General features: G+C 71.3%; 52 protein-coding genes and 1 pseudogene (2 of these 53 only partly in view). 26 read left to right on the top strand and 27 right to left on the bottom strand.

Going from position 1 to position 56550, the window contains the following annotated elements; translation table 11 throughout:
- Positions 1-17, top strand: the final stretch of a protein-coding gene (locus ACIQMX_RS27795; protein WP_363077604.1) for a DNA-formamidopyrimidine glycosylase family protein. It extends 844 nt beyond the left edge of the window; only the last 17 of its 861 coding nucleotides appear in the window; its start codon lies beyond the left edge, outside the window; the stop codon is at positions 15-17.
- A 6-nt stretch (positions 18-23) separates the two neighbouring features.
- Here the strand turns inward: ACIQMX_RS27795 and ACIQMX_RS27800 are convergent, their stop codons facing one another.
- Positions 24-698 carry a hypothetical protein gene (locus ACIQMX_RS27800; RefSeq protein ID WP_402482053.1) on the bottom strand — a complete coding sequence of 225 codons (675 nt, stop codon included), beginning with the start codon at positions 696-698 and terminating at the stop codon, positions 24-26.
- Positions 699-744: 46 nt separating this feature from the next.
- Between ACIQMX_RS27800 and ACIQMX_RS27805 the strand changes: the two genes are divergently transcribed.
- The 4 genes from ACIQMX_RS27805 to ACIQMX_RS27820 all read left to right on the top strand — a co-directional run bounded on the left by ACIQMX_RS27805 (position 745) and on the right by ACIQMX_RS27820 (position 4589).
- Positions 745-1497, top strand: coding sequence for a LytTR family DNA-binding domain-containing protein (locus tag ACIQMX_RS27805; protein WP_363077608.1), 753 nt, complete (start codon positions 745-747; stop codon positions 1495-1497).
- Positions 1498-1561: 64 nt separating this feature from the next.
- Positions 1562-1924, top strand: coding sequence for a hypothetical protein (locus tag ACIQMX_RS27810; RefSeq protein ID WP_148015635.1), 363 nt, complete (start codon positions 1562-1564; stop codon positions 1922-1924).
- Positions 1921-3402 carry a cation acetate symporter gene (locus ACIQMX_RS27815; RefSeq protein WP_363077610.1) on the top strand — a complete coding sequence of 494 codons (1482 nt, stop codon included), beginning with the start codon at positions 1921-1923 and terminating at the stop codon, positions 3400-3402. Before ACIQMX_RS27810 ends, ACIQMX_RS27815 begins: the two co-directional genes overlap by 4 nt.
- Positions 3399-4589, top strand: coding sequence for a histidine kinase (locus tag ACIQMX_RS27820; RefSeq protein WP_363077612.1), 1191 nt, complete (start codon positions 3399-3401; stop codon positions 4587-4589). The genes ACIQMX_RS27815 and ACIQMX_RS27820 overlap by 4 nt, the downstream gene beginning before the upstream one ends.
- A 19-nt stretch (positions 4590-4608) precedes the next feature.
- Here ACIQMX_RS27820 and ACIQMX_RS27825 read toward each other — a convergent pair whose 3' ends face one another.
- Entirely contained in the window at positions 4609-5121 is a 513-nt protein-coding gene (locus ACIQMX_RS27825) for a hypothetical protein (RefSeq protein ID WP_363077614.1), read from the bottom strand.
- A gap of 133 nt (positions 5122-5254) precedes the next feature.
- On the opposite strand from ACIQMX_RS27825, the gene ACIQMX_RS27830 reads away from it, so the two are divergent.
- Entirely contained in the window at positions 5255-5452 is a 198-nt protein-coding gene (locus ACIQMX_RS27830) for a zf-HC2 domain-containing protein (RefSeq protein WP_363077616.1), read from the top strand.
- Here ACIQMX_RS27830 and ACIQMX_RS27835 read toward each other — a convergent pair.
- Both ACIQMX_RS27835 and ACIQMX_RS27840 read right to left on the bottom strand, forming a co-directional pair.
- Positions 5386-5955: a sigma-70 family RNA polymerase sigma factor gene (locus ACIQMX_RS27835; protein ID WP_363077618.1), complete on the bottom strand. Its 570-nt coding sequence runs from the start codon at positions 5953-5955 to the stop codon at positions 5386-5388. The genes ACIQMX_RS27830 and ACIQMX_RS27835 overlap by 67 nt on opposite strands.
- A gap of 189 nt (positions 5956-6144) precedes the next feature.
- Positions 6145-6606: a universal stress protein gene (locus ACIQMX_RS27840; protein WP_363077620.1), complete on the bottom strand. Its 462-nt coding sequence runs from the start codon at positions 6604-6606 to the stop codon at positions 6145-6147.
- Positions 6607-6770: 164 nt separating this feature from the next.
- Between ACIQMX_RS27840 and ACIQMX_RS27845 the strand changes: the two genes are divergently transcribed.
- On the top strand, positions 6771-7616 hold the full coding sequence (locus tag ACIQMX_RS27845) for a polysaccharide deacetylase family protein (RefSeq protein ID WP_363077622.1): 846 nt from the start codon (positions 6771-6773) through the stop codon (positions 7614-7616).
- Between the two features lie 81 nt (positions 7617-7697).
- On the opposite strand, the gene ACIQMX_RS27850 is transcribed toward ACIQMX_RS27845, so the two are convergent.
- Positions 7698-8357 (bottom strand): class F sortase, encoded by a 660-nt coding sequence (locus tag ACIQMX_RS27850; protein ID WP_363077624.1) that lies wholly within the window; start codon positions 8355-8357, stop codon positions 7698-7700.
- Positions 8358-8670: 313 nt separating this feature from the next.
- Between ACIQMX_RS27850 and ACIQMX_RS27855 the strand changes: the two genes are divergently transcribed.
- Positions 8671-9363, top strand: a complete 693-nt coding sequence (locus ACIQMX_RS27855) for a hypothetical protein (RefSeq protein WP_402482061.1) — start codon at positions 8671-8673, stop codon at positions 9361-9363.
- A gap of 92 nt (positions 9364-9455) precedes the next feature.
- On the opposite strand, the gene ACIQMX_RS27860 is transcribed toward ACIQMX_RS27855, so the two are convergent.
- Positions 9456-10010, bottom strand: a complete 555-nt coding sequence (locus ACIQMX_RS27860; RefSeq protein WP_363077628.1) for a hypothetical protein — start codon at positions 10008-10010, stop codon at positions 9456-9458.
- 173 nt (positions 10011-10183) lie between these two features.
- Complete coding sequence (locus tag ACIQMX_RS27865) at positions 10184-10951, bottom strand: hypothetical protein (RefSeq protein WP_402482064.1); 768 nt, start codon at positions 10949-10951, stop codon at positions 10184-10186.
- Positions 10952-11710: 759 nt separating this feature from the next.
- On the opposite strand from ACIQMX_RS27865, the gene ACIQMX_RS27870 reads away from it, so the two are divergent.
- The 3 genes from ACIQMX_RS27870 to ACIQMX_RS27880 all read left to right on the top strand — a co-directional run bounded on the left by ACIQMX_RS27870 (position 11711) and on the right by ACIQMX_RS27880 (position 15862).
- Positions 11711-12670 (top strand): SCO0930 family lipoprotein, encoded by a 960-nt coding sequence (locus tag ACIQMX_RS27870; protein WP_402482067.1) that lies wholly within the window; start codon positions 11711-11713, stop codon positions 12668-12670.
- Between the two features lie 202 nt (positions 12671-12872).
- Positions 12873-13691 (top strand): SAM-dependent methyltransferase, encoded by an 819-nt coding sequence (locus ACIQMX_RS27875; RefSeq protein WP_402482069.1) that lies wholly within the window; start codon positions 12873-12875, stop codon positions 13689-13691.
- Entirely contained in the window at positions 13688-15862 is a 2175-nt protein-coding gene (locus ACIQMX_RS27880) for a putative bifunctional diguanylate cyclase/phosphodiesterase (RefSeq protein WP_402482071.1), read from the top strand. Before ACIQMX_RS27875 ends, ACIQMX_RS27880 begins: the two co-directional genes overlap by 4 nt.
- Positions 15863-15882: 20 nt before the next feature.
- Here the strand turns inward: ACIQMX_RS27880 and ACIQMX_RS27885 are convergent, their stop codons facing one another.
- The gene (locus tag ACIQMX_RS27885) at positions 15883-16812 is read right to left on the bottom strand and encodes a LysR substrate-binding domain-containing protein (RefSeq protein ID WP_363077638.1); all 930 of its coding nucleotides are present in this window, start codon (positions 16810-16812) and stop codon (positions 15883-15885) included.
- Between the two features lie 95 nt (positions 16813-16907).
- On the opposite strand from ACIQMX_RS27885, the gene ACIQMX_RS27890 reads away from it, so the two are divergent.
- The 3 genes from ACIQMX_RS27890 to ACIQMX_RS27900 are packed head-to-tail and all read left to right on the top strand — an operon-like array spanning position 16908 to position 20309.
- Positions 16908-17615: a succinate dehydrogenase gene (locus tag ACIQMX_RS27890; protein ID WP_363077640.1), complete on the top strand. Its 708-nt coding sequence runs from the start codon at positions 16908-16910 to the stop codon at positions 17613-17615.
- A 1-nt stretch (position 17616) separates the two neighbouring features.
- Positions 17617-19566: a fumarate reductase/succinate dehydrogenase flavoprotein subunit gene (locus tag ACIQMX_RS27895; protein WP_363077642.1), complete on the top strand. Its 1950-nt coding sequence runs from the start codon at positions 17617-17619 to the stop codon at positions 19564-19566.
- On the top strand, positions 19563-20309 hold the full coding sequence (locus ACIQMX_RS27900) for a succinate dehydrogenase/fumarate reductase iron-sulfur subunit (RefSeq protein WP_363077644.1): 747 nt from the start codon (positions 19563-19565) through the stop codon (positions 20307-20309). The genes ACIQMX_RS27895 and ACIQMX_RS27900 overlap by 4 nt, the downstream gene beginning before the upstream one ends.
- A 72-nt stretch (positions 20310-20381) precedes the next feature.
- Here ACIQMX_RS27900 and ACIQMX_RS27905 read toward each other — a convergent pair whose 3' ends face one another.
- Together ACIQMX_RS27905 and ACIQMX_RS27910 are read right to left on the bottom strand one after the other, a co-directional pair.
- A complete protein-coding gene (locus tag ACIQMX_RS27905; protein ID WP_402482075.1) occupies positions 20382-22148 on the bottom strand; it encodes a glycosyl hydrolase family 18 protein in 1767 nt (588 codons plus the stop codon).
- Between the two features lie 163 nt (positions 22149-22311).
- Positions 22312-24735, bottom strand: coding sequence for an excinuclease ABC subunit UvrA (locus tag ACIQMX_RS27910; RefSeq protein ID WP_363077648.1), 2424 nt, complete (start codon positions 24733-24735; stop codon positions 22312-22314).
- Positions 24736-24971: 236 nt separating this feature from the next.
- On the opposite strand from ACIQMX_RS27910, the gene ACIQMX_RS27915 reads away from it, so the two are divergent.
- Complete coding sequence (locus ACIQMX_RS27915; protein ID WP_402482078.1) at positions 24972-25463, top strand: hypothetical protein; 492 nt, start codon at positions 24972-24974, stop codon at positions 25461-25463.
- 15 nt (positions 25464-25478) lie between these two features.
- Here the strand turns inward: ACIQMX_RS27915 and ACIQMX_RS27920 are convergent, their stop codons facing one another.
- Positions 25479-25694, bottom strand: coding sequence for a dodecin (locus ACIQMX_RS27920; protein WP_219570073.1), 216 nt, complete (start codon positions 25692-25694; stop codon positions 25479-25481).
- A 201-nt stretch (positions 25695-25895) separates the two neighbouring features.
- Between ACIQMX_RS27920 and ACIQMX_RS27925 the strand changes: the two genes are divergently transcribed.
- The 3 genes from ACIQMX_RS27925 (at position 25896) to ACIQMX_RS27935 (ending at position 29205) form a co-directional block, all read left to right on the top strand.
- Positions 25896-27152: an extracellular solute-binding protein gene (locus ACIQMX_RS27925; RefSeq protein WP_402482081.1), complete on the top strand. Its 1257-nt coding sequence runs from the start codon at positions 25896-25898 to the stop codon at positions 27150-27152.
- Positions 27153-27556: 404 nt separating this feature from the next.
- Positions 27557-28363 carry a GNAT family N-acyltransferase gene (locus ACIQMX_RS27930; protein ID WP_363077656.1) on the top strand — a complete coding sequence of 269 codons (807 nt, stop codon included), beginning with the start codon at positions 27557-27559 and terminating at the stop codon, positions 28361-28363.
- Positions 28360-29205: a lysophospholipid acyltransferase family protein gene (locus ACIQMX_RS27935; protein WP_402482084.1), complete on the top strand. Its 846-nt coding sequence runs from the start codon at positions 28360-28362 to the stop codon at positions 29203-29205. Before ACIQMX_RS27930 ends, ACIQMX_RS27935 begins: the two co-directional genes overlap by 4 nt.
- On the opposite strand, the gene egtD is transcribed toward ACIQMX_RS27935, so the two are convergent.
- From egtD to egtA, 4 genes are read right to left on the bottom strand one after another with little or no spacing between them, the layout of a single operon-like run.
- Positions 29148-30110, bottom strand: a complete 963-nt coding sequence (gene egtD, locus ACIQMX_RS27940; RefSeq protein WP_402482086.1) for an L-histidine N(alpha)-methyltransferase — start codon at positions 30108-30110, stop codon at positions 29148-29150. The two genes, ACIQMX_RS27935 and egtD, sit on opposite strands and share 58 nt — an antisense overlap.
- Positions 30107-30862: an ergothioneine biosynthesis protein EgtC gene (egtC, locus tag ACIQMX_RS27945; RefSeq protein ID WP_402482089.1), complete on the bottom strand. Its 756-nt coding sequence runs from the start codon at positions 30860-30862 to the stop codon at positions 30107-30109. Before egtC ends, egtD begins: the two co-directional genes overlap by 4 nt.
- On the bottom strand, positions 30862-32211 hold the full coding sequence (gene egtB, locus ACIQMX_RS27950) for an ergothioneine biosynthesis protein EgtB (protein ID WP_402482091.1): 1350 nt from the start codon (positions 32209-32211) through the stop codon (positions 30862-30864). The genes egtC and egtB overlap by 1 nt, the downstream gene beginning before the upstream one ends.
- Complete coding sequence (gene egtA, locus ACIQMX_RS27955; RefSeq protein WP_402482093.1) at positions 32208-33524, bottom strand: ergothioneine biosynthesis glutamate--cysteine ligase EgtA; 1317 nt, start codon at positions 33522-33524, stop codon at positions 32208-32210. Before egtA ends, egtB begins: the two co-directional genes overlap by 4 nt.
- A gap of 147 nt (positions 33525-33671) precedes the next feature.
- On the opposite strand from egtA, the gene ACIQMX_RS27960 reads away from it, so the two are divergent.
- A complete protein-coding gene (locus ACIQMX_RS27960) occupies positions 33672-34514 on the top strand; it encodes a TIGR02452 family protein (protein ID WP_402482096.1) in 843 nt (280 codons plus the stop codon).
- Positions 34515-34627: 113 nt separating this feature from the next.
- Here the strand turns inward: ACIQMX_RS27960 and ACIQMX_RS27965 are convergent, their stop codons facing one another.
- A complete protein-coding gene (locus ACIQMX_RS27965) occupies positions 34628-35095 on the bottom strand; it encodes a type II toxin-antitoxin system PemK/MazF family toxin (protein WP_363077670.1) in 468 nt (155 codons plus the stop codon).
- Between the two features lie 178 nt (positions 35096-35273).
- Between ACIQMX_RS27965 and ACIQMX_RS27970 the strand changes: the two genes are divergently transcribed.
- A complete protein-coding gene (locus ACIQMX_RS27970) occupies positions 35274-36296 on the top strand; it encodes a LacI family DNA-binding transcriptional regulator (RefSeq protein WP_363077672.1) in 1023 nt (340 codons plus the stop codon).
- A gap of 267 nt (positions 36297-36563) precedes the next feature.
- Entirely contained in the window at positions 36564-36806 is a 243-nt protein-coding gene (locus ACIQMX_RS27975) for a hypothetical protein (RefSeq protein WP_363077701.1), read from the top strand.
- Between the two features lie 76 nt (positions 36807-36882).
- Here the strand turns inward: ACIQMX_RS27975 and trxA are convergent, their stop codons facing one another.
- Positions 36883-37254, bottom strand: coding sequence for a thioredoxin (gene trxA / locus ACIQMX_RS27980; protein WP_363077674.1), 372 nt, complete (start codon positions 37252-37254; stop codon positions 36883-36885).
- Positions 37255-37369: 115 nt separating this feature from the next.
- On the opposite strand from trxA, the gene ACIQMX_RS27985 reads away from it, so the two are divergent.
- A complete protein-coding gene (locus ACIQMX_RS27985; RefSeq protein ID WP_402482100.1) occupies positions 37370-38809 on the top strand; it encodes a dihydrolipoyl dehydrogenase family protein in 1440 nt (479 codons plus the stop codon).
- A 351-nt stretch (positions 38810-39160) separates the two neighbouring features.
- Here the strand turns inward: ACIQMX_RS27985 and ACIQMX_RS27990 are convergent, their stop codons facing one another.
- The 8 genes from ACIQMX_RS27990 to ACIQMX_RS28025 form a co-directional block, all read right to left on the bottom strand.
- A complete protein-coding gene (locus ACIQMX_RS27990; RefSeq protein ID WP_402482394.1) occupies positions 39161-39394 on the bottom strand; it encodes a cold-shock protein in 234 nt (77 codons plus the stop codon).
- Between the two features lie 1228 nt (positions 39395-40622).
- Complete coding sequence (locus ACIQMX_RS27995; protein WP_402482397.1) at positions 40623-42800, bottom strand: SAV_2336 N-terminal domain-related protein; 2178 nt, start codon at positions 42798-42800, stop codon at positions 40623-40625.
- Positions 42801-42836: 36 nt separating this feature from the next.
- Positions 42837-44054: an amidohydrolase gene (locus ACIQMX_RS28000; protein ID WP_402482103.1), complete on the bottom strand. Its 1218-nt coding sequence runs from the start codon at positions 44052-44054 to the stop codon at positions 42837-42839.
- Between the two features lie 45 nt (positions 44055-44099).
- Positions 44100-45116 carry an ABC transporter ATP-binding protein gene (locus ACIQMX_RS28005; protein ID WP_402482105.1) on the bottom strand — a complete coding sequence of 339 codons (1017 nt, stop codon included), beginning with the start codon at positions 45114-45116 and terminating at the stop codon, positions 44100-44102.
- Entirely contained in the window at positions 45113-46168 is a 1056-nt protein-coding gene (locus tag ACIQMX_RS28010) for an ABC transporter ATP-binding protein (protein ID WP_402482106.1), read from the bottom strand. Before ACIQMX_RS28010 ends, ACIQMX_RS28005 begins: the two co-directional genes overlap by 4 nt.
- Complete coding sequence (locus ACIQMX_RS28015) at positions 46168-47169, bottom strand: ABC transporter permease (RefSeq protein WP_363077685.1); 1002 nt, start codon at positions 47167-47169, stop codon at positions 46168-46170. Before ACIQMX_RS28015 ends, ACIQMX_RS28010 begins: the two co-directional genes overlap by 1 nt.
- A gap of 2 nt (positions 47170-47171) precedes the next feature.
- On the bottom strand, positions 47172-48908 hold the full coding sequence (locus tag ACIQMX_RS28020) for an ABC transporter substrate-binding protein (protein WP_402482109.1): 1737 nt from the start codon (positions 48906-48908) through the stop codon (positions 47172-47174).
- Positions 48909-48944: 36 nt separating this feature from the next.
- Positions 48945-49982: an ABC transporter permease gene (locus ACIQMX_RS28025; protein WP_402482399.1), complete on the bottom strand. Its 1038-nt coding sequence runs from the start codon at positions 49980-49982 to the stop codon at positions 48945-48947.
- A 274-nt stretch (positions 49983-50256) separates the two neighbouring features.
- Between ACIQMX_RS28025 and ACIQMX_RS28030 the strand changes: the two genes are divergently transcribed.
- Together ACIQMX_RS28030 and ACIQMX_RS28035 are read left to right on the top strand one after the other, a co-directional pair.
- Positions 50257-51744: a chlorohydrolase family protein gene (locus ACIQMX_RS28030; protein WP_402482111.1), complete on the top strand. Its 1488-nt coding sequence runs from the start codon at positions 50257-50259 to the stop codon at positions 51742-51744.
- Positions 51741-52418 (top strand): GntR family transcriptional regulator, encoded by a 678-nt coding sequence (locus ACIQMX_RS28035; protein WP_363077693.1) that lies wholly within the window; start codon positions 51741-51743, stop codon positions 52416-52418. The genes ACIQMX_RS28030 and ACIQMX_RS28035 overlap by 4 nt, the downstream gene beginning before the upstream one ends.
- A gap of 454 nt (positions 52419-52872) precedes the next feature.
- Here ACIQMX_RS28035 and ACIQMX_RS28040 read toward each other — a convergent pair whose 3' ends face one another.
- Entirely contained in the window at positions 52873-54105 is a 1233-nt protein-coding gene (locus ACIQMX_RS28040; protein WP_402482114.1) for a glycoside hydrolase family 64 protein, read from the bottom strand.
- A gap of 294 nt (positions 54106-54399) precedes the next feature.
- Between ACIQMX_RS28040 and ACIQMX_RS28045 the strand changes: the two are divergent.
- Positions 54400-55101, top strand: a pseudogene (locus ACIQMX_RS28045) (hypothetical protein); the annotation flags it as partial.
- A 186-nt stretch (positions 55102-55287) separates the two neighbouring features.
- Positions 55288-56130: an SDR family oxidoreductase gene (locus ACIQMX_RS28050; protein ID WP_402482116.1), complete on the top strand. Its 843-nt coding sequence runs from the start codon at positions 55288-55290 to the stop codon at positions 56128-56130.
- A gap of 251 nt (positions 56131-56381) precedes the next feature.
- Here the strand turns inward: ACIQMX_RS28050 and ACIQMX_RS28055 are convergent, their stop codons facing one another.
- On the bottom strand, positions 56382-56550 hold the final stretch of the coding sequence (locus ACIQMX_RS28055; protein ID WP_363073700.1) for a TetR/AcrR family transcriptional regulator. The gene runs 434 nt beyond the window's last position; the window shows 169 of its 603 coding nt (coding positions 435-603); its start codon lies off the right edge, out of view; it ends in the stop codon at positions 56382-56384.

Here is a 56550-nt window from a genome sequence, read left to right on the forward strand (position 1 = left end):
CCAAGCTGCTCAAGTAGCGCGCCTCAACGGGTGAGCCGCAGCAGCGGCCGGCCCGCCGCCGTACGCACCTCGAACCGGGCGATGTCCCCGGGCCGCAGGGACGCGTCCGCGCCGAGCCGGACCGGCGCCCCGCCCGGGCCCGCCGACGACCAGGTGGCCACGGTCTCCTCGTCCCCGTACCGCCCCACCGCGACCAGTGAGCAGACCCCGGGCACGGGCACCCCCGACACCTCCAGCCCGACATCGGCACCCCACGCGCGCGCCCCCGCCGTCACGACCGCCGCCATCCCGGAACCCCGGTCCACGGCCGCCCACCGCCCGGTGCCCGACCCGCTGCCCGGCACCACGAACGGGGCCCCGGCCACCAGCACCACGGCCGCCGCCCCCAGGGCGAGGCGCCGCCGCGTCGTGCGCCGTCCGGCCGCCACCACCGCCAGGGCCCGCAGCACCGCACCGGGACCGGCCCGCGCCACGGGGTCGACGCCCGGCGGCGTCAGCCGGGCGTACCGCCCGAGGACCGCCGTCACCCCGCCGAACCCCACCACCAGGTCCTCGCACAGGAGGCAGCCCTCCCGATGCTCCTCGAAGCGGAAGGCGTCGGCGGCGCCGAGCACGCCCAGGGCATAGGCGCCGGCATCGCGACGGTGAGGCGGGGTGCACATGACGTCCCGTACGGAAACAGCCCGTGAATCACTCACCACCGCACCTCCGCATCGCCCCGGCCACCCCCTAAACTCCGGCCTCATGCTGCGCGTACTCGCCGTCGACGACGAAGAACCCGCCCTGGAGGAACTCCTGTACCTCCTGCGCGCCGATCCCCGGATCCGCAGCGCCGAGGGAGCCACCGGCGCCACCGAGGCGCTGCGGCGCATCGGCGGCGCCGTCGAGGCCGGTCCCGACGACCCCGCCGCCATCGACGTCGTCTTCCTCGACATCCACATGGCGGGGCTCACCGGACTCGACGTCGCCCAGCTGCTGGCCGGATTCGCCGCGCCCCCGCTCATCGTCTTCGTCACCGCCCACGAGGGCTTCGCCGTGCACGCCTTCGACCTGAAGGCCGTCGACTACGTCCTCAAGCCCGTGCGCCGCGAACGCCTCGCCGAGGCGGTCCGCCGCGTCGCCGAACAGGTCGGCGGCCGCTCCGCACCCGCGCACGACACCGCGCACGACCAGATCCCGGTCGAGCTCGGCGGTGTCATCCGCTTCATCCCGATCGACGACATCGCGTACGCCGAGGCACAGGGCGACTACGCCCGGCTCCACACGGCCTCCGGCAGCCATCTGGTCCGCGTACCCCTCACCACCCTGGAGGAGCGCTGGCGCACCCGCGGATTCGTCCGCATCCACCGCCGCCACCTGGTGGCGCTCGGCCGGATCGACGAACTGCGCCTGGACGCGGGCAGCATGAGTGTGCGCATCGGTACGGCGGAGCTCGCCGTCAGCCGTCGTCACGCCCGTGCGCTGCGCGATCTCCTGATGCGGCAGACCGGCCGCTGACCAGCGTCTACCCGCGCCCGGACCCCTTCCCAGCGGGGTCGGGTGCCGCCTACACTCCGGCCCCATGTCCGCAGAGCCAACGCCCCGGCGTGAAGTGGTGACGGGGGAGCCCCGCCGGGTGCGTCCGCTGCCGCGCTACCGCACCCAGTCGGAGATCGACGAGCAGACCGCGCTCGGCGGCGCCTACGTCCGCTCGCTGATGCGCAGCCAGCTCCGTGCCGGACTCACCGCGTTCACGGGCCTCGCCGTCGTCGTCGGCACCCTGCCCCTCGTCTTCGAGGCCCTGCACAGCTCGGCCGTCGTCTGGGGCGTCCTCGGCTTCGCCGCCTATCCGCCGCTGACGCTGCTCGCCTGGTGGTATGTGCGCCGCGCCGAGCGCAACGAGCGCGACTTCGCCCGGCTCGTGGAAGGCCGCCCCGCACAGTGAGCCGCACGTACGCGGTGGCGGCCGTCGCCGCCGTCGTCCTCGCCACCGTTCTCGTCGGCGGGTTCGGGCTGCGCATCTCGCGCACCACCTCCGACTTCTACGTCGCCTCGCGCACCGTACGGCCGCGCCTCAACGCGGCCGCGATCAGCGGCGAGTACCTCTCCGCCGCCTCGTTCCTCGGCATCGCGGGCCTGGTACTCGTCCATGGACCCGACATGCTCTGGTACCCGGTCGGCTACACCGCCGGATATCTGGTGCTGCTCGTCTTCGTCGCGGCCCCGCTGCGCCGCTCGGGGGCGTACACCCTGCCGGACTTCGCCGAGGGGCGGCTGGAGTCCCGGCAGGTGCGCAGACTCGTCAGCGTCCTCGTCGTCGGGGCCGGCTGGCTCTATCTCGTCCCGCAGCTCCAGGGCGCCGGGCTCACCCTCAAGATCCTGACGGGGGCGCCCGGCTGGCTCGGCGACGTCCTCGTCGCCTCCGTCGTCGTCCTCGCCGTCGCCGCCGGCGGGATGCGCTCCATCACGTTCGTCCAGGTCTTCCAGTACTGGCTGAAGCTGACCGCCCTCCTCGTCCCCGCCGTCTTCCTGGTGCTCGCCTGGCAGGGCGACGGACGGCCCCGCGTCACCTTCGACGAGCAGCTCTCCGTCTTCCGCGCCGACCATCCGCTGTACGCCACCTACGGGCTCATCGTCGCCACGTTCCTCGGCACCATGGGCCTGCCGCACGTCGTCGTCCGCTTCTACACCAGCCCCAACGGCCGCGACGCCCGCCGCACGACCGTCGCCGTCCTCGCCCTGATCGGCGTCTTCTACCTGCTGCCTCCGGTCTACGGAGCACTCGGCCGGCTGTACGCGCCCGAGCTCATCCACGGCGGCGACGCCGACGCCGCGGTACTGCTGCTCCCCGGCCGGGTCATCGGCGGGCTCGGCGGCGACCTGCTCGGCGCGCTCATCGCCGGCGGCGCCTTCGCCGCGTTCCTGTCGACGGCCTCCGGACTGACCATGGCCGTCGCCGGCGTCATCACGCAGGACGTCCTGCCCTCGCGCGGCGTACGGCACTTCCGGCTGGCCACCCTCCTCGCCATCTCCGTGCCGCTGGCAGGTTCGCTGATGGTCAGCCGGGTCCCGGTCGCCGACTCGGTCGGAATGGCGTTCGCCGTGTCCGCCTCCTCCTTCTGCCCGCTGCTCGTCCTCGGCATCTGGTGGCGCCGGCTCACCCCGCCCGGAGCCGTGGCGGGCCTCGTGCTGGGCGGCGGATCCGCGCTGCTCTCCGTTGCCATCACCGTCAGCGGGGCGGTCCGGCCCCCCGGCTGGCCGCACGCCCTGCTGGCGTGGCCCGCCGTCTGGTCCGTCCCCGTCGGCTTCCTCGCCATGATCCTGGTCTCGCTCGCCACCCCGGGCCGGATACCCGCCGGCACCAACGCCGCCATGACCCGCTTCCACCTGCCCGAGGCCCTCACCACCGGGAGGCACCGATGACCGGGGCCGGCTACGCCGTCATCGTGCTCCTCGCGCTGCTGCTGTTCGGCGGCGGCCTGCTGACGGGCCGGCGCACCGCACGACCCGTCCGCACCAGCGATGTCGGCACACCCGTCGAACACGCCACGTTCGAGACCCTGCACACCGCCTCGCTCGCCGCACCCCCGCTGCGCGCCGGACTGACCGAGGAGAGCGCCCGCAGATCCTCCCGCCGCCTGCGCTCCCTGCTCGGCACCGACGCCCTGTGCCTCACCGACCGGGACCGGATCCTCGTCTGGGACGGCGAGGGCGACCACCACGGCCGGCACATCATGGACCAGGTCCAGGACGTCCTCGCCACCGGCCGCGACACCGCCTTCCGCAGCGAGTGCGACGACCTGGACTGCCCGCTGCGCTGGGCCGTCGCCGTGCCGCTCACCGTCGACCACCGGGTCCTCGGCACGCTGATCGCCTACGCCCCGCGCGAGTCCGCCGTTCTGGCGAGGGCCGCGGGCGAGGTCGCGCGCTGGGTCTGCGTACAGCTGGAGCTCGCCGAGCTCGACCGCTCGCGCACCCAGCTCATCGAGGCCGAGATCAGGGCCCTGCGCGCGCAGATCTCCCCGCACTTCATCTTCAACTCACTGGCCGCCATCGCCTCGTTCGTCCGCACCGACCCCGAGCAGGCCCGCGAACTCCTCCTGGAGTTCGCCGACTTCACCCGTTACTCGTTCCGCAGCCACGGAGACTTCACCACCCTGGCCGACGAACTGCACTCCATCGACCAGTACCTGGCCCTCGTCCGGGCCAGGTTCGGCGAACGCCTCTCGGTCACCCTCCAGGTCGCCCCGGAGGTGCTGCCCGTCGCCCTGCCGTTCCTCTGTCTCCAGCCTCTGGTGGAGAACGCCGTCAAACACGGCCTCGAAGGAGCCGTCACCTCCAGCCGCATCACCATCAGCGCACTGGACGCGGGCTCCGAGGCCGAGGTCGTCATCGAGGACGACGGCACCGGCATGGACCCGGGACGCCTGCGCCACATCCTGCGCGGCGAAGGCGGCAAGTCCACCGGCATCGGCCTGCTCAACGTCGACGAACGGCTCCGCCAGGTGTACGGGGACGACTACGGGCTCGTCATCGAGACGGGCATCGGCGCCGGCATGCGCATCACCGTACGGCTGCCGAAGTACCGCGCCGGCGTGCACGGTTCCTGACACGCCTGCGGGCGGCCCCTCAGTACAGATGGATGGAGAGGTGCCCCAGCGGCAGGCCCAGCTGCCAGGCAGGCGTCCAGACCTGGGCGGCGGCCCGCTCCTCCTCCGGCTCCCCGGAGCCGTCGGGCGGCTCCCACGGCGGCGGACCGAGCGCGTCCAGGTCGGCCGCCAGGAGCTCGGTGTCCTCCAGCCACCGCCAGGCCGCACGGGCCAGCGCCAGGTCCGGCCCGGTGTCACCCGCCTCCTCCAGCGCGCCGAGCCGCGCGCAGACCCAGCCGCGCCACGGGGCCCCGTACGCCGTCAGCAGCCGCAGCTCGTCCACCCGGGCGGACGGGAGGGACCCGGCCACCGCGCCGTCGGAGAGGAACACGGTCAGAGCGAGCGCGTCGCGCCCCGCCCGGTACTCGAGCGTCGCCGGCTCCATCAGTTCGCCGGTCCGCAGCAGTTCGTCGGCGATGTACTCCGCGTACATCCAGGCCATCGGAATCAGCAGCCCGCCGCCACTGGATCCGTCTTGACGTTCCGGACGCATCCGGTCTCGCCCCATTCCGTTCTCGGTACGGCCCTACACGCAGCATTGAACCGGGGGAGCGCGCCCCGCGTGGCCAGAAGGACAGGATCCGTCGGACCCGGTCCGTCACAGATACGAGGTTGCGATGGTTGCGATGAACGGCCACCCGGAGGAGGGACCCCCTATGCGGCAGTTGCTCGGCGCCTACGTCCTGGACGCGCTCCCGGCCGCGGAGGCGCGCACCGTTGCCCGGCATCTGCGGAGCTGCGACCGTTGCGCCGCCGACTACGCGGCGCTCGCGGAGGCGGCAGCCCTGCTGGCGCTGCTCACCGAGGAGGACCTGCTCGAATAGCCGGGGAGGTTACGGGAGAGCAGTCGCAGGGCGTAGTAGGAGCGGGACTTCACCGTGCCGGCGGGTATTCCGAGCACCTCGGCGGTCTCGCCCACGCTCAGCCCCCGGAAGTAGATCTGGACGAGCACGGCCCGGTGCTCCGGACTGAGCGTGCGGACCGCCTCGCGCACATCCAGCGCGGACGCCGTGGCCTCCGCGGTGTCCTCCCGGCCCGGGGCGCTCTCCAGCACCGCGTCGCTGACCTCGGCCGGCCGGGCCAGCCGTGACCTGCGGGCGTCGATCGCCAGCCGGCGGCCCACGGTGAACAGCCACGGCCGCATCGACTCGTAGGGGCCGTCGAAGGCCTCCGGGTGCTGCCAGGCGCGGACCAGGGTCTCCTGGAGGAGATCCTCGGCCCGCTGACGGTCGCCGAACGTCAGACCGAGCAGGAAGTGGAACAGCGCGGGTCCGTGTTCACGCTGCAGATCCGCGAGTGCCCGGTCATCGGTCGTCGTAGTGGTCATGGTGAACGCCCTTCCCCGCGGAGGTCCCTGCCGCCTCGCTGCTGACTGGCGTATACGAACGCATTCACGCCCCGGGGAACAGGACAAACGCGGCTCCGTGCGACGAGCGGTCGCACGGAGCGGCGAATGGTGCGGTGAACGGTCGGGCGACGGCGCGGGGGGCTGCGGACACCCCGGGGCGGGGCGGCGCTACGGGACCACGGTGACGGGCCAGCGCCCGGCCTTCACCAGGCGTACGGCCACCGAGCCGATGAAACGGTGCCCCGCCGACTCGGACGCGCCCACCACGACGGCGTCCGCCTTGAGCTCGTCCGCCGCCGTCACCAGCCCGTTGTACGGATCACCGCGGAAGGTGTGGAACTCCCACCGCACGTCCCATATGTCCTTCATCCGTTCCGTCGACTCCCGGATCTCGCTCACCAGGCTCTCCGCCACGTCCCCGGTCGCGTCGCCGACCGGCGCGCCGAGGGCGGCACCCGCCGTCATCACGGGCTGGACGTAGACGAGGGCGAGCATGGCCCGCTGCCGGCGGGCGAGACCCGCGGCATACGCGGCGGCGCGCATGGAGGAATCGGAACCGTCGAGGCCCGCGACGATCACTTTCGGGCCGTCTGTGCCACGTTCGAACTGGTGGGGCTGCTGGTCTGTCACGGCAGTGAGGCTATCGGCTCCCTCCGGCGGCCTTGCTCGGGGCACTCGCATGCCCCGGCGCGCTGCCGCTGGATGCGCGGACGCGCTCGTTCCATCGGGTGCAAAACCCCCCGTGACCGGTGTCGTTGAGAGGGCCGCCAGAGCAGATGTGCGAGCAGTTGGTCATGAAGAACGATCAGATGCCGCCGATGCGCCGAACTCTGCTGAGGCTGGCGGCCGGTCTGGGCGCAGCCACCGTCGTGCGCCTGGTCGCTGCGGACTCCGTGGGCACCCCGTTCCGGCGTCCCGCGCCGCCGTCCGACGCCGCGGCCGGTCCGCAGGCAGCCGCCCTGCGGACCCGGCCGCCGGCCTACCGGCTGAGGCCCATGACCGCGGACAGCCCGCCCCGCTACCGGCCGGAGATGCCACCGGTCCGCACCCGGCCGTTCGAGGAGCTGCCTGGCATCGGCCGGGCCATGGTGCTGAGCTTCGACGACGGACCCGACCCGCTCTACACCCCGCACATCCTGGACACGCTGCGCACGTACGACGTACGGGCCATGTTCTTCCTCTGCGGCGAGATGGCCCACGACAACGAGGACCTGGTGCGCAGGATCGCCGGCGAGGGGCACACCATCGGCAACCACTCCTGGACCCACCCGCTCGTCACCAAGCTCTCCCGGTCCGGCGTGACGGACGAACTGGGCCGCACCAGCGAGGTGATCGAGAGGACCACCGGCGCTCCGCCGCTCTGGTACCGCGCGCCCTACGGGGCCTGGAACCGGAACTCGTTCGAGATCGGGGCCGCGCTGGGCATGGAGCCGATGGCCTGGACGGTGGACACCCTGGACTGGACCGTGCCGGGCACCGACCGCATCGTCCGCCGGGTCAGGGAGGGGGCGGCGCCCGGGGTGGTGGTGCTGTCGCACGATGCGGGCGGCAACCGTTCGCAGAGCGTGGCGGCGCTGCGCCGCTATCTGCCGGAACTGCTGGACGACGGGTACCGGATCACGGTGCCGCAGCGCCGCTGAGACGGGGGACGGCCACTGCCCGGGGACGGTGTCCGTCCCCGGGCAGTGGCCGCGAGCAGGCCCCGGCGGTCCTGAGCGTACTCAGCGGGTTTCGATCAGGCGGGCGAAGGCCACGACGTTGCCGTCGTAACCGTTGGCCTTCGTGTAGCCGCCGCCGCAGGTGATGACCCGCAGTTCAGCCTGGCCCGTGTCGCCGTACACGCGGGCGCCGGGGAAGTCGTTCTTGGAGAAGACCTCGACGCCGTAGACCTCGAACACGGCGATCCGGTCGTCACTGCGGGTGACCTCGACGCGGTTGCCCTTCTTCAGCGAGCCCAGTCCGTAGAAGACGGCGGGGCCTGCCTGGTTGTCGACGTGACCGACGATGACGGAGGTCCCGAGCTGTCCCGGCGCGATCCCGTTCTGGTACCAGCCGGCCAGGTTGGGGTCCTGCGGAGGCGGTGTCTCGATCCAGCCGTTCGCGTCGAGGTTGACGTCGACCACCGGTGCGTCGACCCCGATCGAGGGGATGCCCACGCGTGCGACGGGCGCGTACGCCAGCGGCTTCACGGCGGGGCCGGCCACCGGGGCCCCCGGGGCGACCTTCTGGTGGCCCACCGAGGTGGCGGCGACCGGCTGTGGCGGGCCGGGTGAGAGGTCCGCGCCGTTCCGCATCAACGCGAGACCGGTGAGCATCGCCAGCGCGAGTGCGCCCCACGGCGAGTGTCTGATCCGTTCTGGGCGCCAGTTGTCCCGGCCCATGGTTCTCCCTTCGTCGCGACGAAGGGAACGCTAGGCGCGGGGCGGCCGGGCGGCATTCAGGGAAGCGCGAACGGGTGGCGGCGACCCGGTGGGCTGCTCATCGGAGTAGCGGCCGGATAAAAGTTCTGACGGTCTGTGACCTGCGCGTCCATCAGGTTCACGGACGTTCGCCCGGTGTGTCGGATCACCGGGGTGGAGCAGTCCCGAAATGCGGTGGATCAAGGATCTGGTGAGGGTTCGTCATGGGAGGCGTTCTCGTCGATCCAGCCCGGTGTACAGAGCTCCGGGGCGCTTCCCGCTGGAGGTTCGAACGATGCGTGCTACACGCGCTCTCGTTGTCGCCGCGACCGCCGTCGCCGCTCTCGGGCTCGGTGCCCCGATGGCCGCAGCCGGTGGAGACGTCGGGAACGGTCAGAACAACGGCAACAACCAGAACAACTGGAACGACCCGGGTGACTGGGACTGGGACAACGGCAACGGCAACGGCAACGGCGACGGCAACGGTAACGGAGGCAACGGAGGCAACGGAGGCAACGGCGGCAACGGCGGGAACGGCGGGAACGGCGGGAACGGCGGGAACGGCGGCAACGGTGGGAACGGCCGCAACAACGGTCCGAACAACGTGACCGTGGACCCCGAGCGTGTGCACCAGGGCGCGGCCATGCAGGTCAGCGCCGAGGGCTGCGGCCGGGGCGGCAGCGTCTCGTCCAACGCGTTCCGCACCACGAGGCTCTCGGCGGGCCGGGTCGGCCACGCCCGGGTCCGCATCTTCAACGACGCGACGCCCGGCTCCTACAACCTGACGGTGCGCTGCGACGGCACCGACCGGACCGCCGGACACCGCTTCACGGTGCTCAACAGCCGTGGCGCGCAGGGCGGCTTCGGCGGCTCGATGGCCGCGAGCCCGACGGAGATGGGTGTCGGTGCGGGTCTGGTCGCCTCGGCGGCTCTCGGTGGAGGCATGTACGTCATGCGCCGCCGGAGGATGAGCCATGGGGCGATCTGACCGTAAGGACGCTCCCGCAGGCCCGATAACCGAAGTCGCCCCGAGTCCTCCAAGAGGACCCGGGGCGACTTTCGTTCCGCCGGCGGTGCCGGTCAGTGCGAGCGGTTCTCCTTGCGCCGCCGCACCACGAAGACGGTGCCGGTGGCGGCTGCCACCGCCAGCGCGGTGCCGGCCACGATCTCGCCGGTGTCCATGCTGTCGATGCTGCCGCCGAGACCGCCCTGTACACCGGCCGGGGAGGCGGTGGACACCGCGGAGCTCGTCGAGCTCGTGGTGGGTGTGCTCGGGGCGGCGCTGATCGTGAGGTTCACCTTGGCCGTGGAGACCGGCGACGTGTTGCAGGTGAACGTCACCTCGTAGGCGGCGCCCGGCTTGGCGTCCGAGTCGACCGTTGCCCGGCCGGTGCCGCCCTGGGGGATGGTGACGGTGTCGAACACCCCCGAGGACGCCGAGGCCGTGGTGGAGCAGCCGCTGGCCGCCAGGGTGACCTGGCCGCCGGGCGCGATCACCGAAGGCGTGACGGTGTATCCGCTCCCGCCGTTGGACGGTCCGCCCGTGGTAGCGGCATACGCGGTCACGGCCGGGGCGGTCAGGGCGAGTGCTGCGGCGCCGAGCAGAGCGACGGGTGTGACACGTATTGCGCGCATGGTGAATCCTCCGGGTCCCCGAGGAGCAGCTGCGGAACGGATTTCCACAAAGCGTCAGAAATGCACCTCGATGCGGGCAACGCTAGAAGTGGTGCATTTCGCCCGCGATCGGAGGTGCGCCGCTCGGGGCACCGCTGTCCCCCGAGCGGCGCACCGCCCGGGGGAGGGCCTCTCTATCCGCCCGCCGCGCCGGGAAACAGATCGAGGAACGGTGCGGCGGTGGCCGAGATGCCACGGCCGAACGGGGAGTCGAAATCCCAGATGAGGAAGAGGAGGAAGGCGATGAGCACACTGAAGAGACCGGCCAGCAGCAGTTCGCGGAACGTCCGGCGGATCTGCAGGGTGAAGATCAGCCCCACCGTCACCAGCGCCCCGGTGATCAGCCCGAACCAGACGACGCCGGGCATCGTGGCCCCAGCGCTCTGCCCCCGTGCGTTGCGGGCGTCGTCGGCCGCCGCGACCTGGTCGACCAGCGGTTGGTAGGCCTGCCCCTCGTGGTCCGTCTTCGGCCGGTAGTCCGTGACATCGGCGCGTACCCGGTCCAGGAGCTCGCCGCCCCGGTTGCTGAGGGTGCCGTGCTTGCTCATGGTCCGCCACTCGTCCTGCACGACGTAGCCGACATAGGCGTCGACGTCCGCGCGGATCCGGGTACGGACCTCGACGGGGTAGACGGACGAGCGCGCACTGACCTCGTGCAGCGCCTGTGCCTCCTGGCGTACGTACTCCTGGGCGGCGCCGCGGCCCTCCCAGACGCCTGCGATGGCCAGGCCCAGCACGATCGCGTAGACCACTCCGATCATCATCGTCATGTACTCGATGACATCAGGGGTCTCGGACGGGTCGTCGTCCTCGGGGAGGCGGCGGTTGTTGAGTACGGCGATGGTCAGCACGACGGTGCTGGCCGCGGCCATGGCGAGGGTGAGAACCAGCCATTCCGACATGGGTGCCTCCGGAGGTCATCGGGAACGGGGCCGCAGCACGGCGACGGCGAACACTGCGGGGGCTGTGATCATCAAAGTGAGCGTGACCAGGGAGGTTTGGCGTTCCGGGGTCTTCCGGACGGGTCTGCGGTACGAGGGAAGCGCCACGGGCGCGGGCGGCGCCGGGCGTGCGGACGGGGTGGGGGATGGGGACGGAGTGGGAGTGGGAGTGGGAGTGGGTGTGGGGGTGGGAGGAGGAGCGGGAGCGGGAGCGGGTGGCGGGGGCGGCGGAGGAGGAGGCGGTGGTGGTGGAGGCGGTGGTGGAGGCGGTGGTGGTGGAGGCGGTGGGGGCGGGGGTGGTGGCTTCGGCTTCGGAGCGGGCGGGGGAGCGGGCTCGGGCTCGGGCTCCGGTCCCGCGTAACAGCTGCCGTCGCCGCTCACGGACACAGCCGCACCGCCGTCACCGTCACCGATCGAGGCGTATGCGCAGCTGTCGGCCAGCGCGGGCGTCGGGGCGGTCAGCAGCCAGGTGAGTGCCACGGCCGCGGTGAGCCGGCCGATGAGTGATCCGTACACGACGGGGAGCATGTTCCAGGTGATGGCGGGGCACGCCGGACAGCCGTGGGATTCGCCTGATGGAGGGGACCTGGGGCGCTCGGTGTTTGAGACCCCGGAAGAATCTGCGTACGCATTGAACAAAGAACGGCACGGCGCCCGTATCCACTGCCATGAACGGCGCGAACCCGCGTCGCAACTGGCGGAAGTTCCACGGGAGTTGACATGAACACCTGGCGAAACGCCTCGCTCGCGGTGACCGCGATGGCCCTGTTGGCGCTGACGACGGCGTGCGGTCAGGACAAGGGCGACGGGTCTCCCGGCGGGCAGAACGCGGGCAATGCGCGCCCGGCCGGTCAGGCCGCCGACAGCTACGGATCGGGCAGCGGCTACGGCTCCGGTGCGACGACGGAGACCGCCTCGGCGAAGCAGGCCGGTCAGCTCGCGGTGTGGGACAGCAAGAAGCTCGGCAAAGTCGTGACGGACAGCGAGGGATTCACGCTCTACCGATTCGACAAGGACACCGCGAGCCCGCCCCGGTCGAATTGCGAAGGCGACTGTGCGAAAGCCTGGCCCCCGGTGCCGGCGGGCAATGTCACAGCCGCCGCCGGATCGGATGCCGCTACGGTCGGGAAGGTCACCCGAGCCGACGGTGCGCAGCAACTCACACTGGGCGGTTGGCCGATGTACCGGTATGCCAAGGACGTCCGCCCGGGCGACGCCTTGGGGCAGGGAGTGGGCGGAACCTGGTTCGCCTCTGCGCCGGACGGCAAGAAGGCGGCGGTGAACGCGGACGGTCCCTCCGGTGCGGAACCTGCCGGCCTCGCGGGACTCTCGGTGCGCAAGGATCCGAAACTCGGCGATATCGTCGTGGACAAGCGTGGCATGACGGTCTACCGGTTCAAGAAGGACGTGGCGTGGCCGATGAAGTCGGCCTGCACCGGGGCCTGTCTCTCGAAGTGGCCGGTTGTCGCGCCTGTCGGCAAGAATGACGTGAACGGGGTCACCACGAAGGGTTTCGTCACCTTCGACCGGCCCGACGGACTCAAGCAGCAGGCCATCGACTGCTGGCCCGTCTATACGTTCTCCGGGGACGTCAAACCCGGTGACACCAACGGTCAGGGGGCCGGGGGCACGTGGTACGCGGTCACTCCCCGGGCCGAGTTGGCCGGTGCGCCGAAGTAGTTTTCACGCGGTCGTCCCGGGCCGCCCCGTCGCCGCATGTCACAGGCAGCGACGGGGCGGTTGCACATGCCACGGGTGTGTGACCAATAACGGACCGCTAATTTCCGTTTCCGCTCGCTCTCCTGGCGGTGGGTCAGTAGCCTCTGGTCAATACTGACCATGAACATGGCCGGATCCCCGAGGCGACTTGTTGGAGACATCGATGGAGCGTCCCGCCTGGGCACCGCAAGGCATTGACATTTCGGTGCCGAGCGTGTCCCGAATGTACGACTTCTATCTGGGCGGCTCGCACAATTTCGAGGTGGACCGGGAAGCGGCCCGCAAGGCCATGGAGTTCATGCCGGGACTTCCCAAGATCATGCAGGCGAACCGCGCCTTTATGCGGCGCGCCGTACGCTTCGCTCTGGACGAGGGCGTCACGCAGTTCCTGGACATCGGCTCCGGGATACCGACCTTCGGAAACGTGCACGAGGTCGCGCAGGCGCTCGATCCGCAGGCGAAAGTGGCCTATGTCGATCATGATCCCGTCGCTGTCGCACACAGTCAGGCCGTACTCGAAGGCAACGACCACGCGGTGATCGCCGCCGCCGACCTGCGCCGGCCGGAGGAGATCCGCGACCACCCCGAGGTCTCCAAGCTCCTCGACCTGGACCGCCCCGTGGCGCTGCTGCTCGTCGCCGTCCTTCACTTCATCGAGGACGCCGACGACCCGCACGCGGCCGTCGCCGCGCTGCGCGACCTCCTGGCCCCGGGAAGCCTGCTGGTCGTCACCCACGCCACGTACGAGGGGGTTCCCGTGACGAGGGAGGAGGCCGGCGGTGCGGTGGGGGTGTACAAGGACATCCGCAACCCGCTGATCATGCGCTCCCGCGAGCAGGTCGGCCGCTTCTTCGACGGCTACGAGATGGTCGAGCCCGGACTGGTGCCGATGCCGCTCTGGCGTCCCGAGGCTTCCGGCGCGCAGGAGAACGAGGACCCGTACGCATTCGCGGGCTTCGCCGGAGTGGGACGCAAGGCGTGACCATTCCCGCCCAGGCGTCCGGAGCCCCGGACGCGGAGCCCGACGGCCCCGAGGACCGGCTCCGGAGATTCGCCACGATCTGGAGCCGTGCGATCTTCCCGTCGACGGCCACCTCCATGACCCGGCCGGAGTTCGAGCAGCATCTGCTCCCGCTGGCCCGCGCGCTCAGTGACACGCTCCACGCCCGCCCGTTCGACCCGGCAGCGGCGGGCGCGGTGGGCACGGCCCTCGTCGCGGCGCACTGCACGGACCCGGACGCTCTCAGTTCCACGCTCGGCGTCGTCGACTCGTATCTGGTGCTGTACTGCGGCAGCAACGGGCCGGTCGCGCTCTCGACCGAGGACAGCCGGTCCCGCTGCGCGCGGCTCCAGCACGCGGTCGCCGGCGGCTTCTCCCAGGCGCTGCGCGAGCGGACCCTCGCCGAGCAGGAGGCCATCGCCCGCTCGGCGCTCTCCGCACGCTCCCATGCCGAACAGGCCCTGCACGCGACGGAGGCGCGCTTCAGGGCCGTCTTCAAGGACGCGGCCATCGGCATCGGAATCGCCGATCTGGACGGCAACCTGCTGGAGATCAACGACACCCTCACCCGGATGTTCGGCGGCCTCGAGAACCACGTCCTGAGCCACCGCCTCAACGAGTGGGTCCATCCGGAGGACACCCCGCAGGTCTGGAAGTACTACAACGAACTGGTCCGCGGCGAACGCGAGCACTACCGGGTCGAGAAGCCCTACTACCGCAACGACGGCACCGTCCTGTGGACCAATCTGACGGTGTCGCTGCTCCGTGACTCCGAGGGCCGGCCCGAGTACCAGCTGGCCTTGATGGAGGACACCACCGAGCGCCGGCTGCTCAACCTGCGACTGCGGTACGAGGCCACGCACGACGCGCTCACCGGCCTGCCGAACCGGACGCTCTTCCTGGAGCGTCTGGAGAAGGCGCTCGCGGCGGGTGACGGGAGCCGGTTCGGCCTCTGCTACCTGGACCTGGACGGCTTCAAGGCGATCAACGACAGCCTGGGCCACGCCTCGGGCGACCGGCTGCTGGTCGAGGTCGCGGACCGGCTGCAGAGCTGCGCGACCGCACCCGGCGAGATGGTGGCACGGCTGGGCGGCGACGAGTTCGTGGCGCTGACCACCGGACCGGACACCGCGTCGGAGGTCGACGACCTGGCGTGCCGGCTCCTCGGCGTACTCGCCGCGCCGATCCGCCTCGACGGTCGCGAGCTGACCGTCCGCGGGTCCATCGGCGTCGTCGAGGGGCCCGCCGGTGAGCGCAGCGCCGCGGAGGTACTGCGCAGCGCCGACATCACGATGTACCGGGCCAAGTCCGCGGGCGGCAACCGCTTCGAGCTCGCCGACGCGGAGGCTGACGCCCGCGCGATCACCCGGCACGGCCTGACCACGGCGCTGCCGGCCGCACTGGAGCGCGGCGAGTTCTTCATCGAGTACCAGCCGCTGGTGCACCTGGACGACGGTTCGGTGCACGGCGCGGAGGCGCTGGTGCGCTGGTGCCACCCCCAGCACGGGGTGCTGGGGCCCGACCGCTTCATCGCACTCGCCGAGCACACCGGGCTGATCGTGCCGCTCGGCCGCTGGGTGCTGGAGGAGTCGGTGCGCCAGGCCAACTTCTGGCAGGAGCGGCACACCGACGGCGGTCCGCTGCGGATCAACGTCAACCTCTCGCCGGCCCAGCTGCACCACCCGCGGCTGGTCGCGGAGACCGTCGACGTCCTGGAGCGCTCCGGGCTCGAAGCGGGGGCGCTGTGTCTGGAGGTCACCGAGTCGGCTCTCATCGGGGCGGACGAGGACCTGCTGAAGCCGCTGCGGCAACTGGCCGAGATGGGCGTCGACATAGCGCTCGACGACTTCGGCACCGGGTACTCCAACCTGGCGAACCTGCGGCGGCTTCCGGTGAGCGTGCTGAAGCTGGACCGGTCCTTCACCCAGGGGATGCAGCACCATCCGGCCGACCCCGTCGACCTGAAGATCGTCGAGGGGATCGTGTCGCTCGCGCACAGCCTGGACCTGGCCGTGACGGTGGAGGGCGTGGAGACGAGGGCACAGGCCGACCAGCTGCGGCAGCTGGGCTGCGACACCGCCCAGGGCTGGTACTACGCGCGCCCCGGCGCACCGGACCGGATCCACTCCCTGCTGCTGGCCGACGCGGTGTGAGCCGGGCGGACGCCGCGCCCTCAGGACCGTCCGGCACGTGGGGACGGGCCCGGGGGCACGGCGTCCGCCCGGCTCGCGAGGAGCACCCGCTGCAGCTCCCGCGCCGCCCGCGGCGGGGCCACGTCGCTGCGGTGCGCCAGCGCGATCGTGCGGCGCAGGCCCGGCCGCGCGAGCGGTGTCGTCCTCAGGTCCCGGCCGGCCCGGGTGGCGACCATGCTCGGCACGACCGCGGCTCCCAGGCCGGCCCTGACGAAGCCGAGCACGGCGTCCATCTCGCCGCCCTCGACCGTGAACGACGGCTCGAAGCCCTCGGCGCGGCAGGCGGCCACCGTCAGCTCCCGCAGGTCGTAGCCGTGCCGGAACATCACCAGCGGCTCGCCCTGGAGATCCGCGATCCGGACCGTGCCACCCCGGCCGGGCCGCGGGCCGTCCGCCGAGGAGACCACCACCAGATCCTCCTGGAGCAGTTCGACGGTGGTCAGCGCCGGTGAGGCAGCGGGCAGCGGCAGCACCACGAGGGCCAGATCGAGTGCGCCGCGCGCCAGCTCCCGCACCAGGTCGTGCGAACCGCCCTCCTCCAGCAGCAGCTGGATCCCGGGATGCAGGTCGTGGAAACCGCGCAGTACGTCGGGCAGCAGCCCCGTGCAGACGCTGGGCGTCGCGCCCAGTCTGACCCGGCCGCGGCGCAGCTGGGCCAGCTCCTGGACCTCGTGACGTGCGGTGTCGGCGTCGGCCAGGATGCGCCGGGCGAGCGGCAGCAGGGCCTCGCCGGCGTCCGTCAGTGTGATGTTGCCCCGGGCCCGGCTGAACAGCTCGGCACCCAGCTCGGTCTCCAGGGCCCTGATCTGCTGGGAGAGCGAGGGCTGCGAGACGTGCACCTCCTCCGCGGCGCGGGTGAAGTGCCGTGCCTCGGCCACCGCCACGAAGTACATCAGCTGCTGCAACTGCATACACGCATCCTACCGCCCTTGATAGGACATGCCTATGGACAGCAGCTACTCCATGTCTTGGACTGATCGGCCTCTTCGGCCCTAGCGTCGTGTTCATGGCATTGGCAACACGGACGGACCGACGGCCGTCCATGACGCGCACGCTCTGGGACTCGTCCGTCGGCAAGAAGACGATCATGGCCGTGAGCGGTCTGATCATGCTCCTCTACTTGGTCGTCCACATGGTCGGCAATCTGAAGATCTTCTTCGGTTCCGACGAGTTCAACGGTTACGCGCACTGGCTGCGCGTGATGGGCGAGCCGTTCCTGCACCACGAGTGGGCGCTGTGGATCGTCCGCGTCGTCCTGGTCGCCGCGGTGGTCCTGCACGCGGTGTCCGCGTACCAGCTCAGCCGGCGCGACCTGCGGGCGCGCCCCAGCAAGTACGTGCACAGGAAGCCGCGCGCGAGCTATGCCACGAACACGATGCGCTACGGCGGCATCATCATGGCGCTGTTCATCGTCTGGCACATCCTGGACCTGACGACCGGGACCGTGCACTCGGGCGGATTCCAGTCCGGGCACCCGTACCAGAACGTCATCGACACCTTCTCCACCTGGTACGGCAACGTCATCTACATCGTCGCCATGCTCGCCATGGGACTGCACGTCCAGCACGGGTTCTGGAGCGCGGCGCAGACCCTCGGCGCCGGCCGCGCGACCCGCGACCGCGCCCTGAAGACCCTCGCCAACGTGCTCGCGCTGGTGCTGACCGTGGGCTTCGTCTCCGTACCCGTCGCCGTCATGACCGGAGTGGTGAGCTGACATGAACGACTACACGGACTACGGGACCGGCGCACCGGTCACCGACACCAAGGCGCCCGCCGGCCCCGTCGCCGAGCGCTGGGACACCCGCCGCTTCGAGGCGAAACTGGTCAACCCCGCCAACCGCCGCAAGCACACCGTCATCGTCGTCGGCACCGGTCTGGCCGGCGGTTCGGCCGGTGCCACGCTCGCCGAACAGGGCTACCACGTCGTCCAGTTCTGCTTCCAGGACTCGCCCCGACGGGCCCACTCGGTCGCAGCCCAGGGCGGGATCAACGCGGCGAAGAACTACCGCAACGACGGCGACTCGGTCCACCGGCTCTTCTACGACACCGTCAAGGGCGGCGACTTCCGCGCCCGCGAGTCCAATGTCCACCGCCTCGCCCAGATCTCCGTCGAGATCATCGACCAGTGCGTGGCGCAGGGCGTCCCGTTCGCCCGCGAGTACGGCGGCCTCCTCGACAACCGCTCCTTCGGCGGCGTCCAGGTCTCCCGCACCTTCTACGCACGCGGCCAGACCGGACAGCAACTGCTCCTGGGTGCCTACCAGGCGCTTTCCCGGCAGATCGCCGCGGGCAACGTCGAACTGCACCCGCGCACGGAGATGCTGGACCTGGTCGTCGTCGACGGCAAGGCCCGCGGCATCGTCGCCCGCGACCTGGTCACGGGGAAGATCGACACGTACTTCGCCGACGCCGTCGTGCTGGCCAGCGGCGGCTACGGCAACGTCTTCTACCTGTCGACCAACGCGATGAACTCCAACGCCACCGCCGTCTGGCGCGCCCACCGGCGCGGCGCCTACTTCGCCAACCCCTGCTTCACCCAGATCCACCCCACCTGCATCCCGCGCACCGGCGAGCACCAGTCCAAGCTGACGCTGATGAGCGAGTCGCTCCGCAACGACGGCCGCATCTGGGTACCGAAGGCCAAGGGCGACGACCGCCCCGCCAACGAGATCCCCGAGGACGAGCGCGACTACTACCTGGAGCGCATCTACCCCGCCTTCGGCAACCTCGTGCCCCGCGACATCGCCTCCCGCGCCGCGAAGAACGTCTGCGACGAGGGCCGCGGCGTCGGCCCCGGTGGCCAGGGCGTCTACCTGGACTTCGCCGAGGCCATCGAGCGGATGGGCCGCGCGAAGGTCGAGGAGAAGTACGGCAACCTCTTCGACATGTACGCGCAGATCACCGCGGAGAACCCGTACGAGACACCGATGCGGATCTACCCGGCCGTGCACTACACGATGGGCGGACTCTGGGTCGACTACGACCTCCAGACCACGATCCCGGGCCTGTTCGCGATCGGCGAGGCCAACTTCTCCGACCACGGCGCGAACCGGCTCGGCGCCTCCGCGCTGATGCAGGGCCTCGCCGACGGCTACTTCGTCCTGCCGTCGACCATCAACGACTACCTGGCCCGCAACCCCCACCACGACGAGGTCGACGCCTCCCACCCCGCCGTGGAGGAGGTGGTCGCCGAGACCGAGGACCGGCTCAACCTCCTGCTGGCCGTCGACGGCGACCGCACGCCCGACTCCTTCCACCGAGAGATCGGTGAACTCATGTGGGAGTACTGCGGAATGGCCCGGACCGAGGAGGGCCTGCGCAAGGCCCTCGGCCGGATCCCGCAGATCCGCGAGGAGTTCTGGCGCCGCATCAAGGTCCCGGGAACGGGCGACGAGTTCAACCAGTCGCTGGAGAAGGCCAACCGCATCGTCGACTACCTGGAGCTCGCCGAGCTCATGTGCCTCGACGCCCTGCACCGCGCGGAGTCCTGCGGAGGCCATTTCCGTGAGGAGTCGCAGACCGCGGACGGCGAAGCCGCCCGCCGGGACGAGGAGTTCTCGTACGCGGCGGCGTGGGAGTTCGCCGCCACCGGCGAGGCCCCCGTCCTGCACAAGGAAGACCTCGTCTTCGAGTACGTCCACCCCACTCAGCGGAGCTACGCATGAAGCTCACCCTGCGCGTCTGGCGCCAGAAGAACGCCGGTGCCCCCGGCGGCATGTCCACCTACGAGGTGGACGGAATCTCGCAGGACATGTCGTTCCTGGAGATGCTCGACACCCTCAACGAGGAGCTCATCCTCGCGGGCGACGATCCCGTCGCCTTCGACCACGACTGCCGCGAGGGCATCTGCGGCGCGTGCAGCCTCGTCATCAACGGCGACGCCCACGGCCCGGAACGCACCACTACGTGCCAGCTCCACATGCGGTCCTTCGAGGACGGCGACACGATCGACATCGAGCCCTGGCGCGCCTCGGCCTTCCCGGTCGTCAAGGACCTGGTCGTGGACCGTTCGGCGTTCGACCGGATCATCCAGGCCGGCGGCTACATCTCCGCGCCGACCGGTACGGCACCCGACGCGCACGCGACACCGGTGCCCAAGCCGGACGCGGACTTCGCCTTCGAGCACGCCGAGTGCATCGGCTGCGGCGCCTGCGTCGCGGCCTGCCCCAACGGCTCCGCGATGCTCTTCACCTCGGCGAAGGTCAATCATCTCAATGTCCTGCCGCAGGGCGCCCCGGAGCGCGAGACCCGGGTCCTGGACATGGTGGGCCAGATGGACAGCGAGGGCTTCGGCGGCTGCACGCTCACCGGAGAGTGCGCCACGGCCTGCCCGAAGGGCATCCCGCTGCCGTCGATCTCCGCGATGAACAAGGAGTGGCTGCGGGCGACCCGCAAGGTCCACCGCTGAGCACGCGTGCCGGTTCCCGGTCCCGGAGGCCGCCCGCCCCCGGGACCGGGAAGTTTCGCGTCCGCGGCAGGGTCAGGAGGTCACGGAGAGATCGTCCCCGTGGACCGTGCCCTGTCCGTACCAGCCGTGCAGATAGACGGTCACCGTGCCGCTCGCGCCCGTGGTGAAGGCCACCGACTGCTTGGCGTAGCCGCTCGACGAACCCCAGGTGCTCGCCGAAGCGCCGCCCCGGACCCCGAGGTATCCGTAGTTCCCCTGCACCCAGCCACTGAGCGTGTACTTCTTGTTGGGTGCCAGGGTGAGTGTCTGGGTGCACTCGCCGGTCTGCGAGGAGGTGGCCGCAGCGGCGAGTGCGTGCGTACCGCCGTGCACCGGGGTGGAGACGACCGCGCCGCCGGACTCGCAGGTCCAGGGACCGAGCGAGCCGGTCTCGAAGTCGCCGTTGACCAGCGATCCGGTGCCGCCGCCCGGACCGGAGACGGTCAGGGTGTACGGGGCCGAGTGGCTCAGCGTCCCCGAAGCGCCGGTCACGTTCAGGGTGTACGTACCGGGTGCGGCCGACGCCGAGGCGCTGACCGTCAGCGTCGACGTGCCCCCCGCGGTGACGGACGCCGGGCTGAGGGACGCCGTCACTCCGGCCGGCGCCCCGCTCGTCGTCAGTGCGACCGTCTTGGCGCTGCCCGAGGTCACCGCAGTCTTCACGGTGGCCGTGGCCGAACCGCCGGGTGCCACCGTTGCCGAGCCGGGTGTGACGGCCACCGAGTAGTCGTCCGTCACCGGTCCGCTGCCGCCGCTCGTGAACGGGGCGAACGTGTGGCTGAAGTACCAGGTGTCCTGCGCGATGCCGGAGCAGGTGTCGCTGCCGCCGGTTCCGGGGCAGCCGCCGTTGTCGCGCTGGAGCGCCCAGAACGACAGCGTGCTGACGCCCTTGGACACGGCCCAGTTGTAGACCTGGGTGGCATCGGCCGTGGTGAACGTCTCGGCGGGACCGTAGTCGTCGATGCCCGGCATCTCGATGATGCCGGTCATGCCCCAGAGCTGGGCGTCGGTCTTCGACGGGTAGAGATCGGCCAGTTGGCCCTTGAGGCCGGTGATCGCCGTCTGGGTGTCCTGCGCCATGTGGTGGGCGGCACCGTCGTAGTAGTCGAACGTCATGAGGTTCACGACGTCGACCTTCGCGCCGTTGGACACCGCGTTCTCCAGCACCGCGAGGCCGCTCTCGGCCAGACCGCTCGTGGTGGTGGGCAGCGTGTACGAGATCTGCACCGAGCGGCCGTTGGCCGCGGCCCAGTCCTGGACCTTCTTGATCGCCTTGTTGCGGCGGTCGATCCCGGCGCTGTTCTCCAGCGAGTTGTCCTCGATGTCCATGTCGAGGCGGGACACGTCGTAGGTCGTGATGACCTTCTCGTACGCCGCCGCGATGGAGTCGACGTTCGTACAGCTGTCGGCGATCTCGGTTCCGCCGTTGTCGGCGGCGTAGCCGCCGAACGACGGGATCACGTCACCGCCGCGCGAGCGGATGGTGGTGAAGTCGGCGCCGAACTCGGACGAGGCGATGGGGGTTCCCGCGTCGCCGTTCCAGTACGGGGTGCAGGAACCGCGGGCCTCTGTCTGGATGAAGGCCATGGTCAGGTACTTCGCGCCGGACGCCTGGGAGAGCGCGGCCGGACTGTCGCCGTTCCACGCCTCGAAGTACGGGGCGAAGACGTGGGCGGGCAGGGGAGTGGCGGCGGTTGCGGCGGCCTGGGCGCCGGCGCCTGATCCGAGGACCAGGCCGGCGGACGCGACGAGGGTGGCCAAGGCGCCGAGGACGGCGCCGACTGTTCTTGGACGTCTCATGGGGCAGCTCCCAGCGGGGTGGGACGACGGGCGGAATGCCGTGAGGCATGCCCATGATTGGTCTGGACCAGATAACTGTCAACGTTCTTTACTGTTTCATGTCCAGCCGCTGCCCTGGCGCTTAACTCGCGTGGGCCGAAGGGAAGTTGGATGCGCCGGGTGGTCAACCCCGAGGGAGCGCGGCTCGGAGGTACGCGGCTGTTCGGCTGTCCTCGGCCCGGGCCACCTCCGCCGGCGGGCCGGCCGCCACGATCCGGCCGCCGCGGTCGCCGCCGCCCGGGCCGAGGTCGATCACCCAGTCGGAACCCGCCACCACGGCCATGTCGTGCTCCACCACCACGACGGTGCTGCCCGCGTCGACCAGCCCGTGCAACTGCCGCATCAGCACTTCGACATCGGCCGGATGCAGCCCGGTCGTCGGCTCGTCGAGCAGGTACAGGGTGTGGCCGCGCCGGGCACGCTGCAGTTCCGCGGCCAGCTTGATCCGCTGCGCCTCGCCGCCGGACAGTTCCGTGGCCGGCTGCCCCAGGCGCAGATAGCCGAGCCCCACGTCGAGCAGTGTCCGCAGGCTGCGCCCGGCGGCGGGCGTGTCCGCGAAGAAGCCGGCCGCCGACTCCACCGTGAGGTCGAGTACCTGAGCGATGTTCAGTCCCCGCAGGGTGACGTCGAGCGTCTCCGGGTTGTACCGCGCTCCGTGGCAGTCCGGGCAGGGCGCGTACGTACTGGGCAGGAACAGCAGCTCCACCGAGACGAACCCCTCGCCCTGGCAGGTCTCGCACCGCCCGCCCGCCACGTTGAAGGAGAACCGCCCGGCCCGGTAGTTTCGCTCGCGCGCCACGTCGGTCGCGGCGAACAGCTTGCGCACGACGTCGAACAGCCCCGTGTACGTGGCCAGGTTGGAACGGGGGGTACGGCCGATGGGCCGCTGGTCGACCTGGACCAGACGGTCCACCGCGGCCAGCCCCTCCGCCGAGGCGCAGCCGGGTGCCGGCCGCTCCACCTCCTCCTCCCCGCTGTCCGGGGCCTGCCGGTCCGCCAGCGCGCCCGCCAGTACCTGACCCACCAGCGTCGACTTGCCCGAGCCCGAGACCCCGGTGACGGCCGTGAACACCCCGAGCGGGAAGGCGGCGTCCACGCCGCGCACGTTGTGCCGGTTCACCCCGTGCAGCCGCAGCCACCCCGAGGGCGGGCGCACCTCGCGTACGGGGGCGGGGGCGTCGTCGAAGAGGAAGCGCCGCGTCGCCGACTCGGCGACGTCGGCGAGAGCGGCCGGCGGCCCGCTGTGCAGGACCCGGCCCCCGTGCTCACCGGCCAGCGGCCCCACGTCGACGAGCCAGTCCGCCTGCCGCACCACATCCATCTGGTGCTCCACGACGAAGACCGTGTTCCCGGCCTCCTTGAGCCGGCCGAGCACCGCGAGCAGCGACTCCGTGTCCGCCGGATGCAGCCCGGCCGAGGGTTCGTCCAGGACGTAGACGACGCCGAAGAGGCCCGACCGGAGCTGGGTGGCCAGCCGCAGCCGCTGGAGCTCGCCGGAGGAGAGCGTCGGAGCCGTACGGTCGAGGCTGAGATAGCCGAGTCCCAGTTCGGTGACCGTCCCGATCCGGGCCAGCAGATCCCCCGTCAGCACCCGCGCGGTGTCGTCCCCGCCCGCCGCCGACAGCACCTCGGCCAGCTCCGTGAGCGCGAGGCCCGCCAGCTCCGCGATCGAACGGCCCGCGAAGGTCACGGCCATGGCCTCCGGCCGCAGCCGGCTGCCGCCGCAGACCGGGCAGGGCGCACTCGTCAGGAAGCGTTCGGCCTTGGCCCGCAGCGTGCGGCTCCGGGAATCGGCGAACGTGTGCATCACATAGCGACGCGCGCTCATGTACGTACCCTGGTACGGGCGCTGGATCCGGTCCGCGTCGCGCACGGGATGCACGGTGACCACCGGCTGCTCGTCGGTGAACAGGATCCACTCACGGTCGGCCGGATCGAGATCGCGCCAGGGCCGGTCGATGTCATGGCCCAGAGCGTCCAGCACATCGCGCAGGTTCTTGCCCTGCCACGCCCCCGGCCAGGCGGCGATCGCCCCGGCCCTGATGGACAGTCCGGGGTCGGGGACCAGGAGTTCCTCGGTGGTGCGGTGGATCCGGCCGAGCCCGTGGCATTCGGGGCAGGCCCCGGCGGCGGTGTTCGGCGAGAAGGAGTCCGAGTCCAGCCGCTCGGCCCCCGCCGGGTACTCCCCGGCCCGGGAGAACAGCATCCGCAGGGAGTTGGACAGGGTCGTCACCGTGCCGACGGACGACCGCGCACCGGGCGCGGACCGGCGCTGCTCCAGCGAGACGGCGGGCGGCAGCCCGGTGATCTCGCCGACCTTCGGTGCGCCCACCTGATGGATGAGCCGCCGGGCGTAGGGCGCGACGGACTCGAAGTAGCGGCGCTGGGCCTCCGCGTAGATGGTTCCGAAGGCCAGTGAGGACTTCCCGGAGCCGGAGACACCCGTGAAGACGGTGAGGGTGTCGCGCGGGATGTCGACCCGGACGTCGCGCAGATTGTGCTCGCGTGCGCCGCGGACCCTGACGTACGGATCGTGGGGGGTGGGCATGGGGTGGGGCTCCGTACGGTTCGGGCAGGCTGACCGGGGCAAACGGTTTGATTCTAGGGTCTTCTGCTTGGAGTGGACCGGGGACCGGAACCCGGGGACCGGGGAGCGAGGTCGGGCGCCGGACCGCGCACTCCCGGCATGAGCCGGACGAGATGCCCCGGGACCCGGGTGCTTCCGCACACGGCCGCGGCCGCGCCGGGTGGCCGAACGCCGCCGTCCCTTGGTTGGCTGGGCACATGAGAGACGACGACGCCCGGCCGCTGGCCGTGTTCGACCTGGACGGCACCCTCGCGGACACCGCCCACCGCCAGTACTTCCTGGAGGGCCCGCGGCGCGACTGGGCCGGATTCTTCGCGGCGGCTCCCGCGGACCCGCCGCTGGCCGAAGGCGTACGGCTCGCCGTGAGCAGCGCCGAGGAGTGCGAGGTCGTCTACCTCACCGGGAGGCCGGAGCGCTGCCGGAAGGACACCGTGGCCTGGCTGGCCCGGCAGGGGCTGCCCGCGGGGCCGCTCCACATGCGGCGCAACGACGACCGGCGGCCGGCCCGCACGACCAAACTGGAGACCCTGCGACGGCTTGGCCGCAGCCGCGCGGTGCGGATGCTGGTGGACGACGACGAGCTGGTCTGCGACGCCGCCCAGCTGGCCGGATTCACGGTGGTGCGCGCCCGCTGGGCGGCCGCCTCGCCCGCGTTGAAGGACGCTCAGGAGCGCGAGGGGCGCACCTGACCGGGACCGGGTCCGTCACTCCGGGTCGTCGAGCCGGAAGCCGACTTTCAGGCCGACCTGATAGTGCTCGATCCGGCCATCTTTGATCTGTCCGCGGACCTGGGTGATCTCGAACCAGTCGAGATTGTGCAACGTTTCGGAAGCTCTTGCGACGCCGTTGCGGATGGCCGCATCGACGCCGTCATGGGAGGTTCCTACGATCTCGGTGACGCGATACGTGTGGTTCGACATGGTATGTCTCCTCTCGCTTTTACCAAGGTGCCCCACCTCGCTGAGGTTCGCGAGACATCTCGGAGCGTCGGTCTGTCCGGAACCGCCCTTGACCAAAGGATTGGTCCATACCAAAATCCAGCCACGCCCGTGCGAGCGCAGCCCGCAGTCCCCCACACCGGGTCCGCAAGTCTGTCCTGCCGTTTCGCAGAAGGTGACCCCGTGAAGAACCGCATGCTCGTCGGAGCCATTGCCCTGATGTCCACTGTCGCGCTGGGCGGGTGCGGAATGATCCCGGGCTCGGGCGGTTCCGGTGGCAAGACGGTCACGATCTGGCTGATGAAGGACAGTGTCACCAGCGACTTCCTGGACCGCTTCAAGAAGTCGTACGAGGAGGAGCACTCCTCGGTCGAACTGGAGTTCAAGATTCAGAGCTGGAGCGGAATCGGGCCGAAGGTTCTCGAAGCGCTGGGCGGCAAGGACACCCCGGACGTCATCGAGGTCGGCAACACCCAGGTCGCCCAGTACGCGGAGAGCGGCAACCTGCGTGACCTCACCCTGGAATCCATGCGTGACCTGGGCAGCGAGGACTGGCTCCCCGGCCTGGCCGAGCCGGGCAGCATCGGCGGCGTCCAGTACGGAATCCCCTGGTACGCGGCCAACCGGGTGGTGATCTACAACAGGGATCTGTTCGAGGAGGCGGGAATCAAGAGCCCGCCGAAGACGCGCGCACAGTGGATCGAGGACACCGAGAAGCTCAACCGGAACGGCAATCAGGGCATGTATCTGCCGGGCCAGAACTGGTACGTGCTCGCCGGATTCATCTGGGACGAGGGCGGCGAACTCGCCACCGACAAGGGCGGGGACTGGCAGGGCGCGCTCGGCACCCCGGAAGCCCTGAGGGGAATGGATTTCTATTCCGAACTCCAGGCGCTGGGCGACGGACCCAAGGACGCGGACGAGGAAAAGCCGCCGCAGAGCGACGTGTTCGCCAAGGGCGATGTCGCGCAGATCATCTCCACGCCCAGCAGCGCGACCCTGATCGAGAAGGCGAACCCGGAACTCAAGGGAAAGCTGGGCTACTTCCCCATACCCGGCAAGACCGCGAAGGCGCCCGGATCCGTATTCACCGGCGGCTCCGACCTGATCATTCCGCAGAAGGCGGACCAGCGCAGCGCGGGATTCGAGGTCATCAAGGCACTGGCCGGGGCGAAATGGCAGGAGGAACTCGCCAAGGCCATGAGCTACGTGCCCAACAAGACCTCGCTGGCCCACGTCATCGAGGGCGAGGAGAGCACCGCCGCGATGGCCGAAGGCGCGGCACGGGGCCACGCGACCCCCAACTCGCCGCAGTGGGCAGCCGTCGAGGCCGCCAACCCGATCAAGCCGTACATGACGGCGGTCCTCCAGGGCGGGGACCCGGCGACCGAGGCGAAGAAGGCATCCGAGACCATCACCGCGCTGCTCGCCGGCAGCTGACCCGGCAGCCGCGGCCCGGCCTCGCGGGGGACAGCGGGGCTTCGTCCCCGGCACGGTGGCCTGCCGGGGAGAGCGGGGCTGTCGCGCAACCCGGGAGCGTTGCAGGGGAGGGCACGTAACCCGGGAGCGCGGCCCGAGAGGGCACGTAACCCGGGAGCGCGGCCCGGGAAGGCGCACCACCCGGGTTGCAGGCGTCGTCGCACGGCCTCGGCGGGGGGCCGGTGCCATCGCGCGGCACGCGGTCCGGCCGTCGCGCACCACGGGATTCAGCCGTCGCACATCCCCGCTCCCCATGGCGGACACGTCGAATCCAGCCGGTCACGGAAGAAGTAGGAGGGTCCGGGTCCTCGCCGCTGCGCGAAGGCCCGGCAGCCGTCCCTGCCGACCCGTCCCCGGAGTCCGTCATGCATGCGCTGCCCACCGCCTCCCCCCTTGCCCCGCCCGTCCCGGTACAGCGGCCCGAACGAGCCGCCCCGCCGCGCTACCGGGTCTCCCTCGCCGTGGACCAGGCGGAGATACGCGCCGCCCAGCGCCTGCGCCACCAGGTCTTCGCCGCCGAGTTCGGCGCCCGGCTGGACGGACCCGAACCGGGTCTGGACAGTGACGCCTTCGACGCGTACTGCGACCACCTCCTGGTCCGGGAGACGGCGACCGGCGAGACCGTCGCCACGTACCGCCTGCTGCCGCCCGAACGTGCCCGTGTCGCCGGACGCCTCTACGCCGAGAGCGAGTTCGACCTCACCCGGCTGGAACCGGTCCGGGACGACCTCGTCGAGGTCGGCCGTTCCTGCGTCCACCCGGCCCACCGCGACGGCGCCGTCATCGCCCTCATCTGGGCCGGTCTGGCCCGCTACATGGAGCGCAGCGGGCACAACTGGCTGGCCGGCTGCTGCTCGATCCCGCTCTCCGACGGCGGTACGGCGGCCGCCCGGGCCTGGGAGACCGTCCGGACGAAGCACCTCGCGCCCGAGGACCACTGGGTCGCGCCGCACCGCCTGTGGCAGCCTCCGGCCGGGCTCCCGAAGGGTCCCGGAGGACTGTCCTCGCTCCCGCCCCTGCTGCGCGGCTATCTGCGCCTCGGTGCCCGGGTCTGCGGGGCGCCCGCCCATGACCCCGAGTTCAACGCCGCCGACCTGTACGTCCTGCTCTCGCTCCGCGCCACCGACCCCCGCTACCTGCGCCACTTCCTCGCGCTCGCCCCGCAGCAGTGAGCGCCTGGCTGCCCGTCTCACCGTGCACCCCGCCTGGCTGCGCCACCCACGACGGCCCCGCCCGGCGCCCGCTCACGGCAGCGGCCCTGCTGCTCGCGGGCTGCGCGCTCACCCTCACCGGCGCGCTGTGCACCCCGCTCGCGCTGCTCCTGGGCCGGGCCGTCCGGGAGCGGCTGACCCGGGGCTGGGCGTACGGGGTGGTCCGCGCCTTCGGGGTACAGGTGCGCGTCGTCGGCCGGCCGGACACCCGGCGGGGCGGGCCGGGGGTCCTGGTCGTCGCCAACCACGTCTCCTGGCTGGACATCCCCCTGATCGCGGCCGTGTGCCCCGGCCGCATGCTGGCCAAGAGCGACATCAGGAACTGGCCGCTGCTCGGGCCACTGGCCTCGCTCGGCGGGACCCTCTTCGTCGAGCGCGAACGGCTGCGCGCGCTGCCCGCGACCGTGCACGCGCTGGCGACGGCGCTGCGGGGCGGCGCACGCGTCGTGGTCTTCCCGCAAGGCAGTACCTGGTGCGGGCGCGGGTCCGGCGGCCGGTTCCGGCCCGCCGCCTTCCAGGCGGCGATCGACGCGGAGGCCGCCGTCCAGCCGGTCCGCATCCGCTACCTCACCGCGCCCGCGGGGCGCCGGGCCCCGGCGGGGGCCGCCGCGTTCGTGGGGGACGATCCGCTGGCCGCCTCCCTGTGGCGGGTGGTGCGGGCGGCCGGGCTGACCGCCGAGATCCACGTCAGGGCGCCGATCCCGGCGGGCAGCGTCCACGGCCGCCGAGCGCTGGCCGCGATGGCTCAGTCCACGGTGGCCAGCGACAGCGCGAACCTGTCTGCCGAGTCGGTCCACCACTGACTCAGCCGAAGGCCCGCAGCGGCGAGTTCACCGCGCACACCGTCCTTGCGGAACTTCGCCGAAACCTCCGTCCGCAGCTCCTCACCGTCCTCGAACGGCACCAGCAGATCCAGTTCCGGGATCTTCACCGTCAGGGCCCGCCGGGCCCGCAACCGCATCTCGATCCACTCCTGTTGAGGGTTCCACCGGGCCACGTGCTCGAAGTCCTCCGGCGCGAAGTCCGCACCCAGCTCCCGGTCGACGACCGACAGGACGTTCCGGTTGAACTCGGCCGTCACCCCGGCCGCGTCGTCGTACGCCGCGACCAGCACCTTCTCGTCCTTCACCAGATCCGTCCCCAGCAGCAACGTGTCACCGGGGGACAGCAACGACCGCACCGACGAAAGGAACGCGGCCCGCTCGGCGGGCAGCAGATTGCCGATGGTGCCGCCGAGGAAGGCCACCAGCCGGGGGCCCGGAGTGTCCGGGAGTGCCAGCTCCGCGGTGAAGTCGGCGATCAGCGCGTGCACCGACAGCTCCGGCCGCTCCTTCAGGAGCGCGTCCGCCGCACCGCGCAGCGCGCTCTCGCTCACGTCGACCGGAACGTAACTGTGCAGGTCCGCCAGGGCGTCCAGCAGGTGCCGGGTCTTCTCCGACGAGCCCGATCCCAGCTCCACGAGCGTCCGGGCACCGGACGCGGCCGCGATCTCGGCCGCCCGGTCGATCAGGATCTCGCGCTCCGCGCGCGTCGGGTAGTACTCGGGCAGCCGGGTGATCTCCTCGAACAGCTCACTGCCGCGGGCGTCGTAGAACCACTTGGGCGGCAGCGTCTTGGGTTGCCGGGTCAGACCGAGCAGCACATCGGCGCGCAGCGCCGCGTCCGTCGCGTCCACCGGCAGGGTACGGGTCAGCAGGAAGGGACTCACTGGGTGGGCTCCTTGAGCGTGGTCAGCAGGACTTCGGCGCGGGTCGCGGTCAGCAGCGTGCGGTCGGGGACCTCCTGCCAGCGCGGATCGTCGTCGTACGGCTCCGAGGCGACGACCACGTGCCTGCCGGGCTCGGCCAGGTACCAGAGGGTGTCGCCCCATGCGGTCGCCGCGATGGTGCGACCGTCGGTGAGCAGCAGGTTGAGCCGGGATCCGGGGGCCGCCCCGGCGACCTCCACCACGGTGCCGGCGACCGCCTCCGGGAGCGCGTCGCCCGCTGCCAGGCGGTGCTGGACCAGGGCCCAGACCAGCGCGGAGTCACAGCGGGCGGTGAGGCGGAGCAACTCGGCCGGGGGCAGGGCAGCCGCCAGCGGTGCCACGGATCCGGGCCAGCCCTTCACCGCGCCGTTGTGGCTGAAGAGCACCCCGCCGCCGCGGAACGGCGCGGCCGCCGCCTCGCCGTCCGGGTCGGCCTCGGTGGCGTCCCGGACCGCGCCGAGCAGGGCGCCGCTGCGGACCACCCGGGCCAGATCGGCGAACGTCTGGTCACCCCATACGGGCCCCTGGCGGCGGTACCGTCCCGGCACCGGGTCCCCGTCGGCGTACCACCCGACACCGAATCCGTCCGCGTTGACGGTCCCGTACCGCTGCCGACGAGGTTCCCAGGACTGCCGTACCAGCGAATGCACCGGCTGGGTCAGTACGGCTCCCAAGGGTATCGGCGGCCCCACATAGGCAATATGACGACACATCACATGTCCCTGGCCGTACGGAAACCGGCGAAGATCTGACGCCGCACCGGAAGGTCCCAGTTGCGGAACGTCCCCCGGCACGCCACCGCGTCCACCGCGAACGAGCCGCCCCGCAGCACCTTGTGCTCCGGACCGAAGAACACCTCCGAGTACTCGCGGTACGGAAACGGTGCGAAGCCCGGATAGGGCAGGAAGTCGCTCGACGTCCACTCCCACACATCGCCGATCAGCTGCCCGGCGCCCGAGGGAGCGCGCCCGGCCGCGTACGCTCCCGCAGGCGCGGGGCGCAGATGGCGCTGCCCGAGGTTGGCGCGCTCCGGTGTCGGGTCCTCGTCGCCCCACGGATAGCGCCGGGAGCGCGCGGCCGCGGGGTCGTGGCGCGCAGCCTTCTCCCACTCCGTCTCGGTAGGCAGCCTGCGGCCGGACCAGCGGGCGTACGCGTCCGCCTCGTACCAGCTGACGTGCAGCACCGGCTCGTCCGCCGGAACCGGTTCGGTCACCCCGAAGCGGCGGCGCAGCCACTGTCCGGCGTCCCGGCGCCAGAACAGCGGTGCCGTCAGCCCGTGCTCACGCACCATCGCCCAGCCCTCGGGCTGCCACCATCGCCGCTCCGTGTAGCCGCCGTCCTCGATGAACGCCCGGTAGGCGCCGCAGGTCACCGGTGCGGTGTCGAGGAAGAAGCCGGGAACCTCGCGCCGGTGCGCGGGCCGTTCGTTGTCGAGCGCCCACGGCTCGGTCGACGTGCCCATGGTGAACGGGCCGCCGGGGATCAGGACCTCCGGTGCCAGGGCGGCCGCGCCGGCGGGCCGCGGGGGTTCCGGAGCACTCAGCACGGCCGGGCCCGAGCGCAGCTGATGAGTGATCAGCATGGTTTCGTCGTGCTGCTGTTCGTGCTGTGCGATCATCCCGAAGACGAAACCGGACCGCACCAGCGGCCGGTCGCCCAGGGGTGTCGACTCCAGTACGTCCAGAGCCCGGCCGCGTACCTCCGAGGCGTAGGAGCGGGCCTCGGCGGGCGCCAGCAGCGGCAGGGAGGGCCGGGTGGCCCGGGGGTGCTCGAACGCGTCGTAGAGGCCGTCGATCTCCGGGCGCATGGCCTCGCGGCCCGCGACGCCGCGCAGCAGCCACAGCTCTTCCTGATTGCCGATGTGCGCGAGATCCCAGACCAGGGGGGACATCAACGGCGAGTGCTGAGCGGTGAGCTCGTGGTCGTCCACGCTGTCGGTCAGGATCCCGGTCCGCTCGCGGGCGGTGAGCAGCGCGGCGAGCGCGCGCTCCCGGAGCGCCTCGGGGTCCTGGACGTCCGGGCGCTGCGGGCCGTGCGGCGAAGGTGCGGAGGAGTCGGTCACGAGAGGGTCCCCTTCGGGTGGACCGAACCGGGGCGCCGGTCCGTGGTGAGCAGATCCCGCAGGTCGTCGGCCGGACATCGGCCCCGGGCGACATAGCGGTCCCGGAACCCGGCCACCGCCTCCAGTACCGTCTCCGTCGCTCCCCGGCGCGGCAGTGCCTCCAGCGCGAGGTCGAAGCAGGTGACCGCCGCCGCCCGCAGTTCCGGATCGGTCAGCCCGTCGCGGGCGGCCCCGGCCCAGAGCGGATTGCGCGGCGCGGCCGGCGGACCCGCCGTCTCGGCCAGGGGTTTGACGGTGCGGTACACGGTCTCGGCGGCCTCCGGGTCGTCGAACAGGGCCGTGGTGACGGCGAGCGGGACGAGCCAGCCGTCCTCGCCCGGCTGTGCGTCGATCATGCGCAGCTCCAGATGTCCGCGCGGGCGTACCGGCGGGAACAGCGTGGTGATGTGGTAATCGAGATCGGCCCGGACGGGGCGTCGAGGATCGCCGCGGCGGATCCAGTCGCGGAAGGTGAGTCCCTCGGGCACGGCCCAGGGTCCTTCGCCGCCTCTGATGCACATCACGGGCGTGTCGAGCACATGGGCTGCCCAGGCGTCCCGGGGCGGCAGATGCCCGGACGGGGCCAGGGTGCGCAGCGGATCGAGGTCAGCCCACAGGGACTGGCGCGTCGACCGCCACGGCGCCGGCCTCCCCAGCCGGAACGGCGAGTTGGCGAACGCGGCCACCAGGACGGCGCCCAGCAGATGGGACAGCTGCCAGCGCCGCCCGTATCCGAGCGGTCCCGGCTCCTCCTCTCCGGCGTCCAGACAGACCTGGACGGATGCGGTCGTGCACATCATGGCGCGGCCCGCGGGGCCCGACCGGTCGAACACGGTCTCCATCGCGTCGTAGCGGGGCTGGCGCAGCAGCCGGCGCGGGGGATGCCAGGGGTCGACGCCGAACCCGGCCGGAACCAGGCCCAGCCGGTCCAGGGCGTCGCGTACGGCGGCGAGATCGGCGGCCGTGTCGTTGATGCAGGTCATGAGCGAGTCGGCGGGGCGCGAGCTGAGCTCCAGCTGGCCGCCGGGTTCGAAGGTGAGCGCCGCGTTCAGGGGCAGTGCCCCGACGGCCTTCGCGGCCGCGTCGAGACGGTGGTGTGCGACAGGCACGTGGGGCCGGTCGCGATCGTGCAGGAGCCATTCGAGCTCGACGCCCACGATGCGGGGCGGTCCCGTCTTGAAGCAGATGCAGCGCAGTAAATCCTCCGCCTCGCCCTCGCCGAGGGGCGTGGCCTGTCCGGGCGGACCGTGTGCGCCAGGTGCGTCGGTTGACATGCCGGGCCTCCTGTTCCGGTGCGACCGTCCTACCCAAACCCCTGCCGGGAGATCGCACAAGGGTGCCCCTGTGCGCCGGAAATTCACTTGCGGCCATGCCGTGGGGTCGTTGACGATGCCCCGTATGCACCATAAGGGGGAGGGCCGGTGAGCGCCCGGCTGCGCGCCGTCGCGCGAGAGACCGAGACCATCGTCGAGGCGGGTCACTACCGCACACCGCAGGGCCGTGAGGTCAGCATCGAGCGTGCGCTGACCGCCGCACTCTCGGGTACCGGGCTGTACGGCCCCGAGCCGCTGCACGTCGCGGCACTGGACGGGAACCGGACCCCGCACATCGAGGTCACCGGCGAGAGCAGCCTCCGTGCGGCCGCCCGGATGACGGGCGAGGGACCGGGGAAGGTCGCCGTCCTGAACTACGCGTCCGCCCGTAATCCGGGCGGCGGCTATCTCAACGGGGCGCAGGCGCAGGAGGAAGCCCTGTGCCGCGGCTCCGCCCTCTACGCGACGCTGCTGCGGGCCCCCGAGTACTACGCCCACCACCGGGCCGAACGCAGCGCCTTCTACACCGACCGGGTCATCCACTCACCGGGCGTACCCGTCTTCCGGGACGACCGCGGCCGGCTGCTCGACACCCCGTACGCGGCAGGATTCCTCACCTCGCCCGCACCCAACGCCGGCGTGATCCGCAGCAGGACCCCGGAGTCGGCCCACCTCATCCCCGCCGCGCTCGCCTCGCGCGCCGAGAGGGTGCTGGAGGTCGCGGCGGTACGGGGCTACCGCAGGCTGGTGCTGGGTGCCTGGGGATGCGGCGTGTTCCGGAACGACCCGGCCGAGGTGGCGGGCGCCTTCCGTGCACTGCTCACCGGAGGCGGCCGATTCGCGGGCCACTTCGAGCAGATCGTCTTCGGCGTCCTCGACCGCGCCGCCGATGCGCCCACCAGAACCGCATTCGAGCGGGTGTTCGCAGCGGACGTTCAACCCTCACCCTGACGTTGAGCCATAGGGTTCGACGTCAGCGGATGCGTCGTGGTTGGACCGTTCGGGTCGGCGCGCCCGCCACGGCCGCACGGAGGCGCCACGGCCCGGGACGGGCGCCTGCGCCGTCACCGCCAGTCGTAGAGCTCCCGCAGCCGCCCGACGACCAGGTCGAACCTGTCCCGGTCCAGCGCGCACGCCTCACGCCGCATGCCGTCCTCGTGCAGCCGCAGCACCCGGTCCAGGTCGACCCATGAAGGACGGCCCGAGCTGTCCCAGGGACCCGCCCCCAGCGCCACCCACTCCCGGTCACGGTCGTGCTGCTTGCTCGACAGCTGTACGGCGAGCAGCGTCCCCGCCGCCTCACGGGCGACCACGAGAACCGGACGGTCCTTGCCGCGCCCGTCGTTCTCCTCGAACGGCACCCAGGTCCAGACGATCTCGCCGGGATCCGGGTCGCCGTCCCGGTCGGGGGCGTACGAGGTGCGGACGGGGCCCACGTCGTGCGGATCGGCCTGAGAGGTGGCCGTGGGGCCGGACCGGCCGGGGAAGGCGGACGTGAGGTCATTGCTGTCGCTGCGGTGCTGGATGGTCATCGCCTTACCGTAGGACCTGTGCGGCGCCCCGCGTGGAGCGGGTCCGTCCCACGGGCCGCGGACCCCGGCCCGTCGGCCCGTGCCTCCGGCGCGGTCCGGACCTCCGCCCGAGGCTGACACCCGGTCAGGGCCCCGGCGCGTTCCCGTGCCGAACGGGTCTGGAAGACTGCCCGACGCCATGAGTCAGTTAACCGAGCAGCCCGCCGAAGGCCCCGTCCCGACCAGCGCCGACGTGGCGCGGCTGGCAGGCGTCTCGCGGGCCACCGTGTCGTACGTGCTGAACAACAACACGGCCGTGAGGATCAGCGATCCGACCCGCCGCCGGGTGCGGGAGGCCGCCACCGAACTCGGCTACGTCCCGCATGCGGCCGCCCGGAGCCTGCGCGCCGGGCACTCGCGCATGGTGCTCCTGCCGACCGCGCACCTCCCCTCCGCACCGCTGCACCACCGCTTCCTGCACGGGCTGGAATCCGGCCTGCGGCGCCTGGACTACACCGTCGTCCAGTACGGCTCCATCGGCCTCGCCCCGGACGACGCCGCCCGCGCCTGGGCCGAACTGAGGCCCGTGGCCGTCATCGCGCCCGGCTCGGTCCCTCTCGCCCCGCACGGCATCGCCCTCCTCCGGCGCTCCGGCGCGAAAGCGGTGATCACCCTCGGACCGCAACCGGTCCCCGGCGCCCACGCGCTGATCACCGATCAGCGGGAGGTCGGCGCCAGCGCCGTCCGCCATCTGCTGGAACGCGGCCGGCACCAAATCGGCGTGGTGATGCCCGTGGAGCCCGGTCCCGCACTGTTCGCCGGCCCCCGGCTGGCCGGTGCCCGGCGGGCCGCCGCCACCGGCCGCGCCCGGATCGAGGAGCTCCCGCTGCGCTACACGGAGGAATCGGCGGCCGCCCTGGCCGCCCGCTGGAGCACGCTCGGTCTGGACGCCGTCTTCGCGTACGACGACGCCTACGCGATGCTGCTGATGCGGGCCCTCCAGGACGCCGGGATCCAGGTGCCCGGGCACACGGCCGTGGTCGGCGCGGACGACTCGATGCTGGGAAGGCTGCTGAGGCCCAGGCTCAGCAGCGTACGGATGGAACTGGCCACGGTGCAGCCGCTGGCCGATCTCGTCGACCGCCTGGTCCGGCACCCCGGGACGGAACCGGAGCGGCACGACCTGCTGCGGGCCCGGACCGTCCACCGCGAGTCCAGCTGAACCGGCCGCCCGCGCGGCAACATGCGCGGTGGACGCCCCTTGCCTAGCGTCATGACCATGAGCCATCCGCAGAGTTACGAGATCCTGCTGGTCCCCGCGTTCGCCGACGTCAAGGGCACGGCGGCCGGGGGAGCCGGGACGAAGGCCTCAGGCGCCGGCGACGCGGCCGCCGGGGATCAGGGCACGGGGGACGCGCAGGACGCGAAGGAAGAGCAGGAAGCGGCGGCCGGGAACGACACGGCCGCCGAGGACCAGGACACCGAGGACGTGCCGGCGGAGAGCTCCGGAAGCCATGCTGCCGGGAGCCCCCGGCCCGGCGCGCCCATCCGCTCGGCGGTCGTGACCGCCACGGGGGAGACGGGCGAGTCGGGCTACCCCCGGTATGCCGGCGAGGGAATGGTGGCGGACATCGACCCCGCGACGCATACCGTCCAGGCCCTGCTGATCGACGGATCGGAGCTGGACTACGGGCTCTCGGTCCGCGTCTCGGAGCACCGCACGGACGGCTGAGACCGCACGGATCCAGGCTGGACAGCGCTCAGGGCCCGGCCGTCACCGGCCGGGCCCTGACACCTGCGCGCGGAGCCTACTTCTGCTCTTTCTGCTGGTCCTCGATGGACTTGCGGACCTCGTCCATGTCCAGCTTCCTGGCCTGACCGATCACGTCCTCCAGCGCCGCCTCGGGCAGCGCGCCCGGCTGCGAGAAGACGGCCACGTTGTCACGGACGATCATCAGCGTCGGGATGGACCGGATCTCGAAGGCGGCCGCCAGCTCCTGCTGCGCCTCGGTGTCGACCTTGGCGAAGACCAGGTCCGCGTGGCGCTCGGACGCCGAGTCGTAGACCGGCGCGAACTGCCGGCACGGGCCGCACCAGGAAGCCCAGAAGTCGATCAGGACGAACTCGTTCCCGCTGACGACCTCATCGAAGTTTTCCTTGGTGAGCTCTACGGTGCTCATGTTCTGCTACCTCTTCCTGTGCCCGTACCTGCGTGTCCGGGACAACGGTGCCTGTGCTTGCGCTATTCCGCCTGCCCATGTGGCCGCCTCGCACACCCATGACCAGAATGGGCCCATGACACATGCTGTGGAGCCTGTCGCGTACGACGTCGTGGTCATCGGTGCGGGTCCGGTGGGTGAGAACGTGGCCGACCGTGCCCGGGCCGCCGGGCTGAGCACCGCGATCGTGGAGTCGGAACTCATCGGCGGCGAGTGCTCGTACTGGGCCTGCATGCCGAGCAAGGCCCTGCTGCGCCCCGTCGTCGCCCGCGCCGACGCCCGACGCGTCCCGGGCCTCGCAGCCGCCGTCCAGGGTCCGCTCGACACCGCCGCCGTGCTCGCGCACCGCGACACGTACGCCTCGCACTGGAAGGACGACGGTCAGGCCGCCTGGCTGGAAGGCATCGGGGTCGACATCCACCGGGGCCACGGCCGGCTGACCGGCCCGAAGGCGGTCACCGTCACGGCGCCCGACGGTACGGAGCGCCGGCTCACCGCCCGGCACGCGGTGGCCGTGTGCACCGGCAGCCGGGCAGTGGTCCCCGACCTGCCGGGCATCGAGGAGGCCCGCCCCTGGACCAGCCGGGAGGCGACGAGCGCGAAGGAGGTACCCCGCCGGCTCGTCGTCGTGGGCGGGGGAGTGGTCGGCGTGGAGATGGCCACGGTCTGGGGCGCCCTGGGAGCCGAGATCACCATGCTGGTCCGCGGCAAGGGGCTGCTGCCCCGCATGGAGCCGTTCGCCGGCGAGCTCGTCGCCGACGCGCTGACCGACGCGGAAGCCGACATCCGCACGGGCGTCTCGGCCACCTCCGTACAGCGCTCCGCACCGGACGGACCGGTCACCGTCACACTCGACAACGGCGAACAGATCGAGGCGGACGAAATCCTCTTCGCCACCGGCCGCGCCCCGCGCACCGACGACCTGGGCCTGGAGACGGTCGGCCTGGAGCCGGGGTCCTGGCTCACCGTCGACGACAGCTGCCGGGTCGAGGGGACGCCATGGCTCTACGCCGTCGGCGACGTGAACCACCGGGCACTCCTGACCCACCAGGGCAAGTACCAGGCCCGTATCGCCGGCGCGGCCATCGCCGCACGCGCCCAGGGCGTCCCGGACCTGGAGACGGGCCGCTGGGGTGCCCACGCCGCCACCGCCGATCACGCGGCCGTCCCGCAGGTCGTCTTCACCGACCCGGAGGCCGCCTCGGTCGGCCTCACCCTCGCCGAGGCGGAACAGGCCGGCCATCGCGTCCGGGCCGTCGACTACGACCTCGCCTCGGTCGCCGGCTCCGGTCTGTACGCGGACGGTTACCGGGGCCGGGCGCGCATGATCGTCGACCTGGACCGGGAGATCCTGCTGGGGGTCACCTTCGTCGGCCCCGGCATCGGTGAACTGCTGCACTCGGCGACGATCGCGGTCGCGGGAGAGGTCCCCCTCGACCGGCTCTGGCACGCGGTGCCCGCGTACCCGACGATCAGCGAGATCTGGCTCCGGCTGCTGGAGGCGTACCGGGGGTAGGAGCCGCCATGGAGGACGGGGGGACGGGGGCGGCGGCGTGCGCGTGTGAGGCGGCGGAGCGTGATCGAACGGACCCGGGCTTCACCTTGATCATCACCATCGGTGCGGGCCCGGTGCTTGCCGCGTCCCTGCTGACCCGCTTCGCAGCCGTCCGCGTACCCGGCGCCCGCCAGGCTCGCGGAGCATGGGGGCCGTCGGCCGCCGGCTCCACCACGCGGCACCGTCCAGGGCGCCCTCGCTCCGCTGCCGCCGGGGCAGCGAAGTGTCCGTCACCCCGCTCCGGCACTCAGCCCTGGCATCGCCAGACCGGTGTCGGCAATGGCCTACTTCGTGGGGTTTGACCTCCGCGTCCTACGTCGGACGGACCGGACGCACGTTCGCTGCCTGCGGTCCGCGGTCGCCTTCGGCGATCCGGAGCCGGACGCGCTGGCCCACCTCCAGCGCGCGGAAGCCGGTCATCTGGATGGCGGAGTAGTGGACGAAGACGTCGCGGCCGTTGTCGACGGCGATGAATCCGTAGCCCTTCTCCTTGTTGAACCACTTGACGGTGCCTTCGAGCGCGAGCGCGTAAGCGGGGTTGCGCAGGAGGAGGCCGCGGGCGTCGGGGCCGGTGGCCTCGAACGTGTGAACATGACCGGCGGACCTGCGGCGGATGCTCGCGGCCATCTCGCCGAGGCTGATGAACTCCGGTGCCTGGGGGATGCCTTCGGTGAGCACGGCGGTGAGCTCGTTCGTGAGCGTCAAGCGCGGCCGCCCGAGCCCCTGGGGGGAGGTGATCAGGGACCAGTTGCCATGTCCGGACTGCGGATTCAGCAACGCCCATGCTCGGTCCGCGCCTGCGAGGTAGGCATCGAGGATGAGGACCTTGAACCGGGCGGGGCTGTCATTCATCAGCGAAGCCAGGCGCCGGATGGACAGGGCGGTGAGCTCCGGCCGGTCGCGACGGGAAGTAGGGAAGAAGAGATACGCGTCATCGTGTGTTTCCAGCACGTGGCCCGTGAAGTGGACGAGAAGCGTGTCCTCGGCCTGCTGGGAGAGGTCTTCCAGCGAACGGATCAGAGGCTCGGGGTAGTGCTGGTTCCAGACGAGTGACACATTGGCATCGTTGAACGGGCCGGAATCCTGATCCTTCCCCAGCGCATGCGCCAGCGCGAGCACTCGTTCGCGGGAGCCGGGCAGGTCAGGGTATTCCTCGTATCTGTCCGCCCCGATGAGCACGGCGCGTGAACGCGCCGGTTCCAGCACCGCGCGGATCGACGTGGGCTCCGGGGTCCGGGACGGCCTCTGCGAGGGAGGCAGGATCCGTGTGGCGTGGAGCCGGTGTTCCCTGCCACTCGTCCCTCGGTACACCATGCCGATCACTGCGCCGTGCAGGTCGACGACAGCTGCCCCGGACAGCAGGGGCGCGGAGCCAGCCCCTACCGACTCCAGTACGAAGCTGTCGCCCTCTACGGACGCGATCCGGTAGCGGGCCGCTACCGGATGGTGGAATCGATGGGGAGCGTCCCGCCTGAATCCGATGACCACGGCCTGGTCCCCCGTTGTTGGTGGGGGAGCGGACGGCAGAGGCAGCTCCAGCGGGGTGGGCTCGGGTCCTGCGTTCGTCAGGAGGGCCAGTGGCGCCTGCGCCGTATAAGGCACCGGTTGGGCGTGCCATGTGCGCGGGTCCCCCCACGGGCGGGCTTCGAGGCGCAGGAGAGGGGCGACCGCAACGGCGGGGAGCAGAGCGGCCGGCGTTGCCACGTGTCCACCCTCGAGAAGGATTCCCGAGCCCAACTCCTCATGGTCCCGGCTGATCCTCACCAACCGATTCTCAGCGGCTCCGATCAGGGTCCGGAACTCTGGGGAGTAGGTGTCGGCGTGGAATGCCGCTGTGTTCCGGAGCAGCTGGGACACCTCGTGCAGTCCTCGCTCCAGAGCGGTCCGGGCCAGGGCATCGAGGGAGTCCGCGTCGGCGAAGCGGGCCAGCACCGGCCAGAGTTCGTCGGGTGGGGAGACGTCCGGGCGGTCTCGTCGGTCGGCCCATTCCACGAAGGCGTTGAGCACGTAGTGGGAGCGTCTGCTGGACGAGGCGGCCATTACTGGAGCGCGGTCGGGCGCCGCTGCGCAGGCGTATTCCAGCGCTGCCACGAGCCAGTTGTGCGGAGCTGCGTCCCGGTCGGAGCGGTGGGATCGATACGCCGGTGTCGCCGCTTCCAGCAGGTGGCGCGACATCTCGGCCGGGTGTCCCAGGCGTCGGATGTCCAGCGCCGCCAGGAGCAGGGGCCGGGCGAAGGGAGGAGCGTCGCGGACGCGCGCGAGGGCGTTCGACTCCTCGGTCGGCGAGTACACCCGTATCAGGTTGACGCGGTCGAGAGCATGGGTGAAGGCCTGGGCTTCCTCCGAGTTGTCTGATCGCAGCGCCTGGTAGTCCTCGGGTCTGAGTTCGCCCAGCACCAGCAGGGGGCTCGGCGCGGACATCAGATCGATGAAGTCGCTCATCGTCGTGGGCGACCGACGGCCGGACGCCAGCAGGAAGGAGCGGAGGTCGGGCACGACCACGACTGTCCGAGGAAGCAGCCGTTCCCTCGCACCGACCAGTTCGTCCGGTGACCGCGGAGTCCACCACGTCCAGTCGTTCGGCAGGGCGGCCACCGCCCGAGCGATGGCCGTCGTCTTCCCCGACCCCGCGGTGCCCAGCAGCAGTGAGAACGAGCCGTGTCCTTCCTGCGCGCCAGCCACTGCCTGCCGCACCTGTTCGTCCACGTAGCGGTCCACGAGTTCGAGCACGGGCTGCAGCTCCGGCAAGGGGGTCGAGGCCCGGCCTTCCCGCACCGGCAGTCGCTGCTGCCGCACCCGCCGCACCCTCCCGAGCCGCGAACGGCATGGCTTCCGGCGCGAGCCCTCGGTCACCGCTGCCGTCGCCGCTCCCGCGCCCCACGAGGAAGTCGCCCCCGCTGGGCGCACCGTACTCGCTGATCCCCGTGCCCGTCTCGCGTCGGACCAGTTGCTGTACGGAGGTGACGGCGTCCCGGCGCTGGCCGCCCAGCAGTGCTGCCCGGACCCCGGGGCGGAAGTCGAAAGGGATGCGGTCCGGGTCTGCCGCCGCCTCCTGGGCCCAAGGGGTGAAGAGGCCACTGAGAGCGACCTCGGCCAGGTGCCCGTGCTCCGCCTCGGGGAGCATCGTCCGGCGGACGAGGTTCATGACCGGGAGACTCAGGGGAACGGCGGACAGATATGCGGCCAGTTGTTGGGCAAGGGGGGATGCCCCTGCTCTGAACCGGCTGAGTGTGTCGGTGACCTCCTCTCGGGCGGGAGCAAGCGACTCAGCCCGTAGTGGCGCCGGCGGCGACGGCGTGCGGGGGATCACCAGGCACGGCACCCGCGTCCACTGGCCGGCGCCCGCCACCAGCTTCGCCAGGAGCAGTACGGATGCCGGCTCGGCCTCCACCACCGGGATCGCGAGCACATGCGAGGTGGGCCGCAGGCGTACGCTCCTGCGGTGGCTCCGCACGGGCGCGCCCACCCGCCACGACGTGGTGGGCGACGCCGGACCCACCGCACGCAAAGGCAGCGAGCGCGGCCGCACCGCGCCACGGTCCCACAGCCGGCGGGGCAGTACGTTGAGCAGCGCCACCGGACCGTGGGACGCCCATTGCCGCAGCACGCGCGCGACATCCGCCTCGGCCCAGCCGCTCGCCACCGTGTCCGTGACGACGATGACCAGGCGACGCCCCGACGGGTCGGACACCTCGTGCACGCTGCGCCGCTCACCGTCGGGCGTACGGGCCACGGAAAGCGGCTCGGCGGCGTCCGGATCGGTGCCGAGCAGGTGCCAGGTGCGGACGTCGCGGAAAATGCCCGTCTGCACGAACACACGCCGTATCTCGCCGACCGCTCGAACGGATCGTGGGCAATGGCCCCCGGACCTGGGACGATGCCGATGACCAAGGCAGGAGCGGGAACCCGGGGGACTTCCCGGGTTCCCGCTCCCGCACCGTGCGTCACCCACATGACGGAGGTGACCCGTGCATGACGGTGGTGACGCCTACTCGGCGGCGGTGACCACTTCGAGGCCGTCCGCCACGATCCGGCCGTCGTGCAGGACCGTCCGGTCGGTGCCGCGGTCCATGACGGCGCTGCTCGGCGTCTCGCCGTCGACGAGGAGCAGATCGGCGCGGTCGCCGACCGCGAGGCCCGGCCGGTCCGTCACCCCGGCGAGGCGCGGGACGTCGTGGCTCATGATGGAGGCGCCGCCCATGCTGGCCACCGCGAGGCACATCTCGATGTGGTCGTCGCGGCGGAAGTTGTTGGTGAAGGCCAGCTGCCAGGTGCGGTCGAGCAGGTCGCAGTTGCCGTAAGGGCTCCAGTAGTCGCGCTGGCCGTCCTCGCCGAGGCCGACACGGACGCCGGCCTCGGTGAGTTGGACGAGCGAGAGTTGGCCGCGGCCCGCGGGGGCGACGGTCGCCATGGCGATGTCGAGCTCCGCGAACTCCTCGATGAGGCGACGGCTGGTGGATTCGTTCACCGCGCCGAGCTCGTAGGCGTGCGACATGGTGACCTTGCCCTGCATACCGAGCGCGCGCACCCGTTCCAGGATCAGATCCGTCGAGAAGACGCCCAGCTCGCCGGGCTCGTGCAGGTGGATGTCGACCTCGACGCCGTATTTCTCGGCAAGGCCGAAGACCACGTCGAGGTGGCCCTTGGGGTCACGGTCCAGAGTGCAGGGGTCGATGCCGCCCATCACGTCGGCGCCCGCCTTGAGCGAGGCCTCCAGGTAGTCGGCGGTGCCGGGCTCGCGCAGGATGCCGGCCTGCGGGAACGTCATGATCTGGACGTCGGCGAGGTGCCCGAACTTCTCCTTGGCGGCGACGACTGCCTCGAACTTCTCCAGCTTGCAGTCCACGTCGACCTGCGCGTACGTGCGCACCCGCGTCGTACCGTGGGCGATCATGCGCTCCAGGGTGCCGGCCACCCGCTCGGGCAGGGCGACCTCGGCGTCGCGCCAGTTCTCGCGGTCGTTCATCATCATCGTCCACACGCCGGGGCCGCCGGTGTGCGGGCGGAACGGCAGGCCGACGCGGGTGGAGTCCAGGTGGACATGGACGTCGCTGAAGGCCGGCAGGAGCAGGCGGCCGCGGCCCTCGACGACCTCTGCGGCGGGCGTGGCCGCCGGGTCGTGCGGGCGGATCGCGGCGATGCGGGTGCCGTCGAGCTGGATGTCACTGCGCTCGCCGCCCCAGGGGCGGGCGTCACGGATGAGCATGTGGTGCAACTTCCTTACGTTGTCGGTCAGTCGGCGGGTGGCGGGTCAGTGGTGGGCGGCAACGGCCCGGTCGGCGAAGTGGCAGGCGGGTCCCTCGTCGCTCGCCACTGACGGCACCTCTCCCGCACAGCGCGCCTGTTCGGCCTCGCCGAGGGTGGGACGCAGCGGGCAGCGCGTACGGAACACGCAGCCGGAAGGCGGGTTCGCCGGGGTGGGCAGGTCTCCGCTGAGCCGGATCCTGCGGCCCCGGTCGGCGTCGGGGTCGGGCTGGGGCACGGCGGAGAGCAGGGCCCGGGTGTAGGGGTGGCGGGGATGGTCGAAGACCTCCCGGGTCACCCCGCTCTCCATGATCCTGCCGAGGTACATGACGGCGACGCGGTCGGCGAAGTGCCGTACGACGGACAGGTCGTGCGCGATGAAGAGGTACGAGACGCCCGTGTCGGCCTGGATGTCCTGGAGGAGGTTGACGACCTGCGCCTGGACCGAGACGTCCAGGGCGGAGACCGGCTCGTCGCAGATGATCAGGCGCGGCTCGAGCGCGAGGGCGCGGGCGATGCCGACACGCTGCTTCTGCCCGCCGGAGAACTCGTGCGGGAACCGGTTGTAGTGGTCGGGGCGCAGACCCACCCGGTCCATCAGTTCCCGTACGCGCGTCTTGATCCCGCCTGCCGGGTCGATGCCCTGGGCATGCAGCGGGGCGGCGATGGCGGCGCCCACCGTCTGCCGGGGGTTGAGGGACGAGGTGGGGTTCTGGAACACCATCTGGACCTGGCGCCGGTACTCCTGCGCCTCGGCCCGCTTCATCGCGCCGATGTCGCGGCCGTCGAGGCGGACGGTGCCCGAGGTGGGTTCGAGGAGGCGCATCAGCAGCCGCCCGGTGGTGGACTTCCCGCACCCCGACTCGCCGACGATGCCGAGGGTCTGTCCCGCACCGACGGAGAAGCTGACACCGTCGACGGCCTTGACCGGGGCGCCGCCGCGGCCCATCAGGCCGCCCCTGCCCGGGAAGTGCTTGGTCAGGCCGTCGGCCTCAAGCAGCGGGGTCTGCTCGGTGGTGGTCATCGCGCGGCCTCCTCGGTGGTGTCGCCGACGGTGTTCCCGGTGGTTCTCCCGGCGGCGGCGAGATGCTCCTGGTGGCACCGGGACGGATGGTCGGCCGCCTCGGCCGTGATGAAGGCCGGCCGCTCGCTGTGGCACAGCCCGTCGGGCACGAGGTGGGTCTGCGGGCAGCGGTCGGCGAAGAGACACCCGGTGGGCAGCGCGGTGAGCGACGGCGGGAAGCCGGGGATGGGCCGCAGCCGTTCGCCGCTGTCGCCGAGCGTCGGCATGGAGGCGAGCAGGCCCTGGGTGTAGGGGTGGCGCGGGTCCCGGAACAGCTCGCGCACGCTGCCCCGCTCCACGCACTGTCCGCCGTACATGACGGCGACGTGGTGGCAGACCTCGGCCACGACGCCGAGGTCGTGGGTGACAAGGACGACGGCGGTGCCGGTCTCCTGCTGGAGTTCGCCGAGCAGGTCGAGGATCTGCGCCTGCACGGTGACATCGAGAGCGGTCGTCGGCTCGTCGGCGATGAGCAGTTCGGGTTCGCAGACGAGCGCCATGGCGATCATCGCGCGCTGGCGCATGCCGCCGGAGAACTCGTGCGGGAAGGCGCCGGCCCGCCGCTTCGGGTCGGGGATACCGACCCGGCCGAGCATGTCGACTGCGACGGCGAGCGCGGCCTTGCGCGACACCTTGTTGTGGACGCGGTACGCCTCGGCAATCTGCGCGCCCACGGTGTGGAAGGGGTGCATCGCGGAGAGCGGGTCCTGGAAGATCATGGCGATCTTCTTGCCGCGCCAGGTCCGCATCCGGTCCTCGGACAGGGAGTTGAGGTCGGTGCCGTCGAGCAGTATCTCGCCGGTGACCTGTGCCCGGCTCTCCTTGAGGAGGCCCATCAGCGCCTGGCTGGTGACGGTCTTGCCGGAGCCGGACTCGCCGACGAGGCCGATGGTCTCGCCCCGGTTCAGGGTGAGGTCCATGCCGTTGACCGCGTGCACGAGTCCGTCGTCGGTGGGGAAGGCGACGTGCAAGTCGCTTATACGGAGCAGGGGTTGCTCGGTGGAGGTGGACATCAGGCGGCCCTCACTCGTGGGTCGATGACGGCGTAGACGGCGTCGACGACGACATTGGCGACGATGATGAAGAAGGCGGCGAGCAGGGTGATCGCCATGGTCACGGGCAGATCGCCGGCCTGCGCGGCCCTCACGGCGGTGAAGCCGACTCCGGGGACGGAGAAGATCTGCTCGGTGAGGACCGCGCCGCCGAGCAGCAGGCCGATGTCGAGGCCCAGCATGGTGACGACGGGGGTGAGCCCGGCGCGGGCGCCGTGCCGGACGACCATGGAGGTTTTCGACAGGCCCTTGGAGCGGGCGGTGCGCATGAAGTCCTCGCCGAGCGTCTCCAGCATGGAGCTGCGGGTGACGCGGATGTACTGGGCGCTGAAAAGGACGGCGAGCGCGACCCAGGGCAGCAGATAGTTCTGGAACCAGCCGCCGAACCCGGCGGGTCCGAAGGGTGAGGTGATGGCGTTCGTCGTGAACGGCAGCAGGTCGAAGGTCGAGACGAAGACGAGGAGCAGGAGCAGACCGGTGACCGGGATCGGCAGGGACACGCCGATGGAGGCGGCGCCGACGATCACCTTGTCGGTGACCTTGTTCTTGCGCAGCGCGGCCAGCGTACCGAGGGTGACGCCGGCGACCGTCCACAGGACGATCGCTCCGACGGCGACGGAGACCGTGTACGGCAGGGCGCGCTCCAGTACGGCGGTGACGTCCTCGTTCGTCTGGAAGGACTTGCCGAAGCAGGGCCACTCGCACAGCGACTGCGCACCGGCCGCGCCGATCGTCCGCCCGTGGAACAGGCCGGACATGTAGGTCAGGTACTGGGAGAGGAACGGCTTGTCCATGCCGAGGGCGACGCGCGCCTCCGCGACGCGTTCGGGCGTGCACTCCTGGCCGCATGCCGCGGCGGCCGGGTCGGCGGGCCCGAACTGGAACAGGCTGAAGGTGACGAAGCTGATGACGGTCAGCAGGACGACGGTGGCGCCGAGACGCCGAAGCAGAAAGGCAGGCATGGTCACCCCTTCTTGGACACGACCGAGACGGTCGACAGGTCGATGGAGCCGAAGAAGTAGCCGACTTGCGCGTTGCGGATGCGGGATCCGACGACGCTGCGGGTGACACTCCTGATCAGCGGGACGAGCGGGTAGTCCTGCATGCTCCGGTCGAAGAGCGTCGCCCACTTGCGGCCGAGGCCCTCGCTCGTTCCGTTCTCGCCACGCAGTGCGTACATGGCGCGGGCGATCTCCGGGTCGTGGTAGCGGGGGATGTTGGAGAAGCCGAAGGACTCGCCGTCGACGCTCGGGCCCAGATTCGGGTCGACGGTCGTGCGCACCGAGCCGCTGTCGGCGCCGCCGCACCAGCCGCTGCGGGCGATGTCCGGCATGTTCTCGCCGGCGAGCGTCGTGTAGTAGTTCGCGGCGGGGATGGCGCGCAGTTCGAGGTCGATGCCGATCTGCTTCAGGTTCTGCTGGAGCGAGGTGCCCATGTTCTTGTAGCGGGGCGTCGCGTCGGCATACCCGTAGACGAGCTTCTTCGGGTAGTCGCGGCCCTTGAGGAGCTTCTTGGCCGCCGCCACCCGGGGCTGCCCCGACGGGGCGAGGGCCGTGTGCTGGGTGACGTATCCGCGCTGGTCGGGGTTGATGTACGACTGGGTGAGCTTGCCGAAGCGGGCGCCGCCGTACTGGAGGTGGATGGCCTTGCGGTCGATGGCGACGGCGATCGCCTCGCGCACGACGGGGTCCTTGATGGTCTCGGTGTTGAAGTCCAGGACGTCGGTGCAGCCGATCAGCGCGGAGGCGGTGCGCCGCGCGACGTCCGCCGTGTCGAGCTTCGCCGCGTCGGACGCCTGGAGGCCGCCCGCGCTGTCGAGCGTGAGGGCCGTCGCGTCGGAGTCGGCGAGCAGCTGCTGGCTGATGGTCGACTGGGCTGTGGAGAGGCTGAAGGTGAAGGTGTCCGGCAGCGCGGTGCGGTTCGGGTCGGTCGCCGCGTCCCATGCGGGGTTGCGCACGAGCTGCATGGAGCGGCCGCGGTCGTAGTGCTTGATCTTGTACGGGCCGGTGGACACCGGGTGGTTGGTGTAGTCGAGCTTGGTGTCCTTCGCCCGGGGCACGGGGGCGGTGTTGGAGCGCGAGACGAGCGCGGGGAACTCGGCGAAGGGCTGCTTCAGCCTGAAGACGAGCGTACGGCTGTCTGGCGTCTCGATGCCCTTGAAGTCGCTGGCGGAGCCCTTGGCGTAGGGGCCCTTATAGCCGTCGTCGGACAGGGCCGCGTTCAGTTCCTGCGGCGCCTGTGTGTAGACGTCGCGGGCGTAGGTCCGCTCGACGCCGTACTTGACGTCCTTGGCGGTGACCGGTGAGCCGTCCTCGAACTTGAGCCCCTTCTTCAGCGTGTACGTCCAGGTCAGTCCGTCCTTGGACACCTTGCCGAGATCGGTGGCGAGGTCGGGGACGATCTTCGGGGGCTTGCCCGCCTCCTCCTTCGCCATGGTGAGGGTGCGGTAGTAGAGCTGGCCGACGTTGGCCGTCTGGACGTAGTTGCTGTTGCCCGGGTCGAGGGTCTGGAAGTCGGTGGACATCAGGACGTTGACGTTGCCGCCCCGGGTCGTGTCGCCCTCGCCGACCTTGACGGCCTCGAAGGCGTCGGCGGGGGCGCGGGAGCCCGAGCCGGGCGCGGGCTTGGGGCCACCGCATGCGGTGAGGGCCAGTCCGGTGGCCGCCGCCAGGGCGAGCGCCGCCGTGGTGCGTCGATTCACTGCTGCTCCTGGTTTTCCTGGTGGTGCCGCCCGGGGTCAGCCACGGGAGGACTTGGGGTCGAGGGCGTCGCGGACCGCGTCGCCGAGCAGGTTGAAGGCGAGGACCGTGATCACCAGGGCGCCGGCGGGGACGGCGAGGAACCAGGGGTCGGTCAGGTACCAGTTGCCGACCTGGGCGGCGTTGAGCATCTGGCCCCACGACGGGGTGGGGTCCTTCACGCCGACGCCGAGGAAGGAGAGCGCGGCCTCGGCGGTGATGTTCGTGGGGATCATCATCGTGGCGTAGACGAGGACGACGCCCATGACGTTGGGGACGATCTGGCGCAGAATGATCGAGCGGTGCGAGGCCCCGTAGGCGCGGGCCGCCTCGACGAACTCCTGCTCGCGGATGGACAGCACCTGGCCGCGGACGACGCGTGCGAGATAGGCCCAGCCGAAGAATCCGAGGATGATCACGAGCGAGGCGATCGGCAGCAGGCTGCCGTCCCCGAGCGCCGTGCCGCCGAGCCGGGACTGCAGGATCGGCGTGAGCGAGAGCACGAGCAGCAGGTGCGGGAAGGCCAGGAACAGGTCCATGATCCGGCTGATCACCATGTCCACCTTGCCGCCGAAGTAACCGGCGGCCGCGCCGAGCACGGTGCCCAGGACGACGGAGACGACGGTCGCGAGCAGTGCGATGATCAGGGAGACCTGAGCGCCGTGCGCCATGCGGGCGAAGAGGTCACGGCCGAGGCCCGGTTCGACGCCGAGCCAGTGGTCGGCGGACGGGAAGCGGTAGTAGGACAGCGGGAGTCCTGGCGTGCCGTAGTCGTCGAGGACGTCCGGGCTGGTGCGGGTGGTGTAGGGGTCCTGGCCTTCGATCGCGGTGAGCAGCGGGGCGAGCGCCGCGAAAAGGATCATGAGGACCACCACGGCGAGTGCGGCGAGTGCGATCTTGCTGCGCCGGATGCGCAGCCATGCCGTGCCGAGCAGGGAGCGGGCGGCGACGGCGGGCGGGGCCGAAGCCGTCGCGACCGGCTGGGAGTCGGGCACGCCTGCGGCATCGGCGTCGGAGAGCTGCCGCGCGGGCAGCACAGGGGAATCCGTCACGTCGGGAGATCCGTTCGGCGCTCGGGGGAAGGTTGGCCGGACGGTATACCAAGAAGTGACTGGGGCGAAAGAGGTGACCAGTTCCTGATCTGCAGAAGTGGTCGATCGGGGGCGATAATGGGGCAATTCGCGAGAGCTGGATTTCCGGTCAGTATGGTGACCCGCCTGCTCTTCCACTTCGGTATACCAACTCGTACGATCAGGAACACGACGGACGGTGAACCGCACGCGTCCGCGTACCTGGATCCCAGGAGGCAGAATGCGCACCCGATGGCGCGCCCGGCACATCCTCGCCCACCAGGGCGGCGGCCACGCGCTGCTGCGGGACGGCGAGGTGGTGTGGGAGGGCGACACCGTCGTCTACGTCGGGCCGCGCTACGAGGGCGCTGTCGACGAGGAGCGCGACCTGGGCGAATCCCTGGTCATGCCGGGGCTCATCGACCTCGACGCGCTCACCGACATCGACCATCTCGTGATCGACTCCTGGGCCGGCCCCGAGCGGGGCAAGGGCCTGCAGTGGTCGCTCGACTACTTCACCCATCGCCGCCACGACGTGTTCACCCCGCGGGAGCGGGCGACGATCCGCGCGTACGCCCTCGCCCAGCTCGCGCTGCACGGCATCACCACGTTCATGCCGATCGCCTCCGAGGTGCACAGCCGCTGGGCGGAGCCGTACGAGGAGCTGGTCGACATGGCGCGCACCGCGCGCGGGATCGGACTGCGCGGATACCTCGGTCCTGCCTACCGTTCGGGCGTCAACGTCGTCCTGCCCGACGGCACCCGCGAAGTCGCCTTCGACGAGGAGGAGGGGCGTGCGGGCCTGCGCGACGCGGTCCGCTTCCTCGACCATCTCGCGGAGCTCGACGACCCGCTGCTGACCGGCGTCCTGCTGCCCTGCCGCATCGAGACGCTCACTGAGGAACTGCTCGGCGAGACGGCACGGATCGGGCGGGAGCGCGGCGTCCTGATCCGGCTGCACGCACTCCAGGGGCTGGTCGAGCGCGACATCATCCGGCGCCGGCACGGCCTGTCGTCCCTCGAACTTCTCGAAAAGCACGACCTGTTGAACCCGAACCTGTTGATTCCGCACACCGTCACCATCGACCGGCACCCCTCGGTGCACGGTGAGGACCGCGGCGATCTGGCGCTGCTCGCCGGCAGCGGCGTCTCGGTGATCCACTGCCCGCAGACGTCCCTGCGCTACGGCGAGATGCTGCACTCGTTCCGCGCGTACCGCGAGGCCGGGGTGAACCTGTGCCTGGGCACGGACTCCTTCCCGCCAGACCTGATCCGCGGCATGGACGTCGGTGTGCACCTGGCCAAGATCGCCGAGGGCTGCTCGGACGCCGCACCCGTCGAACAGTATGTGGAGGCTGCCACCCTGGGCGGTGCCCGCGCCCTGGGCCGCGACGACCTGGGCCGGATCGCGCCCGGCGCCCAGGCCGACCTGGTCGCCTTCTCGCTCGACGACATCCGCGACGGCGTGCTGGACGACCCGGTACGGACGTTCCTGCTCAACGGCACGGCACGGCAGGCGACGGACTCGGTCGTCGCGGGCCGCCCGGTCCTGGTGGACGGCGGTCTGCCCGGGATCGACCTGGAGGCCCTGCGGCGCGAGGCCCAGGCTCTCTTCGAGCGGATGCGGGATGCCTACAGCGAGCGCGATGTGAAGCGCCGCGAGACGGCCGAGCTCTTCCCGGCCACCTTCCCGGCGTTCCGCGCTCCGGAGCGGGAGGTCCGGGCGTGACGCGCGTCGAGGCGGCCGAGCTTCCCGGCTCCCACGTGGCACGCACCGAGGATCTGATCAGGGCTGGCATCCACTCCGGGACGTACCTGCCCGGCGCGCGGCTGCGTGAGCGCGAACTCGCGGAGTCGCTGGGAGTCTCGCGCGTCCCGGTGCGCGAGGCCCTGATGCGGCTCGCCACCGAGGGGCTCGTCGTCCTGGAACCGCGGCGCGGCGCGCGCGTGCGCCGGCTCACCCTCCGCGACGTCGATGAACTCTTCGACCTGCGGCTGAGTCTGGAGGTGTTCGCCGCGCGGCGGGCGGCCGAGATCGTCGCGCGCGGCGGTAGCCACGACACGTTGCGCAAGGTGCTGGACGAGGCCGGGGCGGCGACCGCGCGCGGGGACGCGGCGGGGATCGCGGCCGCGAACACGGCCTTCCACGCGGAACTCATCACCATGACCGGGAACCGGCTGCTCCAGTCCTCCTTCCAGCCCTCCCTCGGCCTGATGCACTGGCTGTTCCGGCTCACGGGCACCGAGCGCGGCGCGGAGCAGCACTGCGCTGAGCACCGGCAGATCTGCGACGCGATCGGCGCCGGCCGCCCGCGCCTCGCCGAGGCGCTGACGTTCTCCCACATCGACATCCGGCGCGAGCCCGTCATGCGGTCTCTGGCCCGGACGCTGCCCGCGGACTGATCCCGGACATGGACGACGGCCTGCTGAAGGTTGCACTCGGTACCGGTTTCTTCCCGTACCCGCGCACGCGCGTGCCGATCCTCCAGCCGGAGGGTGATGGTGGCGGTTCGTCTTCCTCTGCCTGCTGTCGCGGATCCAGGCGGCCGAGGACGCGGCGGACCGGATCGACTGGGAAGTCCGGTGGACTCGACAGCTGCGCGGGCCCACCAGCACGCCGCCGGCGGTCCGGGACCGCGGTCACCCGCACGGACGACGACTTCACCGTCCGGCCGCGCGCGGGGTGGCCCGACAGGCCGACCGGGGCCGCCCCGTCCTGCTCATCCGGTCCAAGGCGCACCTGGGGCTTCAGCCGGGGTAGGGGCGCGTTGGCCGGTGGCGGGATCACTGGCCCCCTCCGTCCCTTGCCTGGGGGAACGATTCGGGACGGAGGGAGCACGAGCAACCGGACACGGAGCTAGTTGAACGGGTCCAGCGTGATGTACGCCTGCTGCGGGTCGCCGTCGTGCACAAGCGATTCGTGCGCGCCCACGTCGTCGAAGGCGAAGCCGTAGGCCTTGCCGTCGGCCATCTGGGCGTGGATCTTGGCGGAGTAGTGATTGGTGACCGCGTCCTTGTAGAAGTTCGCGTTGTTCGCGTCGGGCTGGTTGGGATTGCTCAGCAGCGTCGACCGGTTGTAGCCGGCGCACAGTGTGCGGGAGATGGGCCCCCGGACCAGGTCGTTGGGCGCGTCCAGGAGTTTGTAGCAGCCGAAGACGCTGTCGGAGTCGGGCTTCTGGAAGCTTGTGACGACCGCTCCCGAACCGTTGGTGAAGTTCATGGTGTTGCCCTGGACCCGTCCGAAGTACTTCGTGTTCGGCTGGTCCTTGAACGGCTGGACGGTCAGCGTCTGCGAGGAGTACTTGCTCCAGACCCGGTTGATGTAGTCGTTCATGACGGAGGCCGGCAGCGCTCCGGCTTCGATGCCGTGGCCGGGGGCGAGCGCGCGCAGGATCGTCCCGTCGGAGCGGGTCCTGATGAGCCCGCCCCAGCCGCCGGGCTGGCTGCGCAGGGAGTCGAAGAACGCTTTGTAGCCACCGGGCTTGAGGTGGCCGGTGCTGAGGGTGGTGCCGTTCGGGCGTTTCACCCCGACCGCGTAAGGCGCGGAGAACATGTCGACCTGCGTGCTGTTGATCCACAGGCCCGCGTCGTTGAGCGTGTACTCGGTCCAGTTGAAGAGGATGTTCGCGTTCGGGTCGCTCGGGTTCTGCACCGCGGGCTGCACCAGACCACCGGTGGTGAGCTTGAAGACGAGCTTCTGCCCGTAGGAGAAGTAGACCCGGCCGGAGAACTTCGGCATCCGGATCGTCTTCGACTGCCCGTTGGCCGGGCCCGCGATGGACGCGTCGGGAGCGGGCGTCGGAGGGTTGCCGCCGACGGGCCACGGATGGAAGGCGCCGCTGGCGTCGGCCCAGCCCTGGCGCCCGGACGAGAGTTCGGTGCCGATGACGTAGACGTGCACCTGCTCGCCGCGCCCGGAGTTGTTGGTCAGCGTGAGCGGGATGGTCGTGGGGACGGCCGCCGCCTCGGTGGCGGCCGTGACCTGGGTGGCGACGAGACATCCGCCGGCCAGCGCGAGCGCGGCAGCCAGGGCGGCGGTCCTGGGGCGGGCTCGGCGCGTACGTGGGGCGGAAGGAAGGTTGGCAGACAAGCTCTACTCCTCATCCGGAAGGCCGTGCTGTGGAGGTAGCCAGTGCGAGACACCTGGTGACTCTGAGAGCGCTCTCAGGCGACTTCCTGGAGCGTATCGACCGGTCAGGGACGCGTCAATGTTCTGGTCTGGACCACGATCCCGCACGCCCCGTGGCAGCGGAACACCGACGGGGGCCGGTGCGGGACGGGCTGCTGCCGCCGTTGCCGCTCTCGTCGCCGGGACGGACGGGGCCGGGTCCTGGTTCCCTGACCCCACCGCATCGGCGACGGCCGCTAGACGTTCGAGGGGGCCGACCTGCAACTCCCGCTCACCGAACCGGAGAAGGGCGAAGCGATTCACGGCCTGCTCCGGTGGGTCCCGTGGCGTCTGCGGGCCCGAAGCGGGGCAGCGCTGAGGCTGGCCGGTGTCGTCCGCCCGCAGCCGGGCCGTCCCTTCCTGCTGGACGTGACCGCCGGGTACCGGCTGGGGCCCGACGGCCTGGATGTCATGGTCTGCGCGACCAATGCGGGGGACCGAGCCGCTTCCCGCGGCGTCGGGCAGCACCCGTATCCGACGCTCGGTGCCGGTACGGTCGACACGGCCCTGCTCACCGTGTCCGCGCGGGAGCAACTCCTCACCGGCCACCGGGGCCTGCCCGCCGGCCAGGAGCCTGTCGGGCAAACGGACTTCGGCTTCCGCGCGGCCCGCCCCATCGGCTCCCGGCAACCGGACACCGCATTCGCTCTCGGCCGTGGCGACGACGACGTGGCGGTCGTACGCCTGGCGCAACACCTCGGGACCCGCGGCGTCGCTGTCCGGCTGGGGGAGGGCACCCGTCACGTACGGGTCCGCATGGGCGACACGCTGCCTGGGGCCGAACGCCGCCGGGGCGTCGCGGTGGAGCCCATGTCATGCCCGCCGGACTCCTTTCGCAGTGGTCTCGGTGTCCATGTACGGGGGAAGGGAGATACCCATGTCCTCCGGTGGGGGCTCACGGCACGGCGGCCCACGTGAACGTGCAGGCCGCTCGCGTGTCGCTGCGGTTGAGCCGGCCGGGGGAGGCCGCTGCGCCCAATGGCCCAACGGCGGCCCGGCGGATCCGCCGCCGCGATGGACCGGTGGTTGCCTGAACCGCGCCTGCCCGCCTGCCAGGCGAAAGCCGGTCGTACCGGAGCGGGCCAGCGAGGAGACGGAGACGTCATGGATTCCCACGCCGAGGCATCGCGGGTGAGTGGTCTGCCCGCCGGCCTGCTGAAGGGGCAGACCGCACTGGTCACGGGCGCCAATTCCGGCATCGGCAGGGCCACCGCCGTCGGACTCGGCCGGGCCGGGGCCGACGTGGTGGTCAACTATGTGAGCGGCCGCGAGGCCGCCGAGGAAGTGGTCCGGGACATCACCTCGCTCGGCGTGCGCGCGGTGGCCCACGAGGCCGATGTGTCGCAGGAGACCCAGGTGGCCGAGATGGTGGATCGCACGGTCCGGGATTTCGGGACCCTCGACATCCTCGTCGCCAACGCCGGTATGCAGCGAGACGCCCGGTTCACCGAGATGACGCTCGCCCAGTGGCAGAAGGTGCTCGACGTCAACCTCACGGGCCAGTTCCTGTGCGCACGTGAGGCGACCAAGGAGTTCCGCCGACGCGGTGTCGTCCCCGAGGTGTCCCGGGCGGCCGGGAAGATCATCTGCATGAGCTCGGTGCACCAGGTCATCCCCTGGGCGGGGCACGTGAACTACGCCTCCTCCAAGGGAGGCGTGCAGATGATGATGCAGACCCTGGCCCAGGAACTCGCGCCGGAGAAGATCCGGGTGAACGCGGTCGCCCCCGGGGCGATCAGAACCCCCATCAACCGCAGCGCATGGGAAACCCCCGAAGCCCGGGAGGATCTCCTGCGCCTCATCCCCTACGACCGGATCGGGGACCCCGAGGACATCGCCCACGCCGTGGTCCTGCTCGCGTCCGATCTCATGGACTACGTCGTGGGGACGACGCTCTACGTCGACGGCGGCATGACGCTCTTCCCCGGGTTCGCCACGGGCGGCTGACCTCCGCAGGTCCCGGGCGCGGCGTCCGCTCAGGTCGGTGGCCGGTGGCCGGTGGCCGGGACTCGGCACCGCGCCCCGTCGAACGCGCCGGGACGCTCTCACCGGCAGTTCCCGGCCGTGTGGCCGGGTGGCCGTGCGGTACTCCGGTGACGGCCGCCACGCCCGCGGGACGGATGGGTGAGCAGCGCGTGAGGCAAGGCGGCGTGTGGGGCAGGGGATCGCGGATCGGGAGACATCGGCGCCCGGATCCGTCAGCCGGCCACGCCGACGGCCTTGGTGACGAGATCGACCAGCGAGTCCACGAAGCGGTCGTCGGGCAGCTCCATCTCGCCGATCAGCCGGAAGACCAGGGGCGCGGCCACGAGAGTGGCGGCGGCCCGGACGTCGGTGTCGGGGGCGACGTCGCCGCGGGCGATTCCG

Origin of the sequence: Streptomyces sp. NPDC091416, assembly GCF_044756845.1 — a bacterium.
Lineage (GTDB): Bacteria > Actinomycetota > Actinomycetes > Streptomycetales > Streptomycetaceae > Streptomyces.

Bases quoted from the DNA above. Each gene is read 5' to 3' on its own strand.
- ACIQMX_RS27825 (WP_363077614.1), bottom strand. From the start codon at position 5,121: ATGCGTCCGGAACGTCAAGACGGATCCAGTGGCGGCGGGCTGCTGATT.
- ACIQMX_RS27865 (WP_402482064.1), bottom strand. From the start codon at position 10,951: ATGTCGGAATGGCTGGTTCTCACCCTCGCCATGGCCGCGGCCAGCACC.
- ACIQMX_RS27910 (WP_363077648.1), bottom strand. From the start codon at position 24,735: ATGCCCACCCCCCACGATCCGTACGTCAGGGTCCGCGGCGCACGCGAG.
- ACIQMX_RS28010 (WP_402482106.1), bottom strand. From the start codon at position 46,168: ATGTCCACCTCCACCGAGCAACCCCTGCTCCGTATAAGCGACTTGCAC.
- ACIQMX_RS27850 (WP_363077624.1), bottom strand. From the start codon at position 8,357: ATGGGCCGGGACAACTGGCGCCCAGAACGGATCAGACACTCGCCGTGG.
- ACIQMX_RS27845 (WP_363077622.1), top strand. From the start codon at position 6,771: ATGAAGAACGATCAGATGCCGCCGATGCGCCGAACTCTGCTGAGGCTG.
- ACIQMX_RS27915 (WP_402482078.1), top strand. From the start codon at position 24,972: ATGAGAGACGACGACGCCCGGCCGCTGGCCGTGTTCGACCTGGACGGC.
- ACIQMX_RS28015 (WP_363077685.1), bottom strand. From the start codon at position 47,169: ATGCCTGCCTTTCTGCTTCGGCGTCTCGGCGCCACCGTCGTCCTGCTG.
- egtA (WP_402482093.1), bottom strand. From the start codon at position 33,524: ATGTCAACCGACGCACCTGGCGCACACGGTCCGCCCGGACAGGCCACG.
- ACIQMX_RS27810 (WP_148015635.1), top strand. From the start codon at position 1,562: ATGTCCGCAGAGCCAACGCCCCGGCGTGAAGTGGTGACGGGGGAGCCC.
- ACIQMX_RS27930 (WP_363077656.1), top strand. From the start codon at position 27,557: ATGCATGCGCTGCCCACCGCCTCCCCCCTTGCCCCGCCCGTCCCGGTA.
- ACIQMX_RS27835 (WP_363077618.1), bottom strand. From the start codon at position 5,955: ATGACCACTACGACGACCGATGACCGGGCACTCGCGGATCTGCAGCGT.
- ACIQMX_RS27875 (WP_402482069.1), top strand. From the start codon at position 12,873: ATGGAGCGTCCCGCCTGGGCACCGCAAGGCATTGACATTTCGGTGCCG.
- ACIQMX_RS27890 (WP_363077640.1), top strand. From the start codon at position 16,908: ATGGCATTGGCAACACGGACGGACCGACGGCCGTCCATGACGCGCACG.
- ACIQMX_RS28050 (WP_402482116.1), top strand. From the start codon at position 55,288: ATGGATTCCCACGCCGAGGCATCGCGGGTGAGTGGTCTGCCCGCCGGC.
- ACIQMX_RS27965 (WP_363077670.1), bottom strand. From the start codon at position 35,095: ATGACCATCCAGCACCGCAGCGACAGCAATGACCTCACGTCCGCCTTC.
- ACIQMX_RS27805 (WP_363077608.1), top strand. From the start codon at position 745: ATGCTGCGCGTACTCGCCGTCGACGACGAAGAACCCGCCCTGGAGGAA.
- ACIQMX_RS27855 (WP_402482061.1), top strand. From the start codon at position 8,671: ATGCGTGCTACACGCGCTCTCGTTGTCGCCGCGACCGCCGTCGCCGCT.
- ACIQMX_RS27920 (WP_219570073.1), bottom strand. From the start codon at position 25,694: ATGTCGAACCACACGTATCGCGTCACCGAGATCGTAGGAACCTCCCAT.
- ACIQMX_RS27985 (WP_402482100.1), top strand. From the start codon at position 37,370: ATGACACATGCTGTGGAGCCTGTCGCGTACGACGTCGTGGTCATCGGT.
- ACIQMX_RS27820 (WP_363077612.1), top strand. From the start codon at position 3,399: ATGACCGGGGCCGGCTACGCCGTCATCGTGCTCCTCGCGCTGCTGCTG.
- ACIQMX_RS27885 (WP_363077638.1), bottom strand. From the start codon at position 16,812: ATGCAGTTGCAGCAGCTGATGTACTTCGTGGCGGTGGCCGAGGCACGG.
- ACIQMX_RS28000 (WP_402482103.1), bottom strand. From the start codon at position 44,054: ATGCTCATCCGTGACGCCCGCCCCTGGGGCGGCGAGCGCAGTGACATC.
- ACIQMX_RS27830 (WP_363077616.1), top strand. From the start codon at position 5,255: ATGAACGGCCACCCGGAGGAGGGACCCCCTATGCGGCAGTTGCTCGGC.
- ACIQMX_RS27905 (WP_402482075.1), bottom strand. From the start codon at position 22,148: ATGAGACGTCCAAGAACAGTCGGCGCCGTCCTCGGCGCCTTGGCCACC.
- ACIQMX_RS27900 (WP_363077644.1), top strand. From the start codon at position 19,563: ATGAAGCTCACCCTGCGCGTCTGGCGCCAGAAGAACGCCGGTGCCCCC.
- egtC (WP_402482089.1), bottom strand. From the start codon at position 30,862: ATGTGTCGTCATATTGCCTATGTGGGGCCGCCGATACCCTTGGGAGCC.
- ACIQMX_RS27895 (WP_363077642.1), top strand. From the start codon at position 17,617: ATGAACGACTACACGGACTACGGGACCGGCGCACCGGTCACCGACACC.
- ACIQMX_RS27970 (WP_363077672.1), top strand. From the start codon at position 35,274: ATGAGTCAGTTAACCGAGCAGCCCGCCGAAGGCCCCGTCCCGACCAGC.
- trxA (WP_363077674.1), bottom strand. From the start codon at position 37,254: ATGAGCACCGTAGAGCTCACCAAGGAAAACTTCGATGAGGTCGTCAGC.
- ACIQMX_RS27870 (WP_402482067.1), top strand. From the start codon at position 11,711: ATGAACACCTGGCGAAACGCCTCGCTCGCGGTGACCGCGATGGCCCTG.
- ACIQMX_RS28005 (WP_402482105.1), bottom strand. From the start codon at position 45,116: ATGACCACCACCGAGCAGACCCCGCTGCTTGAGGCCGACGGCCTGACC.
- ACIQMX_RS27860 (WP_363077628.1), bottom strand. From the start codon at position 10,010: ATGCGCGCAATACGTGTCACACCCGTCGCTCTGCTCGGCGCCGCAGCA.
- ACIQMX_RS28030 (WP_402482111.1), top strand. From the start codon at position 50,257: ATGCGCACCCGATGGCGCGCCCGGCACATCCTCGCCCACCAGGGCGGC.